The sequence below is a fragment of the Myroides sp. TSA_177.3 genome (genome assembly GCF_052691955.1).
Genome location: NZ_JBQZGD010000025.1, coordinates 1 through 46,481, shown reverse-complemented (window position 1 = coordinate 46,481; position 46,481 = coordinate 1). Strand labels below are relative to the sequence as shown.

At 35.7% G+C, this 46,481-nt stretch carries 37 protein-coding genes and 1 tRNA gene; 18 read left to right on the top strand and 20 right to left on the bottom strand.

Annotated features, from left to right (window positions below):
- The 3 genes from ACUTSE_RS16310 to ACUTSE_RS16300 all read left to right on the top strand — a co-directional run.
- Nucleotides 1-1,405: hypothetical protein (locus ACUTSE_RS16310; RefSeq protein ID WP_445640996.1), on the top strand; the 1,405-nt coding region annotated here is incomplete at its 5' end.
- A gap of 18 nt (nt 1,406-1,423) precedes the next feature.
- Entirely contained in the window at nt 1,424-3,841 is a 2,418-nt protein-coding gene (locus ACUTSE_RS16305; RefSeq protein ID WP_445640995.1) for a hypothetical protein, read from the top strand.
- Between the two features lie 343 nt (nt 3,842-4,184).
- Nucleotides 4,185-4,394 carry a hypothetical protein gene (locus tag ACUTSE_RS16300; RefSeq protein ID WP_002986606.1) on the top strand — a complete coding sequence of 70 codons (210 nt, stop codon included), beginning with the start codon at nt 4,185-4,187 and terminating at the stop codon, nt 4,392-4,394.
- 196 nt (nt 4,395-4,590) lie between these two features.
- On the opposite strand, the gene ACUTSE_RS16295 is transcribed toward ACUTSE_RS16300, so the two are convergent.
- Both ACUTSE_RS16295 and ACUTSE_RS16290 read right to left on the bottom strand, forming a co-directional pair.
- Complete coding sequence (locus tag ACUTSE_RS16295) at nt 4,591-6,039, bottom strand: glyceraldehyde-3-phosphate dehydrogenase (protein WP_002986603.1); 1,449 nt, start codon at nt 6,037-6,039, stop codon at nt 4,591-4,593.
- Nucleotides 6,040-6,133: 94 nt separating this feature from the next.
- Nucleotides 6,134-7,522 carry a trypsin-like peptidase domain-containing protein gene (locus ACUTSE_RS16290; RefSeq protein ID WP_445640994.1) on the bottom strand — a complete coding sequence of 463 codons (1,389 nt, stop codon included), beginning with the start codon at nt 7,520-7,522 and terminating at the stop codon, nt 6,134-6,136.
- Between the two features lie 142 nt (nt 7,523-7,664).
- On the opposite strand from ACUTSE_RS16290, the gene dapF reads away from it, so the two are divergent.
- From dapF to mltG, 3 genes are read left to right on the top strand one after another with little or no spacing between them, the layout of a single operon-like run.
- Complete coding sequence (gene dapF / locus ACUTSE_RS16285; RefSeq protein ID WP_445640993.1) at nt 7,665-8,444, top strand: diaminopimelate epimerase; 780 nt, start codon at nt 7,665-7,667, stop codon at nt 8,442-8,444.
- 2 nt (nt 8,445-8,446) lie between these two features.
- Nucleotides 8,447-8,971, top strand: coding sequence for a GNAT family N-acetyltransferase (locus ACUTSE_RS16280; protein ID WP_445640992.1), 525 nt, complete (start codon nt 8,447-8,449; stop codon nt 8,969-8,971).
- A 7-nt stretch (nt 8,972-8,978) separates the two neighbouring features.
- Nucleotides 8,979-10,016 (top strand): endolytic transglycosylase MltG, encoded by a 1,038-nt coding sequence (gene mltG / locus ACUTSE_RS16275; protein WP_445640991.1) that lies wholly within the window; start codon nt 8,979-8,981, stop codon nt 10,014-10,016.
- A gap of 478 nt (nt 10,017-10,494) precedes the next feature.
- On the opposite strand, the gene ACUTSE_RS16270 is transcribed toward mltG, so the two are convergent.
- Together ACUTSE_RS16270 and ACUTSE_RS16265 are read right to left on the bottom strand one after the other, a co-directional pair.
- On the bottom strand, nt 10,495-11,139 hold the full coding sequence (locus ACUTSE_RS16270; protein WP_445640990.1) for a CatA-like O-acetyltransferase: 645 nt from the start codon (nt 11,137-11,139) through the stop codon (nt 10,495-10,497).
- 3 nt (nt 11,140-11,142) lie between these two features.
- Nucleotides 11,143-11,838 (bottom strand): HAD family hydrolase, encoded by a 696-nt coding sequence (locus ACUTSE_RS16265; RefSeq protein WP_445640989.1) that lies wholly within the window; start codon nt 11,836-11,838, stop codon nt 11,143-11,145.
- A 76-nt stretch (nt 11,839-11,914) separates the two neighbouring features.
- Between ACUTSE_RS16265 and ACUTSE_RS16260 the strand changes: the two genes are divergently transcribed.
- On the top strand, nt 11,915-12,544 hold the full coding sequence (locus ACUTSE_RS16260) for a Crp/Fnr family transcriptional regulator (RefSeq protein ID WP_445640988.1): 630 nt from the start codon (nt 11,915-11,917) through the stop codon (nt 12,542-12,544).
- A 182-nt stretch (nt 12,545-12,726) separates the two neighbouring features.
- Here the strand turns inward: ACUTSE_RS16260 and ACUTSE_RS16255 are convergent, their stop codons facing one another.
- Entirely contained in the window at nt 12,727-14,322 is a 1,596-nt protein-coding gene (locus ACUTSE_RS16255; protein WP_445640987.1) for a peptide chain release factor 3, read from the bottom strand.
- Nucleotides 14,323-14,660: 338 nt separating this feature from the next.
- Between ACUTSE_RS16255 and ACUTSE_RS16250 the strand changes: the two genes are divergently transcribed.
- From ACUTSE_RS16250 to ACUTSE_RS16240, 3 genes are all read left to right on the top strand, one after another.
- Nucleotides 14,661-15,536, top strand: a complete 876-nt coding sequence (locus tag ACUTSE_RS16250) for a hypothetical protein (RefSeq protein WP_259189060.1) — start codon at nt 14,661-14,663, stop codon at nt 15,534-15,536.
- Nucleotides 15,520-16,893 carry a peptidylprolyl isomerase gene (locus ACUTSE_RS16245; RefSeq protein WP_445640986.1) on the top strand — a complete coding sequence of 458 codons (1,374 nt, stop codon included), beginning with the start codon at nt 15,520-15,522 and terminating at the stop codon, nt 16,891-16,893. The genes ACUTSE_RS16250 and ACUTSE_RS16245 overlap by 17 nt, the downstream gene beginning before the upstream one ends.
- Before the next feature lie 553 nt (nt 16,894-17,446).
- A complete protein-coding gene (locus ACUTSE_RS16240; RefSeq protein WP_002986566.1) occupies nt 17,447-20,209 on the top strand; it encodes a bifunctional aconitate hydratase 2/2-methylisocitrate dehydratase in 2,763 nt (920 codons plus the stop codon).
- 89 nt (nt 20,210-20,298) lie between these two features.
- Here the strand turns inward: ACUTSE_RS16240 and ACUTSE_RS16235 are convergent, their stop codons facing one another.
- Nucleotides 20,299-20,763 (bottom strand): OsmC family protein, encoded by a 465-nt coding sequence (locus ACUTSE_RS16235; protein ID WP_445640985.1) that lies wholly within the window; start codon nt 20,761-20,763, stop codon nt 20,299-20,301.
- Nucleotides 20,764-20,841: 78 nt separating this feature from the next.
- Complete coding sequence (locus ACUTSE_RS16230; RefSeq protein ID WP_445640984.1) at nt 20,842-21,411, bottom strand: hypothetical protein; 570 nt, start codon at nt 21,409-21,411, stop codon at nt 20,842-20,844.
- Nucleotides 21,412-21,699: 288 nt separating this feature from the next.
- Here ACUTSE_RS16230 and ACUTSE_RS16225 point away from each other — a divergent pair, with 288 nt between their 5' ends.
- Nucleotides 21,700-23,961 (top strand): aconitate hydratase, encoded by a 2,262-nt coding sequence (locus ACUTSE_RS16225; protein WP_445640983.1) that lies wholly within the window; start codon nt 21,700-21,702, stop codon nt 23,959-23,961.
- Between the two features lie 510 nt (nt 23,962-24,471).
- Here ACUTSE_RS16225 and ACUTSE_RS16220 read toward each other — a convergent pair.
- Complete coding sequence (locus ACUTSE_RS16220; protein WP_445640982.1) at nt 24,472-25,365, bottom strand: LysR substrate-binding domain-containing protein; 894 nt, start codon at nt 25,363-25,365, stop codon at nt 24,472-24,474.
- A gap of 94 nt (nt 25,366-25,459) precedes the next feature.
- Here ACUTSE_RS16220 and ACUTSE_RS16215 point away from each other — a divergent pair, with 94 nt between their 5' ends.
- The 3 genes from ACUTSE_RS16215 to ACUTSE_RS16205 all read left to right on the top strand — a co-directional run bounded on the left by ACUTSE_RS16215 (nt 25,460) and on the right by ACUTSE_RS16205 (nt 28,764).
- Nucleotides 25,460-26,680, top strand: a complete 1,221-nt coding sequence (locus ACUTSE_RS16215) for an MFS transporter (protein WP_445640981.1) — start codon at nt 25,460-25,462, stop codon at nt 26,678-26,680.
- A 75-nt stretch (nt 26,681-26,755) separates the two neighbouring features.
- Nucleotides 26,756-28,072 carry a solute carrier family 23 protein gene (locus ACUTSE_RS16210; RefSeq protein ID WP_445640980.1) on the top strand — a complete coding sequence of 439 codons (1,317 nt, stop codon included), beginning with the start codon at nt 26,756-26,758 and terminating at the stop codon, nt 28,070-28,072.
- Nucleotides 28,073-28,185: 113 nt separating this feature from the next.
- Nucleotides 28,186-28,764, top strand: a complete 579-nt coding sequence (locus tag ACUTSE_RS16205; protein ID WP_002986550.1) for a TlpA family protein disulfide reductase — start codon at nt 28,186-28,188, stop codon at nt 28,762-28,764.
- 49 nt (nt 28,765-28,813) lie between these two features.
- Here ACUTSE_RS16205 and ACUTSE_RS16200 read toward each other — a convergent pair whose 3' ends face one another.
- The 3 genes from ACUTSE_RS16200 to ACUTSE_RS16190 form a co-directional block, all read right to left on the bottom strand.
- A complete protein-coding gene (locus ACUTSE_RS16200; protein ID WP_445640979.1) occupies nt 28,814-29,614 on the bottom strand; it encodes a hypothetical protein in 801 nt (266 codons plus the stop codon).
- A gap of 163 nt (nt 29,615-29,777) precedes the next feature.
- Nucleotides 29,778-30,401, bottom strand: coding sequence for an HD domain-containing protein (locus tag ACUTSE_RS16195; RefSeq protein ID WP_445640978.1), 624 nt, complete (start codon nt 30,399-30,401; stop codon nt 29,778-29,780).
- A gap of 52 nt (nt 30,402-30,453) precedes the next feature.
- On the bottom strand, nt 30,454-30,831 hold the full coding sequence (locus ACUTSE_RS16190; protein WP_445640977.1) for a VOC family protein: 378 nt from the start codon (nt 30,829-30,831) through the stop codon (nt 30,454-30,456).
- A gap of 209 nt (nt 30,832-31,040) precedes the next feature.
- On the opposite strand from ACUTSE_RS16190, the gene ACUTSE_RS16185 reads away from it, so the two are divergent.
- Complete coding sequence (locus tag ACUTSE_RS16185; RefSeq protein WP_002986538.1) at nt 31,041-31,280, top strand: hypothetical protein; 240 nt, start codon at nt 31,041-31,043, stop codon at nt 31,278-31,280.
- A gap of 37 nt (nt 31,281-31,317) precedes the next feature.
- Here ACUTSE_RS16185 and ACUTSE_RS16180 read toward each other — a convergent pair whose 3' ends face one another.
- Nucleotides 31,318-31,701: a hypothetical protein gene (locus tag ACUTSE_RS16180; RefSeq protein ID WP_353103237.1), complete on the bottom strand. Its 384-nt coding sequence runs from the start codon at nt 31,699-31,701 to the stop codon at nt 31,318-31,320.
- 279 nt (nt 31,702-31,980) lie between these two features.
- On the opposite strand from ACUTSE_RS16180, the gene ACUTSE_RS16175 reads away from it, so the two are divergent.
- Nucleotides 31,981-32,829 (top strand): helix-turn-helix domain-containing protein, encoded by an 849-nt coding sequence (locus tag ACUTSE_RS16175; protein ID WP_445640976.1) that lies wholly within the window; start codon nt 31,981-31,983, stop codon nt 32,827-32,829.
- A 63-nt stretch (nt 32,830-32,892) separates the two neighbouring features.
- Nucleotides 32,893-34,068, top strand: coding sequence for a multidrug effflux MFS transporter (locus ACUTSE_RS16170; protein WP_445640975.1), 1,176 nt, complete (start codon nt 32,893-32,895; stop codon nt 34,066-34,068).
- A gap of 100 nt (nt 34,069-34,168) precedes the next feature.
- Here ACUTSE_RS16170 and ACUTSE_RS16165 read toward each other — a convergent pair whose 3' ends face one another.
- Nucleotides 34,169-34,534, bottom strand: a complete 366-nt coding sequence (locus ACUTSE_RS16165) for a hypothetical protein (protein ID WP_445640974.1) — start codon at nt 34,532-34,534, stop codon at nt 34,169-34,171.
- Nucleotides 34,535-34,915: 381 nt separating this feature from the next.
- Nucleotides 34,916-35,296: a hypothetical protein gene (locus tag ACUTSE_RS16160; RefSeq protein WP_445640973.1), complete on the bottom strand. Its 381-nt coding sequence runs from the start codon at nt 35,294-35,296 to the stop codon at nt 34,916-34,918.
- 286 nt (nt 35,297-35,582) lie between these two features.
- On the opposite strand from ACUTSE_RS16160, the gene ACUTSE_RS16155 reads away from it, so the two are divergent.
- On the top strand, nt 35,583-36,626 hold the full coding sequence (locus ACUTSE_RS16155) for a hypothetical protein (protein WP_445640972.1): 1,044 nt from the start codon (nt 35,583-35,585) through the stop codon (nt 36,624-36,626).
- A gap of 57 nt (nt 36,627-36,683) precedes the next feature.
- Here the strand turns inward: ACUTSE_RS16155 and ACUTSE_RS16150 are convergent.
- The 6 genes from ACUTSE_RS16150 to ACUTSE_RS16125 all read right to left on the bottom strand — a co-directional run bounded on the left by ACUTSE_RS16150 (nt 36,684) and on the right by ACUTSE_RS16125 (nt 45,857).
- Nucleotides 36,684-36,757 (bottom strand) — tRNA-Arg (locus ACUTSE_RS16150).
- Nucleotides 36,758-36,956: 199 nt separating this feature from the next.
- Entirely contained in the window at nt 36,957-38,852 is a 1,896-nt protein-coding gene (locus tag ACUTSE_RS16145) for an efflux RND transporter periplasmic adaptor subunit (RefSeq protein ID WP_445640971.1), read from the bottom strand.
- Nucleotides 38,853-38,862: 10 nt separating this feature from the next.
- Nucleotides 38,863-40,326: a TolC family protein gene (locus ACUTSE_RS16140; protein WP_445640970.1), complete on the bottom strand. Its 1,464-nt coding sequence runs from the start codon at nt 40,324-40,326 to the stop codon at nt 38,863-38,865.
- On the bottom strand, nt 40,319-44,164 hold the full coding sequence (locus ACUTSE_RS16135; protein ID WP_445640969.1) for an efflux RND transporter permease subunit: 3,846 nt from the start codon (nt 44,162-44,164) through the stop codon (nt 40,319-40,321). Before ACUTSE_RS16135 ends, ACUTSE_RS16140 begins: the two co-directional genes overlap by 8 nt.
- Nucleotides 44,165-44,436: 272 nt before the next feature.
- Nucleotides 44,437-44,865: a hypothetical protein gene (locus ACUTSE_RS16130; protein WP_002986216.1), complete on the bottom strand. Its 429-nt coding sequence runs from the start codon at nt 44,863-44,865 to the stop codon at nt 44,437-44,439.
- 137 nt (nt 44,866-45,002) lie between these two features.
- Entirely contained in the window at nt 45,003-45,857 is an 855-nt protein-coding gene (locus ACUTSE_RS16125) for a hypothetical protein (RefSeq protein WP_002986210.1), read from the bottom strand.
- Nucleotides 45,858-46,481 lie beyond the last annotated feature (624 nt).

The window sequence follows — 46,481 nt, the reverse complement described above, 5'->3', positions numbered from 1 at the left end:
CACAAACAATGAGGATTTTATTACCAATATCGTTACTGAGTTAAAAGGGAAGTATGGAAATGTCAACTACGATCCAACGACTAATACTTTTGTTTATTACGATGAACATGGAGCAGAGCACGACGTTGATTGGAGTGCCTTAAACACAACTAACGTTAGCTTCACGTTAGTGAATGACAAGTTGGTTGTTACGGATTCAGAACAAAATGTGGTTGAGTTAGCAGTAACGGATATTGCTAGTAACAAAACCTTTGTAGAGCACATTGCTACAAATCAGGACTTCATTACCAAGTTGGGCGATAATCCTACTTTTATTACGACAATTGTCGATATGTTGAAAGACAAATATGGAAACGTAAGTTATGATGGAACTTCCTTTACTTATGTAGATGAAACAGGTACGCATAATATTGATTTGGAGGAGTTTGTGAAAGATAATGAAACGATAACTACTTTAGCCAATGTAGATGGTGTGTTAACCTATACAAATGAAGCTAATGAACCAGTTGTGGTTAATATTCCAAGTTTAGTAAAAGGCAATGAGACCTTAACTGTTCTTAAAAATGTCGTAACTCAAGAAGAGGATGAATCCGGACAAGAATTAGACGTTTATACCTTAACCTATAAGGATGAAAATGGAGATGAACACCCAATTGACATCAAAGTATTGGTGAAAGGAACCGAAACGGTAACGACCTTGATTTACGATCCACAAGAGCATATTTTAACTTATACCAATGAAAAAGGAGAAAAAACAGATTTGATTTTGACTGATTTAGTAGGTGATGGAGAATCTTTGACCAAATTAGAGTTTGATGCAGTAAATAATGCGTTGTTATATACAGACGAAGAACAAATTATCCATACGATTGAAATTGAGTCAATCAATCAACATCCTTGGTTAGATACGACAACACATAAAGTTGCAACTTCTCCTTCAGCAAATATTTACACGAAAGGATGGGTTGGGATTGGTTTTACAGAACCATCAGGAGCACCTAATGAGAAGTTAAGAGTTAATGGAAGTATCACAGCTGTAAATAGTTACTATGCAGATTATGTGTTTGAAAAGTATTTTGATGGATATTCATCCTTAAAATATGATTATAAGTTTAAAAGCTTAGATGTTGTTGAAGACTTTATTAAAGAAAATCGTCACTTACCTGGGATAACGCCAATTCATGAGTTGAGTAAATCAGAGGAAGGTTATGCTTTTAATGTTTCAGAATTGTCAATTCAACTTTTAGAAAAAACAGAAGAATTGTATTTACATATTATTGAGCAAAATAAAGAATTAGAGGAAAAAGAGTCTAGAATTAAAGAATTAGAACAAGCTAATCAAAATGTGCAACAAAAAGTAGAGCAATTAGAGAAAATGCTGCTAGACTTCATGCAAAAAAACTAACTTTTTAAACGATTAATTATGCGTTATAATAATACAAGATATAAAGTAATGAAATATGTTATTTCATTACTATTGCTACTTTTTATAGGCATCTTTTCAGGTAGCGCCCAAACGAACATGACTAAAATTAAGGACGGTACAATTTCAGGTTCACCTGCTGTACCGGGTTTAGGCGTAATATTGGAACTAGAGAGTGTCAATAAAGGATTTTTAACCCCGCGATTGACAACTCAACAACGAGATGCTATTGCGGTTGCTAATAGAACAGACGGGTTATTGATTTACAATAAAACAACAGGCTGTTTTAATTATTGGAGTGAGGCTCAAGATACTTGGTTGAGTTTATGTGGAACACCTCCTCCTGCTATATTTGAAATTAGTTCAGTACAATGTTCAGAAATTACTGTAAATGGAGATTTTAAACAAGGGGAATATTTAAAAGCATCTAATTATTTGACCATACCTGTAACCGTATCACAAGCGGGTACTTATGAGATTTTAGCTGCGACAGCAAATGGTTATTACTTTACAACCAAAGGAACTTTTCCAACTTCAGGAACATATACATTGATTGTAGAAGGAGTAGGAACGCCAAATACAGGATATAATGCAGGGGAAGATGGCGATCTATTGACCATTTCATTAAATAATAAACCGAGTACATGTGTGAACAAACATGTGTTTGTTGAAAATGCAAGTGTTAGCTATGAAATCGATTGTAATGCAGCAATCGTTCAAGGTAGTTATATGATTGGGCAAACTTTAAATAATACACATAAAATTGTTTTAGAAGTTGACGTACAATCTATTGGATATTGGAGTATATCATCCAATACAATAAATGGTTATTCATTTAGAGGATCTGGAACGTTTACTCAAACGGGAGGCCCACAAACAATAGAATTACTAGGTACAGGAACACCTATTGCTTCAGGGACAAATTCATTCAACTTAACCTCTAATTCTGATGCTGGAACAAGAACGAATTGCATGGGTATTCAAATAACTGTACAGCCAATTAAATATACAGTTGATTGTTCACAAGTGGTTGTTAATGGAGTTTATAAACAAGATGAAACGATGACCGCAGCTAATACAGTAACGATAAAAGCTAATGTACAAGCAACGGGTGAAACTACAATTCGTACTAATACAGTTGGAGGTATTTATTTCACTTCAGGGCCACTTTCTTTTGATACTATAGGAGATAGAGATATTGTGTTGACAGCAGTGGGAACACCAACTACTCCAGGTGTAAATACCTTTACTTTAGATGCTGTACCAGGAATGGTTGCTACTTGTGCATTTGATGTTACAGTAACAGGACAACCGGTAGCTTATAGTTTAACTTGTTCTACTATAGTGGTGAATGGAACGTATGCTCCTAATATAGCAATGAATGCTACGAATACAATGACATTAAGTGTAAACGTACAATATCCAGGGGCTTATACCATATCTACTAATACAGTAAATGGTGTGACGTTCTCGGCAAGTGGAACATTTACTTTGACTGGCACACAAGATGTAACACTGCAGGCTTCAGGTACAGGAGTAAGTGGAGGTACACATCGTTATACGTTATCAACAAATAGTGCTATCGGAGCAAATACATGTAATAAAAATGTAGAGTTTATTTATCGCAAAATAAACGTTCTTGGATTAGGAGGTGGAACTTATCAACCAGGGTCAGCTTCTAATACTCAAACTTCAAGAGCTTTATTGCAATCTGATGGAAATTTTGGACCAAATGGAATAGTACAAGTAGATGGTATTACAATCTTTAATGGTGATTATGCTAATGATGCTACATTGAGAAACCGCATCAATAACAATAAAATTGACGTGATTGTCATTGGTTATAACTATACACCAAATGCAAATTCTATAGCAATATTGACAGATTTCGTTAAGAATAAAAAAGGAGTATTGATTCATTCTCAAGAAAATGATGCTCCTGGGGCTAAAAATTTAATCAATGCCATTGCTTTTTCAGCAAGTACTACCGTATCTGGAACAGGAACGACCTATGTTAATCCAATCTTAAATATTGATGATCCTTTATTGAATGGACCATTTGGTGATGTGAGAGGGAAACATGGAGGAAGTGATGTAAATAATTCCTATTATGTAACAGGGTATTCAGCTGAATTTACCAGTTTATCACATCAAAATAATGATTCGAATCGTTCGTGGATGTTGAAACACAATACATTAGGTTATGTTTATATTGGAGATTCAGGATGGACTTCGGGAAATGCTAGTGATAATTCAATTACAATTTGGCCTGCTGCTATTACGTCTGGAGGAGCTCCTCTAAGTAAAGCTTATAATGGCGGAGTTACGGTATTTAACAGTTTTATATATGCCAATACAATTGCTTGGGCTATAAAATATGTACAAGAAAATACAGATGTAAATTATCAAGTTCAATAACAAGAAAAACTAAACGAAAGAGAGGGCTATTCAAACCCTCTCTTTTTTATTGTTTAAACTCTTCATCTTAGTTGTAGTGTAGGAAAGACGAAAATAGCCTAAGATAAATAGCGAAAAAGTTAAAAAGCATAGAAAGAGTCATTTCCTACTTATTGTTTGGTGAAAAGTCAAATTAGATGAATAAAATGTAAACAAAATTGGAATAATAGGAAGAGGATTCTTATAATATTTCGCTTGTATTGATTTTAGTTTAAAAAAATGTAAAAAAACGTATTGAGTTTGTTTTTTATTTGTTAATACATTATTTTTGATTGTTGTTTAATGTGAAAAAGAAATAAATACAATGGAAAACAGACTAATGTTTGATTACACCAAAAGAATTTTAGAAAATGTAAGTTTTGATTCAGCGTTATTCGTAAAAGAATTTAATAAAGCTTTACTCCAAATGGTGCCTTATGATGTAGATCGATTAGAACAGTGGGTTGAAAAATATGTCGAAGACAAACCCACCTTACATCAAAAACTAAGTCAAATAGAAATGCAAGAAGTATAAGAAGTAAATATTCAGACAAAAGTAGGTTTTGGTTACAGTTAGTTAAAAAAGAAGAGAGCTTAGGCTCTCTTTTTTGTTTGTGCGATGAGGAAAACTCGGGTAGAAAATGATGCCAATGTATCCTCGTTTTATACCAAGATTAGAGACTCACCTTATACCATAAAAAAATCCCGCTTTTGGCGGGATTTTATATCTATTAATAGTACGTATAACGTCTTACTTGTGCGATGTACTTCGCTAAGCGGATAACTTGGTGGCTATAGCCATATTCGTTATCATACCAAACATACATCACCACGTTTTTACCGTCTGCAGAAACAATTGTTGCTTTACTATCGAAGATAGCTGGTGCAGATGTTCCAACAATATCAGAAGATACTAACTCGTTGTTCAATGAATATTTGATTTGCTCTACTAAATCACCGTTTAATGCAGCATTGCGCATTACTTCGTTTAATGCATCAACTGAAGTTTCTTTTCCAATCTCTAAGTTTAATACAACTAAAGATCCGTTTGGAACTGGTACACGGATAGCATTTGAAGTTAATTTACCTGCTAATGAAGGTAACGCTTTCGCAACAGCACTTCCTGCTCCTGTTTCTGTAATTACCATGTTCAATGCAGCTGCTCTACCACGACGGTATTTTTTATGCATATTATCAACCAAGTTTTGGTCATTGGTATACGCATGGATAGTTTCTAAGTGACCTTTTACTACACCAAAGTTATCTTCCATAACTTTTAAAATAGGCGTAATCGCATTTGTTGTACAAGAAGCTGCTGACCAAATGTTTACTTCCGCAGGGTTGTATTCTGTGTGGTTTACTCCATGTACAATATTAGGAATTCCTTTTCCAGGTGCTGTCAATAATACTTTTGAAGCTCCTTTTGATGATAAGTGACGTTTTAACGCTTCCTCTGTAGTGAATGCTCCTGTATTGTCAATGATTAATGCGTTGTCAATATCAAAAGCAGTATAGTCAATTTCTTCAGGAGTATTAGCTGAAATCATGTGAACAGTTGTTCCGTTGATGATTAAAGCATTGTTTGCTGGATCTGCAATTACAGAACCTTCGAAATCACCGTGTACTGAATCGTATTTTAATAAAGAAGCTCTTTTCTCTAATAAAACTGCATCGTTTTTATCACGAGTAACGATAGCTCTTAAACGCATTTGTTGTCCTTTTCCAATTTTGTTCATTAACTCGCGAGCTAATAAACGACCAATACGTCCAAAACCGTAAAGAACTACATCTTTAGGAACAATTTCTCCTGTATTTTTAGCATCTTTTAATTTGCTAACAACAAAACCTAACGCATTGCTGTGCTTGTTGTCTTCTAAATGATATTCATACGTTAAACGACCAATATCGATTCGTGAAGGTGGAAGATCAGCTTGTTGAATTGCTTTCGCTATTTCAACCGTATCAAAAATGTTAATCGGTTTCTCAACAAACTTAGCAGCATATTCATGTAAATTGATGATATCACTAACGCTACGGTCAATTAATTGATTGCGGAACATTAATAATTCAATAGATTTGTCAAACCATAAATCACTTACGATTTTGATAAACTCTACACATGCTTTTCTTCTGTCTGCTTGAAAAGCCAATTCCTTTTCGTATAAACTTGTATCTTTCATATTGTGTTAGATTGTGTTGTATAAAATTAGTGCAAAAGTCTACTTTTTTTATGAATAAAGCAAAAGTTAAATTTTGATTTAAACCCTCCCGTTTTTATAAATAAACCTTAATTAGTTCACCCTTAGGAGATAAAATATCCAATTTGATGCGTTGATTTTCATTGATTTGACTAAATAATGTTTTCGCCTCGTCAATCGAGTTAATTTTTTGCCCATTTATAGCCAGTAAAATAGCATCTACTAGCTCCCCTCGATACGGCATAAATTTTGTATTGGTAATTGCTGTGATTTTAACTCCATAGTTTACCTTGTATTTGGCTTGTTCTTCTGCTGTTAAATCTTCGAATTCGATGCCATTAAATGCAAAAGTAGGGGCTTGAGCAGCAATTAAGCGAATCTCTTTTTGTTGGATGTTGTTGTTGCTATTGATCGTTAGTTGCACTCGGTCTCCAGGGCGTTTGGTATTGAGGATATTTTTAATATCTACAAAAGAGGTGATTGTTCGCCCATTAATAGCGGTAATAATATCTCCTTTTTTTAGCTGAACTTTAGCTGCATCGGAACCTTGTACGACTTCTTGGATATAGAATCCTTGATTTGTTGCTAAGTTGAGTTGTTTAGCCGAATTAGCATTCAGTTCAAAACCAGATACTCCCAGTGCTCCTTGTTGTACATTGCCAAATTCTAAGAAGTCTTCTACAATTTTTTTTGTTACATTAGAAGGAACAGCAAAGGCATAACCAACATAAGAACCCGTATTGGATGAAATCATGGTATTAATACCAATTAACTCCCCTTTTACATTCACCAAAGCACCACCGCTATTTCCTGGATTGACTGCTGCATCTGTTTGAATAAACGATTGAATCCCTGTTTCGGATAAATTTCTCGCTTTTGCTGAAATAATACCCGCTGTCACGGTAGAGGTCAAGTTGTATGGATTCCCAACAGCTAATACCCATTCTCCCAATTGAATGGCATCAGAATCTCCAAAGGTTAAAAAAGGGAGCTTTTCGGGTGCGTCAATCTTGAGTAACGCCAAGTCCATCTGTTTTTCGGATCCAATTAATCGAGCTTTATAGGTTTGGTTGTTGTTTAAGGTAATTTCCAATTCTGAAGCATTGGCAATCACGTGGTTATTTGTCACAATATACCCATCTTCAGAAATAATTACACCAGAACCTGTCCCTACTTGGGTTTGTGTACCGCCTTTATACCCGTAGAAAAATTCCAATAAAGGATTGCTACGCGTGGTGATGTAACTTAAGTTTTTTACGTGAACCACAGCATTGACGGTGTTTTCGGCCGCACTTGTAAAGTCAACAGGTGACGCCGTTGGCACTTGATGAGACGAGGAGGAAGACTCAAGTAAAGGGATTGATTCTCCAGCTGCTGCTCGTTTGTCCAAATAATATGTATAGCCTATTAACGTAATACCTGCAGTAAGAAGGCAGGTGAAAAAAGTTGTAAAAAATTTTTTCATAATAGAACGAATAAAATGTGATTCTAGTAAAATTAAAAAAGGATGTCGGGAATTAAAAAGTGTTTAACCAATGGTTAACAATGTATCAAATACAACGGATTATTCGTAAATTTGATTCCGAACACAGAAAAAATAATTGGATATGTTATCATTTTGGAAATACCAAGGGACAGGAAATGACTTCGTTATGCTCGATAACCGCAATAAAACTTTTGATGCGTCCAAGGAAGAGTTGATTGCTTATTTATGTGATCGCCGATTTGGAATAGGAGCAGACGGATTGATTCTTGTAGAAGAAGATGAACAGACAGATTTTAAAATGGTATATTTCAATTCTGACGGAAAAGAAAGCACCATGTGTGGCAATGGAGGACGTTGTATTGTTGCCTTTGCCAAGCAATTGGGCATCATAGAAGACACGTGTCGTTTTACGGCAGTTGATGGGTTGCATTATGCAACGATTGATTCGCAGGGGATTGTTGCCTTACAAATGATTGATGTAGATCATATTGAACTACAAAAGAAAGGTGCATTTCTCAATACAGGTTCCCCTCATCATGTTGAGATTGTACGAGATTTGGCTTATTTTGATGTGTATAAAAAAGGAAAACAGATTCGAAATAGTGAGGCGTATGCACCCAAGGGAACCAATGTCAACTTTGTAGAACAAGAAGGTCCTAATCACTTTAGAATTCGCACGTTTGAAAGAGGGGTAGAAGATGAAACACTTTCTTGTGGAACTGGAGCTACAGCAGTAGCTTTGGCGATGCACAATTTAGGAAAGGTAGATAGCAACGAGGTGAAGATAGAAGTAGAAGGTGGTGAACTCGCTGTTCATTTTGAATACATAAACCAAACGTATCAAAAGGTATTTTTAAAAGGACCTGCAACTTTAGTTTTTCAAGGATCCATTAACCTATAACTATGATTAGATTAGAACACGAAACGATTTATCTTCGTGCCTTAGAACCGGAAGATTTAGAATTTATTTATCAAATAGAAAATGATCTGAGCTTGTGGGAAGTGAGTAATACACAAACACCATACAGCCGATTCTTGATTCACCAATATTTAGAAAATGCCCATTTGGATATCTATGAAGCGAAACAATTGCGTTTGGTAATTTGTTCAAAGGCAACAAATGAAACCTTGGGATTGATTGATTTGTTTGATTTTGACCCGAAGAATGGAAGAGCAGGAGTGGGAATTGTGATTCAACAAGATACTAATCGAGCGCAAGGAATTGGTTCTCAGGCATTGGAATTAGTACTAAATTATAGTAGAGAATATCTATATTTGAACCAACTTTATGCTAATATTGCATCCGATAATCAAGCGAGTATTCAGCTGTTTACAAAGTTTGATTTTAGCGAAATTGGAATAAAAAAAGCGTGGACTAGAGTGGGTCAAACGTATAAAGATGAAATAATGTACCAGTTAATATTTTAAAAAAAAGATGAAATTAAAAAATATACTGATCGCACTTTCGGTAGTAGGTGCTTTTGTTTTTTTGGGTTATTTGTATGTATGGTATCAGAAGGCCTTTTCGCCCAATTTAAAAAACTGGGATGAAAAAGAGTACTTTTATATCCGTACATCCGATAATTTCATGGATGTATTGCAAGCTTTACGTCCCTATTTGAATAATCCAGAAGGATTTGAAGAAATTGCAAGTCAACGAAGCTTTAACAGCAACCTAATTGCAGGGCGTTTCAAGTTGACTAATGGGATGGATAGCTATAGCTTAATTGAAGCATTGAGAAAAAATGTTCCTGTGCGTTTAACGTTTAATAATCAAGAACGTATTGAGAATTTAGCAGGAAGAATTGCTTCTCAAGTAGAAGCTGATAGTATTGCAATGATGGAGGTGTTTTACGATCCTCAATTCTTGGAAGAAAATGGCTTTACGAAAGAAAGTGTTTTAGTTGGTTTTTTACCTGAAACATATGAATTCTATTGGACGGTTACTCCATTGAAAATGCGCAACAGAATGCATAAGGAATACCTGAAATTCTGGGATGAAGAGCGAAAAGAAAAGGCAGCAGCTTTAGGATTAACACCAGTAGAAGTAGCAATTTTAGCTTCTATCGTGCAAAAAGAAACAAGTAAAAACGACGAGAAATCTAAAGTAGCGGGTGTATACTTAAACCGCATGCGTATTGGAATGCCATTACAAGCAGATCCAACCGTGGTATACGCGAAAAAATTATACACGGATGATTTTGATCAAGTAATCAAAAGAGTATACCACAAGGATACAGAAATTGTTTCTCCGTATAATACCTATCAAAATGTTGGACTTCCTCCGGGGCCTATCTTTATGCCAGATAAAGGAACCATTGATGCTGTATTAAATGCTGAAAAACACGATTATATCTATTTCTGCGCTAGTGTTGATCGCATGGGGTACCATGAATTCGCTGAAACATTAGCACAACACAATCAGAATAGTAGAAAATATAGTGCTTGGTTGAATCAATCGGGGATTAGATAGTTTATGGTTAGGAGTTATGAGTTAAGAGTTAAGGGGTAAGAGTTAAGGGGTAAGAGTATACAAAATCGGAAATAAGAAAACCATCCTTTATAGGGATGGTTTTTTGTTTTTTATACAATGGATTAATTTTTACTTAACAGCAGATTTTTCTAAATTCGAAAATTCACTCTTCTCCCTTCTCCAATTTATCTCACCTATTTTTATATTGGTTTTGGTGTTCGATGAATATATCTCACCTATTTCTTATTGGCTTTGGTGTTCGATGAATATATCTCACTGAATTGCTGTTTTGTTTTGTTGTTCGATGAATATATCTCACAGATTTTATATTGGTTTTGGTGTTCGATGAATCTACACTTCGTTCCGATTTTCACTTCGTTTCGATTTTCACTTCGTTCCAATCTCACCAATCTCACCACCTCACCACCTCACCAATCTCACCACCTCACCCATAACCCCAAACCCATAACTCCTAACCCTATAACTCATTTCCCATCTCATCCTCTTCCATCAATCGTTGAAATTCCTCCACAAACAGCCCCACGTGATAGCCATCAACAAGCGCATGGTGGGCATGAATAGACACAGGCATACTTAAAACACCTTGACTTTCTGTGACTTTTCCGAAAGAAATCTTAGGAGAACTATCGGGAAAAGAAAAACTTCTCGCATGTGAAAGAGAGGTGAAATTTAGCCAAGGAACTGCAGAAAAGTGAATGACGTTTTCTCCTGTTATTGCAGGGAGTAGAGCGGTCGATTCTTGTGTTTTTTTAATTTCTTCTTGTGCATGTTGAATGAAGGTGGCTTCATCGATATGGTAATTCATATAAGCAAAACCAAAGGTACCATTAGGTCTATTGATGGTTGGGGAAGCGTGAATTTGATCATACAGATAAACCTCTTGATCAACGATGCGATAGCGGAAATTCTCTACGTGATTAGCGGCCTGTAAAGCACGGTATAAGTAATACAAGAAAAATGATTGCCCGTTTTGTTTGGCTTGGGAATAAGCATGTGTACAATCGATAGTCACTGTAATACCAAAAAAAGGTTCATCAAAGGTGGAAAAGAATTTAAATTGTTCTTTTCTGTTCCATTCTTCTAGGTGGATTAAATGTCTCATAAGCTATAAATAGTGTAAAAGATCTGGTAATGTTTGTAAGGTAATTAATTTTTCGTGCTGTAGGGGAGTGTCATGTTGTTCATGAGACCAGGTAACGGAATAGGGAATATAACCCGCATGTGCTTCCAAGGCCAATACAGGTAGAATGTCCGATTTCATTGAATTACCTACCATAAAAAACTGCTCGGGTTTACACGACAAGCGATGCAGCAAGTGTTCATAATCTACGGTTTGCTTATCACTCATAATTTCAATGTGATGAAAATAATCACCGAGAGCAGAATTTTTTATTTTTCGCTGCTGGTCGAGTAGATCTCCTTTGGTAGCGAGAATCAAATCGTACTTGCCGTGCAGTGCATCGAGCGTTTGTTGCACACCCGCGAGTAACTCAACGGGACGTTGCAATAAAGCATGACCTAAATCCAGGATATTAGTTATAATTTGTGGGGACACTTGATGGTGACTAACTCGCTGAGCAGTCTCGATCATACATAAGATAAATCCTTTAATACCGAAGCCATACAAAGGTAAATTCTTAACTTCAGTCTGGTATAATTCACTTGAAAGTTGTTCTGCCGTTTGATAATCTTGTAAAAGATGGACGAATTGCTGTTCCGCTTCTTGAAAATAAGGTTCGTTTACCCAGAGCGTATCATCAGCATCAAAAGCAAGAGTCGTTATTTTATTTTGTAGTCGCATGTTTTGTATTTTTGCAATTTATGCGGTAAATTTCTGTAAATTAAAATAAACAAAAGGGACAATTGTCTTACAAGCTATGATACGAACCAACGAAACTTTCTTACACTATCTTGATGAACTTTATCTTCAGCATACCTATCCCAGTGACGCTATTGCCATTGTGACATTTGCTCCTGGAGATTATTTATTTCTACAAAATGAAAAAGCATCCCATGTTTTATTAATCAAGCAAGGAGTGACTAAAGTATTCTTTGAAGAAGAAAATGAAAAAGAATACATCGTTGAGTTTTTGGGTAAAGGAGAGATTATTGGGGATATTGAATACATCCGAAAAATTGAGGGGTTGTGTAATGTACAAGCCTTAGATGTGGTAGAAACTTATGTGTTGTCCTATTCTTTTTTTCAATCCTTACTCAACAAAGATAGTGCGTTATACGAATTGCTCTTGGATGCCTTTGCTTCACGCATTGTCAATACAGCACGTAGAGCTTCTTATCAGCAGTTGTATACCATAGAGTATAGTTTACATCAATTGGTCGAAATGCAGAAAAAACAAGCCATTACCTTATCAAAAGAGGACATGGCAGCCTATCTTGGCATTTCAGTGCGAAGTTTGAATCGCAGTTTGAAACAGCTGAAAGAGGGTGAGGTGATGAAATCGGAACGAAGTGTAGATTCATCGAACACTAAAACCAATATAAAATAGGTGAGATAGAGGGTGAGAGGGTGTGATTGGTGAGATCTTAATAGGGTTCACCACTTCACAAACCTCACCAATCTCACCACCTCACCAATCTCACCACTTCACAAACCTCACAAAAAAATAAAAGAGGATGTAAAAAACACCCTCTTCTTATTTGAACAATACTTGCGTATCTATATAACTAATTATTTGTCAATCTCTTCTGAAGTAAATCCTAGTTTTACTGTTGGGAATTTACTCTGTGTCATTTGAACGGAGAATTCACTATCTGCTAAGAAAACCAATTGCCCTGATTTATCTGTCGCTAAGAATTTTTGCTTGATGCGTTTAAATTCTTTGAACTCTTCATTCTTCGGATCTTCAGGTCGTACCCAACATGCTTTGTAAGCAGGGAAGTTTTCATACGTACATTTAGCTCCGTATTCGTGCTCTAGACGGTATTGAATAACTTCATATTGTAACGCTCCAACGGTTCCAATTACTTTACGACCATTCATTTCTAACGTAAACAACTGAGCAACTCCTTCATCCATCAACTGGTCAATTCCTTTTTCCAATTGCTTTGATTTCATCGGATCTGCATTATTGATGTATCGGAAGTGTTCTGGAGAGAAGCTAGGAATTCCTTTAAAGCTCATGATTTCTCCTTCTGTCAAGGTATCTCCAATCTTGAAGTTTCCTGTATCGTGTAAGCCCACAATATCTCCCGCATAAGAAATATCAACAATTTCTTTTTTCTCTGCGAAGAAAGCATTCGGACTTGAGAATTTTAATTTTTTATTTTGACGAACGTGTAAATAAGGAGTATTTCGCTCAAATGTACCTGATACAATTTTGATGAAAGCCAAACGGTCTCTGTGTTTTGGATCCATATTGGCGTGAATTTTGAAAACAAAACCACTAAATCCTTTTTCTGTTGGCTCAACTACTCGCGTATCTGATTCTTTTGCTCTTGGAGAAGGTGCAATTTGAATAAAGCAATCCAATAATTCTCTAACTCCAAAATTGTTTAAAGCTGAACCAAAAAATACAGGTTGCAATTGCCCTTGTACATAAGCTTCACGATCGAAATCAGGATAAATCTCATGAATAATTTCTAATTCTTCTCTTAATTTATCCGCTGGTTTAGTACCGATTAATTCGTCTAATTCTTTTGATTCTAAGTCAGAAATATTAATCACATCATCAATATTCTTTCTGCTGTCATCCGTGAATAAGTTAATGTTCTTTTCCCAAATGTTGTAGATTCCTTTGAAATCATACCCCATTCCGATAGGATAACTCAAAGGGGTTACTTTCAATTGAAGTTTTTGTTCTACTTCATCCATCAAGTCAAAAGCATCACGTCCTTCACGGTCTAATTTATTGATGAAAACAATCATCGGAATGTTGCGCATACGACATACTTCAACCAATTTTTCCGTTTGTTCTTCCACCCCTTTTGCAACGTCAATAACCACAATCACACTATCAACAGCTGTTAAGGTACGGAAGGTATCTTCAGCAAAATCCTTGTGACCAGGTGTATCTAAGATGTTGACTTTTTTGTCTTTATAGTTAAAGGCTAATACAGATGTAGCAACTGAGATTCCTCTTTGGCGCTCAATCTCCATGAAATCGGAAGTAGCTCCTTTTTTAATCTTATTATTTTTTACTGCACCTGCTTCTTGAATTGCCCCTCCAAAAAGTAGCAATTTCTCTGTTAAGGTTGTCTTACCAGCATCGGGGTGAGCAATTACACCAAATGTTCTTCTGCGTTCTATTTCTGTTAAAAAACTCATCTCTAAAAAAATTAGGTTGCAAAAATACTCATTATTTGCTGAAAATAATAATAATGAATCGCAATCGTTTCTTTAAGGTATAGTTTCTTTAGTAAAAAGAAGAGCTAAACGAATTGGGACAAAGGAATTAACGGAAGCTAAGAAAGGGAAATTCGATTGAAAAAACTAAATAGAATGTTAATCCTTAAGGTAAATAAATGAGGTATTAGTAATATTGTTAATTACGTTTTTTAACTCGTTTATTTAAGCGTATTTTGATTCGTTTTTTTAAAAATAATCCCATTTATGGCTTATAAATGTTATTTTTGTTAGCGAATAAGAAATATAAAGTATAGGTAATGAAGTATAGAGAAATTAGATACATCAAATATAGCGTTGTTTTACTAGCGGTACTTTTGGGCTATACTAGTTGTGACAAGCAAAAGAAACTCGATGGAGATAAATATGTCGCTCGAGTGGATAATAAATATTTAGAACGTTCTTCTTTGCAGAGTATCGTGCCCCCACAAAGTACAGTGAAGGACAGTATTGCAATGGTGGAATTATTCATCAATAAATGGGCCACTAAACAGCTGTTAATGGATGCTGCAGAGTTTAATTTATCCGATGAAAAGAAGAAAGAGATAGATGAGTTAGTTGCTAATTTTAAATCGGAATTACTCATTAAAGGATATCTGGAAAAATTAGTACAACAATCGATTGATACGGTTGTTCGAGCAAGTGACCTCAAAACGTATTATGATCAAGTGAAACAAGGATTTCGAGTAGATGATATGTTGGTCAAACTTTCTTATGTCAATATATTAAATTCCAATACGCATTTTAATAAGGTGAAGAGTGGATTTAATGGAGGGAAGGAGATCAAGTATGAATTGCTAGATCAACTGTCCTTACAAATGAAATCATATGTCTTGAATGATTCATTATGGGTGAATGTCTCTCAAATCTATGAGAAATTACCTTTTATTAATGCAGAAAATAGAGAACAATATTTAAAAAATAATACCTATTTCGAGGTTAAGGATGAAAATAGTACGTACTTTGTGCGTATCAATCAAGTTTTGAAAAAAGGAGATATGGTTCCTTATTCCTATTTAGAACCCTCATTGCGATTGATGGTTTTAAATAATCGAAAAATGGAATTACTAAAACAGATAGAAGAAGATATTTTAAAAGATGCAAAAAAAGATAAAAATTATGAAATTTATCAGTAAGAAGGTGCTGTTTGCACTAGGACTATCATGTGTGATGATAGGCGGTATGCAAGCGCAAAATCCGGCGGGAAAGAGAAAAATTGACGGGGTAGTTGGGGTAGTTGGAGATTATGTAATCTTAGAATCCGAAATTGATAAAACCTTGTTGGAGCTAAAAGCACAGCGTATTCCTATTGATAATTTGTCAAAATGTGATTTATTTGAGCGTTTATTAGAAGATAAATTATATGCCCACCAAGCGGTTCAAGATAGTATCGAAGTGAACGATGCAGAAGTAACTGGATTTATGAATGATCAGATCAACAGAATGGTGGAAGAAGTTGGTGGAATTGATCGTATTTTAGGGTTTTACAACAAAAAAACAGAGGAAGAATTTAGAGATTATTTCTTTGATATTGTAAAGCAAAATAAATTAACTCAAGCAATGCAAAAACACATTGTTGAGAAAGTAACGATTACACCAGAAGAGGTAAGACAGTTCTTTAAGGCTATTCCAGAGGATGAAAGACCGACAGTAGGAGATGAGGTAGAAATTGCAGAAATTGTAGTAAAACCTGAAATTTCAAAAGAACAAAAGCAAAAAGTAATTGACCGTTTAAACGAAATGCGTAGTGACGTATTAGACAATGGTGCTAGTTTCTTCAGTAAAGCAGTTTTATTTACGGATGATAAAGGTTCAGCGGCTAATGGTGGATTTTATTCCATTACGAAAAAATCCCCTTTTGCTAAAGAGTTTAAAGAGGTTGCTTTTACTTTAGCTGAGGGAGAAATATCAGCTCCTTTCGAAACGGAGTTTGGATTCCACATCATCTACTTAGAGAAGATTAGAGGACAACATTTAGATGTTCGCCATATTTTATTGGTTCCTAAACCTACAGAGCAAGCGTTGGAAGATGCTAAGAAAAAGTTAGAAGGCATTCGCGAGAAAATTGTAAACAATGAAATTACATTTGCTGAAGCAGCAGCAGCGTCTTCTGATGATAAGGATACAAAACAAAATGGTGGAGTTTTAAGAGATCCAATGACCATGGACCCTCGTTTTGACCTAAATAAAATGGAAGATAGAGAATTGTATTTCTTAGTTAATTCACTTAAAGAAAAAGAAATCTCTCCTGTGGCGTTAAAAACGGATTATAGAGATCAAAAAAGCTATCGTATTGTAACCATCAATAAGAAAATTGCTTCGCATAAAATCGACTTTGTTGACGATTATACGAAGGTAAAGAACATGGCTTTGAACAAAAAACAAGAAGGTGAGCTTCAAAAATGGATTACAAAGAAGATAAATGATGCCTATATTAACATTCAAGGGGAATATAGAGACTGCAAATTCCATAATAATTGGCTCAAAAAATAAGAAAATAATAATCTAAACGATTGAAAACGACATTTTAGCAATAGACTAAAATGTCGTTTTTTTATTAAATAGGAATGAAAAGTTGAAATATCTTAAAATTATAAGGTAAAAAATAATTTATTTCAGATTAATTGATTAGAAACGCTAAAAGTATTGTTGTTTTTTCATCAAAGTAGAATGTTTATAAATAATAATTTTTGGATTTGAGGGAAATATTAAAAACTTTTGAAAATTAATTAGATTGATTAAATTTGCGACGACAAAAAATAAAATACAAGTCAAATACTCTTTCGAAGTAGAAGATTGTAAGTTTTGATTTTATCAGCTGAAGAACAAATGATAGGAATACCAGAAGTATTATAAAGTACTTTACTAGATGTTTTTAGAGGCTGTAAAAGAAGAAGCAATTAGGCTGATTCAACAGAAGAAATTTACAACCAACAGATTGGAGAGAGAAGAAGTACAAGTGAAAAAATAACTAATACAAAATAATCAGTTATGGGGAAGAGGAGATCTTTGATTTTCAACAACCTGTAAGTAATAGATCTGAATTATGAGCTTTTATAAGGATTACATCAACGAGATTGAAGAAAGAAAAAATCAAGGACTTAACCCTAAGCCAATTGATGGAGCTGAGCTATTAAGTGAAATTATAGCACAGATTAAAGATACAGAGAATGCACACCGTGCAGAATCTCTTAAGCTTTTTATTTATAACGTTTTACCTGGTACAACTAGTGCTGCTGGGGTTAAAGCTAAATTTTTAAAAGAAATCATCTTAGGTGAGGCTGTGGTAAATGAAATTACACCTGCTTTTGCTTTTGAATTATTATCACACATGAAGGGTGGACCTTCTATCGAGGTGTTATTAGATTTAGCTTTAGGAAATGACGTAGCAATCGCTCAAGAGGCTGCTAAAGTATTGAAAACACAAGTGTACTTGTACGAAGCTGATACAGATCGTTTAAAAGAAGCGTTTTTAAGCGGTAATGCTGTAGCAAAAGATATCGTAGAAAGTTATGCAAAAGCAGAGTTCTTTACGAAATTACCTGAAGTAGATGAGAAAATTGAAGTAGTTACTTTCATCGCTGGTGAAGGAGATATTTCAACAGATTTACTTTCTCCAGGAAACCAAGCGCACTCTCGTGCAGATCGTGAACTTCACGGATTATGTATGATTAGTACAGAAGCACAACAACAAATCAAAGCTTTACAAGAATTACATCCAGGTAAAAAAGTGATGTTAATTGCTGAAAAAGGAACGATGGGAGTTGGATCTTCAAGAATGTCAGGAGTAAATAACGTGGCACTTTGGACAGGTAAACAAGCAAGTCCATATGTTCCATTCGTAAACATTGCTCCAATTGTTGCAGGTACAAACGGAATTTCTCCAATTTTCTTAACTACAGTTGACGTAACTGGAGGTATTGGAATTGACTTGAAAAACTGGGTGAAAAAAACAGATGCTGCTGGTGAAGTAGTTCGCAATGAAAAAGGAGAGCCAGTATTAGAAGAAGTTTATTCTGTAGCTACAGGTACTGTATTGACAATTAATACAAAAACAAAAAAATTATACAACGGAGATCAAGAGTTAATCGATATTTCGAAAGCTTTAACTCCACAAAAAATGGAATTTATCAAAGCTGGTGGATCTTATGCTATCGTATTTGGTAAAAAAATCCAAACATTCGCTGCAAAATTATTAGGAATGGAAGCTCCTGTAGTTTTTGCTCCTTCTAAAGAAATCTCTGTTGAAGGACAAGGATTAACAGCAGTTGAAAAAATCTTCAATAGAAATGCAGTTGGAGTAACAAACGGAAAAGTATTACATGCAGGTTCTGACGTTCGCGTAGAAGTGAATATCGTAGGATCACAGGATACAACTGGATTGATGACTGCTCAGGAGTTAGAAGCAATGGCAGCAACTGTTATTTCTCCTATCGTTGATGGAGCTTACCAATCAGGATGTCATACAGCATCAGTTTGGGATAAAAAAGCACAAGCAAATATCCCGAAATTGATGAAATTCATGAACGATTTCGGTTTAATTACTGCACGTGACCCTAAAGGAGAATACCATTCAATGACGGACGTTATCCACAAAGTATTGAACGATATTACTGTGGACGAATGGGCTATCATCATCGGAGGGGATTCACATACTAGAATGTCTAAAGGGGTTGCTTTTGGAGCAGATTCAGGAACAGTAGCTTTAGCGTTAGCAACAGGTGAGGCTTCAATGCCAATTCCAGAGTCTGTAAAAGTTACGTTTAAAGGAAGCATGAAAGAACACATGGATTTCCGTGACGTAGTACACGCAACTCAATCACAAATGTTGAAACAATTTGGAGGTGAAAACGTGTTCCAAGGTAGAATTATCGAAGTTCATATCGGTACTTTACTTGCAGATCAAGCATTTACATTCACAGACTGGACAGCTGAAATGAAAGCAAAAGCGTCTATCTGTATTTCACAAGATGATACTTTAATCGAATCATTGGAAATTGCGAAAAGCCGTATCCAAATCATGATCGATAAAGGAATGGATAACAAAAACCAAGTGTTACAAGGGTTAATCAACAAAGCAAACAAGCGTATTGAAGAAATTAGAACAGGTGATAAACCTGCTTTAATGCCAGATGCAAATGCAAAATACTATGCTGAGGTTGTAGTTGATCTTGATATCATTGAAGAACCAATGATTGCTGATCCAGATGTAAACAATGATGACGTTTCTAAACGCTATACACACGATACAATTAGAGAGCTTTCTTTCTATGGTGGAGATAAAAAAGTAGATTTAGGTTTCGTAGGTTCATGTATGGTTCACAAAGATGACTTGAAAATTGTTTCTCAAATGTTGAAAAACATTGAAAAACAAACAGGTGCGGTGAAATTTAATGCACCACTTGTTGTGGCAGCACCAACATACAACATCATTGATGAGTTAAAAGCAGAAGGAGATTGGGAATACTTACAAAAATATTCTGGTTTCGAATTCAGTGACCTTTTACCGAAAAACAATGCACGTACTGAATATGAAAACATCATGTATTTAGAGCGTCCTGGTTGTAACTTATGTATGGGTAACCAAGAGAAAGCAGCAAAAGGAGATACGGTAATGGCTACATCAACGCGTTTATTCCAAGGACGTGTAGTAGAAGATTCAGAACGCAAAAAAGGAGAATCTTTATTAGCTTCTACTCCAGTAGTTGTTCTTTCTGCGATTTTAGGTAGAGTTCCAACAATGGAAGAATATAAAGCTTCTGTAGAAGGAATTAACTTGACAAAGTTTAAACCAATTTCGACAAAATAATTAGAATAGTATTTATAAAAAAAGCGAGGTAGTCTGTGTAGATTACCTCGCTTTTTTATAGTGTATTAGCTTTTAATCAAACATGTACTTTAATTAAAGCATTGTGCCTGATGTTCTATTTCAAAATTGCAAGAATTAGCAATAAAACAAAGTTTATTGGCTTGAATATGAAGTTGTAGGGCTAATTCTTTTTGCGATTCATCTTTGATGCGTACTATCGGATTTAAAACTACTTTGGTTATACGTCCACTACCATCAGCATTTAGTATCAATGTAGCTTCCGAATTATCTTCATAAGCAAGCACTTCTATATTGTGTTGTTGGCATATATATAAATACGACATCATATGACACGATGTAAGAGCACTCAACAGTAAGTCTTCTGGATTTAGTAATGCAGGATCTCCTTTAAAAGCTTTGGCAGCTGAAATAGATAAAATATCTTTTCCTTCTATTTTGATGGTATGGCTTTTGGCATATACCTTTATGTTTTGCTCTTTCACTTTGTCCGTAGCCACCCAATTTAGGGCTGCTTTAAAAAGATGTTTGTACATAATAAATGTCTTAAGCGAGGTTGTGTATATTGGTTTAAGTGTTGAAATAAGAGATGAAGATGATAGTATAGATCGTTTTTATATTATAATTGTACCTATAAAAAAGAAAGTCATTCTCGCATTTTCTATAAATTCTTCAATAGTAGTTTTTTTAGTAGCATTTTTATTATATAGTTCAAAGTAATATTCTGTTGGATTTGCCATTCCCATTCTAAATAACCAAAAAACAAATCTCTTTGTTTGAGGATTTGGATTCAGTTCTTTTAATTCTTTTACACAACAGATAACTAAACTATCATTCCTTATTAGATTATAAAAAACTTTTTGCTTTTGAGTTAAAGTATCTAGCTCAGCTTGAGTTTTTTTAGATGTTTCTTTTCCAAATACAATATCAGGGTTAAAAATTCCTAATTTGAAAATATTTTCATATTTAGGATTATCTAATTGAAGGTTCAAATATTTTTCATCAAATTTATAGGTACCATTCTTAAGTTTGCTTATTTCTCCATTAAATCGAACATAATCATGTAGTTTATAATTTTGAGACTTGAAAGTTTGTTTTGCAAATCTATATTTATCACTTTCACTCTTTCCAAGTAATAGTTGGATATTACATAAGAACAAAATTGTTAAGAGTAGTACTCTCATATAACAGGATATAACGTTTATTTACTAGGTTAGGATAGGAATTAATGCTGAGAATTAAATCTACATAACCACAACCTATTGATAGACAAATTTATAAAAAATACTTAACTAATCACCTTTTGAGATATCGTCCTTAAACATTGCATTAAAGTATTCCTCATAAATTTAATTCATTTAAGTGGAATCATTTTAAATACAGTGTTTTAACATTTGTATAGAACTTATTAGAGGTAAAAAACTGTAAATTGTTTTGAAATTTTAATTCATATAAATAAAAGAATTGTTATTATGGCTTTTGATATCGAAATGATTAAAAAAGTGTATGAAAAGATGCCAGATCGCGTGGCGAAAGCACGTGAATTAGTTGGACGTCCTTTGACACTTACAGAGAAAATTTTATATACACACTTATGGGAGGGAATGCCTACGCAAACTTTCGAACGCGGAAATGATTATGTAGATTTCGCTCCGGATCGCGTAGCCTGTCAAGATGCAACAGCACAGATGGCGTTATTGCAATTTATGCATGCTGGAAAAGAAAAGGTAGCCGTGCCTACTACGGTGCACTGTGACCACTTGATCCAAGCAAAAGTTGGAGCTGCAACCGATTTAAAAGTAGCAGAAACACAATCTTCAGAAGTGTTTAATTTTCTATCTTCTGTATCAAATAAATATGGAATTGGATTCTGGAAACCAGGAGCTGGAATTATCCACCAAATTGTTTTAGAAAATTATGCTTTCCCAGGTGGATTGATGATTGGAACGGATTCACATACGGTAAACGCGGGTGGATTGGGAATGTTAGCTATCGGAGTTGGAGGAGCAGATGCTGTAGACGTTATGTCGGGTATGGCTTGGGAATTGAAGTTCCCAAAATTAATCGGAGTGAAGTTAACCGGAAAATTAAACGGATGGACGGCACCGAAAGATGTGATTTTAAAAGTAGCAGATATTCTTACAGTAAAAGGCGGAACTGGAGCTATTGTTGAATACTTCGGAGAAGGGGCTTTATCGATGTCTTGTACAGGAAAAGGAACCATCTGTAATATGGGAGCTGAAATCGGAGCGACAACTTCGACTTTCGGATATGACGATTCAATGCGTCGTTATTTAGCAGCTACAGGACGCCAAGATGTAGTGGATGCGGCAGATAAAGTAGCGGAACACTTAACAGCAGATGCTGCAGTATATGCAAACCCAGAGCAATACTTTGACCAATTAATCGAAATTAACTTATCGGAATTAGAACCACATATCAACGGACCTTTCACACCAGATAGAGGAACACCTGTATCAAAAATGAGAGAAGATGCAGAGAAAAATGGCTGGCCGTTAAAAGTAGAGTGGGGATTAATCGGATCTTGTACAAACTCTTCGTATGAAGATATGTCAAGAGCAGCTTCGATTGTTGAACAAGCTGTTAAAAATGGAATTACACCTAAAGCTGAATTTGGAATTAATCCAGGATCAGAGCAAATTCGCTATACTATTGAACGTGATGGAATCATCGAGACGTTTGAAAAAATGGGAACTAAAGTATTTACAAATGCTTGCGGACCTTGTATTGGACAATGGGATCGCGAAGGAGCAGATAAGGGAGAAAAGAATACAATTGTACACTCGTTTAACCGTAACTTCTCTAAACGCGCTGATGGGAATCCAAATACCCATGCTTTTGTTACTTCTCCAGAAATGGTAGCTGCTTTAGCTATTGCAGGAGATTTGGGATTCAACCCAATTACAGATACATTAATCAATGACGAAGGGCAAGAAGTAAAATTACTTCCTCCGACAGGAGATGAATTGCCAACAAGAGGATTTGATGTAGAAGACCCAGGATACCAAGCACCAGCCGCAGATGGTTCAAGTGTTGAGGTAATTGTCTCTCCAACATCTAGTCGCCTTCAGTTGTTAGAGCCGTTTACTCCTTGGAATGGACAAAATATTACAGGAGCTAAATTATTGATTAAAGCTTTTGGAAAATGTACAACGGATCACATCTCTATGGCAGGCCCATGGTTGCGTTTCCGCGGTCACCTAGACAATATTTCAGACAACATGTTGATTGGTGCTGAAAATGCATTCAATCACTTAACGAATAAAGTAAAAAACCAATTGACAGGAGCATATGATGCAGTACCTGCTGTACAACGCGCATATAAAGCAGCTGGAATCCCTTCTATTGTTGTGGGAGACCAAAACTATGGAGAAGGATCTTCTCGTGAACATGCGGCTATGGAACCTCGTCATTTAGGGGTTACTGCAGTATTAGTGAAATCATTTGCTCGTATTCACGAAACAAACTTGAAAAAACAAGGAATGTTAGCTCTTACGTTTGCAAATGAAGCAGATTATGACAAAGTACAAGAAGATGATACCATCAACTTCTTAGACTTAACTGAATTTGCTCCTGGGAAACAATTACACTTAGAATTTGTTCATGCAGACGGATCTAAGGATGTAATTGCAACCAATCATACCTATAATGCGAGTCAAGTGAATTGGTTTAAAGCAGGATCTGCTTTGAATTTAATTGCAGCTGGTAAATAGCGTATTGGAGATTGGAAATCGAAACGCAGTGTAGATTCATCGAACACGAAAACAAATATAAAATTTGTGAGATAAATGGGAAGTTGGAAATTTGACTAACCGATTCTCAACTAAGAATATATATCAAATAAAAAAAGCGAAAGATAAACTCTTTCGCTTTTTTTATTATTAGTTGCTTATTGGTTTATATAGTTAAGGGTTAGAAGTTAAGGGTTAGAAGTTAAGGGTTAGAAGTTAAGGGTTAGAAGTTAAGGGTTAGAAGTTAAGGGTTAGAAGTTAAGGGTTAGAAGTTAAGGGTTAGAAGTTAAGGGTTAGTAGTTAAGGGTTAGAAGTTAAGGGTTAGAAGTTAAGGGTTAGAAGTTAAGGGTTAGAAGTTAAGGGTTAGAAGTTAAGGGTTAGAAGTTAAGGGTTAGAAGTTAAGGGTTAGAAGTTAAGGGTTAGAAGTTAAGGGGTAGAAGTTAAGGGGTATCAGTTAATCCCTTTTCCAATTTCTACTTTCCAATCTCCAACTTAAAGTTGGTTGTATTCCTCTTTATCCTCCGCTTTTAATAAATCAATAAAATAAATAGCTGCTTTCTTTTGGTAGCTGTCTTTTAAGCGCAAGGTTACCGCTTCTCTTCTCATGTTCTTACCTCGAATAGGAATGGCACATAAATCTTTTTCACCATGTACAGTCGCTAGGGTTAGAATCGTTTGAAAAGCTCCAGTACGCACTAAATCGACAATTGTAGCCGTATAGTTCACTTCTACAGTTACATTTGGGTGAATTTTGTATTTTTCAAATTGACGATCTAAGAAGTCGCGGGTACTGAATCCTTTGACAGGAAGTGCTAAAGTCAATTGCTCCACTTCTTTAAGGCCAATACTCTCCTTCGTTGCTAAAGGACTCGTTGCAGCTACAATAACGGCCATATCTGAACTCATAATGGGTTCGTGCACAAGTTCATCACTGTGTTTGCCTTCATAAAACGTCAAGGCGAAATCAATCTCTTGTTTAAGCAAAGCGTCAATTAATTCTGTTGTCGTTCCAAAAGTCACTTGCAATTTGATTTTAGGAAATTGCGCAATGAAATTTTTAAACGCATTAATAACGATAGATTTGAGTCCCCAAGTCAAACCAATACTCAACGTACCTGTGTTCACTTGCTTTAAATCATCGAGGATGAGTTTACCATCATTGGAAGCTTGGATACTCTTTTCTGCATATGTTGCAAAGAGTTCGCCTGCTTCAGTAATAGAGACGCGTTTACCAATGCGATCAAATAGGGGAATACCCAATTCATCTTCCAGTTGCTTAATCTGTTGAGATAATGTGCTCTGTGTAATGTAAAGCTCTTTTGCTGCTTCCGTAAAATTGAGCAGTTCTTTGGCTTTTAAAAAGTATTTGAGTTGTCTTAGTTCCATGGGTTAATCGGTTTTATCGATTGATGTTATAGAAAAATACCGTTTTACAAATTTAGAACTTAAGCTTAACTTTACTTCAAATATCAAGATAAAAATGGCAACAACCGCTTATATTGACTTTAGCGAAGCAGAAAAAGCAGTCAAAGGTAGTGTGCGCTATAAGCGAATCAAATGGGGCATCTTTTTAATAGGCGTATCTGTATTTGCCCAATTGTATAACTACCAACCGCTCTTGTCAGAAATTACGCAATTTTTTGCTGTAACTCCAGCTGAAAGTAGTTATTTGGTTTCAGCCTCTACCTTTGGGATGGCTATTGGGTTACTATTGTTCGCTTTTATTGCAGATCGTTATCCTCGTAAAGATATCATGTTATTTTCTCTGGTGACTTCGACCTTGTTGACGTTGCTTTCCGTTTTTGTATATGATTTTGCACTACTGATTAATATTAACTTTTTAAAGGGGATTTGTATCTCTGGAGTATCAGCGGTTACGTTGGCTTATTTAGCAGAAGAAATCGATTCTAAATCCATCGGAACGGCGATTAGTTTTTATCTTGCCGGAAATACCTTTGGAGGAATGTTTGGGCGTATTATTGCCGCTTTAGTCAGTGGATGGTTCAATTGGCAAATTGCAGTGCTTACCATTGGCTTGCTTGCTTTTAGTATTGCCATTGTATTTTACTATCTCTTTCCAGAATCTCAATTTTTTCAACCTCAAAAAGTAAAATTCAATAAGAAAATGCGTCAGATGCAAAGCATCTTTCGAAATAAAAAAATCTTAGCCATGTATGTGGTAGGGATTTGTTTGATGGGAACTTTCGTCAGTATTTATAATTATTTAGGTTTCAAATTAGAAGCACCACCCTATAGTTTACCTCATTATATTATTGCTTTAATTTTCTTGATGTATGCCTTTGGTATTGTCGGTAATTTAGTTGCTGGACGCTTATCTGATCGCTATGCAGCCAAAAATATCTTATTATTAGCCTTGGGATTATTGTTGTTGGGATTAGGGTTGATGTATATAGCGAATTTAGTAGTCATCTTATTGGGCTTGACCATTTTTACGGTTGCTTTTTTTAGCGGGCATACCATCGCCAGTCGTGTGGTAACTCAATTGGGAGGCAAGGCGAAAAGTTCAGCGACTGCTTTGTATTGGTTCTTTTACTATATGGGATCTACATTAATTGGAAGTTCAACTGGTTTTTTTATCAACAACGATAATTGGGGCGGATTCTTTATTACCCTTGTAATTTTAGCTTCTCTAGCTTTGCTATCTACTTATGCAACAACGAGAAGTAGAACTGCTAAATAGAAGTATACGCTGTTATTGTTTCCGTTTTGTGTGAAAATGCTCTATTTTCGTACCTGTTTTTAAATAAATAACAACATGAACGAAAGTACAGATCAAAACATTGTATTGGCTATTGATGAAAAACCCAAATTAGGGCAATGGTTATTGTTGAGTATTCAACATCTATTTGCCATGTTTGGGGCGACGGTATTAGTACCTACTTTAACGGGAATGGATCCTGCCATTGCGTTGATATCAAGTGGGATAGGTACTCTGGTTTTTATCGCCATTACGAGAGGAAAAGTCCCTTCTTATTTAGGATCTTCTTTCGCTTTTATTAATCCCATCATTGCTATTAAGGCAATGGAACAAGTAACCACAAATGATGTACCTGTGGGAAGTTTCTTAGTAGGAAGCTTTTTGGTAGGTGTGGTATATTCATTAGTAGCACTTTTAATTGCTAAAGCAGGTACCAATTGGTTGATGAAATTACTACCTCCTATTGTAGTGGGGCCTGTGATTATGGTGATTGGTTTGGGCTTGGCGAGTACAGCTGTTGGTATGATTACCAATAATCCATCAAATGAATATGATATTACCTATGTATCCATTGGTTTAGTTACTTTGGCTATTACCATTATAGCGGCTATTTTTACCAGAGGTTTTTTGAGTGTTATTCCTGTTTTAGTTGGAATTATTGGAGGGTATGTGTTTTCAGCTAGTATAGGAGTTGTCAACTTTGCGCCCGTGATGGAAGCTGCTTGGTTTCAGGTGCCTAATTTTACCATTCCTTTTGTAGATTATACACCAACTGTAACCCTATATGTTGTATTTGTGATGCTACCTGTGGCGATTGTACCTATCGCGGAACACATCGGGCATCAATTGGTATTGAGTAAAGTAGTCAATAAAGATTTAATCAAGGACCCAGGACTAGATCGTTCTATGTTAGGGGATGGAGTAGCTACGATGTTAGCGTCTTTAATTGGCGGACCACCTAATACAACCTATGGAGAAAATATAGGGGTATTAGCTATCACGCGTGCTTTTAGTATTTATGTATTCATTGGAGCCGCTTGTTTTGCTATTTTATTTGGATTTTGTGGAAAAATAACAGCTTTGTTAGCTACTATACCTTCTCCTGTAATGGGCGGAGTATCAATTTTGTTGTTTGGAATTATTGCTTCAAGTGGTTTGCGTATGTTAGTAGAGAATAATGTGGATTTTAAAGTAAAACGCAATTTAATTATCTCTTCTGTCATCTTAATCATTGGAATAGGGGGTGCAGCGATCCATATAGGTGATTTAATGTCTATTGAGGGGATGGCTTTGGCTTCCATTATTGGTATTATTTTAAATATTGTATTGCCAGGAAGGAAAGAAATTACCTTTGATGATATGTTTAAGGAATAATATTGTGAATATATTAAATAAAAAAGGTTAAAAATTATTAAAAATAAAATTAATAATTTTTATTTGGCAGTATGGGTGTAAATTTTATATATTTATGCTAAATAAATTTAGGTATGTTTAATAAAGGAGAAAAAAAGAAAAAAGGGTGGATAGGCAATCTGGTTTTTATCCTTATTCTTTTTGTGCTGTTATTCACTCCATTGGGGACAACGTTTAAGGTTTGGGTGAATCGACTAATAGCGATGAGTCCCAGTTTAGAGAAGCAAGAAGATGTTGAGCAGGTAAGCTTGGACGGTTGGACTTTATTAGATGAAGAAGGTCGTGTATTTGATATAAACCAAACAAAAGGAAAAGTTGTTATCTTGAATTTTTGGGCTACTTGGTGTCCTCCTTGTATTGCAGAAAAACCTAGTTTTCAAGCCTTATATGATGATTATAAAAATAGCGTTGTCTTCTTATTTGTTACAACAGATACTCCTGAGAAAGTAAAAGCGTTTAAAGAGAAACATGGATATACCTTACCGAGTTACTTTCAACAAGATGGGCCACCAGCGGCTTTATATTCTACTTCATTACCCGCTTCTTATGTCATAGATAAACACGGGAATATCGTAGTGAAAAAATTCAGAGCTGCAGATTGGAATAGCTCCAAATTTAGAGTAACATTGGACGAGTTAATTCAAGCAAAATAAAAGAAAAAGTCTTTGGTTTCCCAAAGACTTTTTTTTGTTGATCTATTAGTTAAATCACTTTTTGTAAGGTGATAATTACTTTATAAGTACTTTGTTCAACAAAGACTAAGTAATCAACACCTCCATAATTAAACGTATATTTGTTTTTGTATATACCTGAGGAACTTATAGTTGAACAAACCTCTAAAGTTTCTTTATTGAAAATTAATTCATCTGCAAAGTGGTTATCATTAAAAGGTAAATACACCCATGGAGCAGGTAATCCTGTACTGCTATTAACATCATAAGGGAAATTTAATTTTACTCGTTCATTTGCCACAATAGGAGTATTGTTGTCAAGTACAGAGAAATCATAGAAGAAAAGTTTACCACGTTTGGTTAGTTCACTTTTCTCTGAACTCGTAATGATAGGGTTTGAAAAACTAAAAAGATTAGGACCAGACATTATAGCAGTATTAGGAACAGGTAAAAAGGAAGAAATGAGATGAGAAGAATATGGTTTTATAATCAGTTCATCTGCGGGTACATAATTTCCATATACTTGACCACCTGTGCCTAAGATATTAAACATTGAGCCGTTTCCATAGTAGTTTCCGTCATTAATGTGAAAGCCAATTCCAAAATTCGGAGTGACATAAAAATAATAATCTGTTTCATTAATAAAATAATAATCAATTTGATTATGCTCAATATTTGATCCAGACCCATAGAAATTATAAGGGGATTCATAACCAATGTTGGAATCTGAGGTTTGGATGCTTTTATCCAATTGCGTTGATGTTGATGAGGCATCATCTTTTGAGCAAGATAGTAATGTTAATGTTAAACATGCTAATAAAACTTTTTTCATAATTAAATAGTTTAAAAGATTAGTTAGTTAAATTTAACAAAAAATAATTTAACAAATATGATTGTTTTATTTTTAATAGTGATTAATGCCTAAATAATCATTATATTTTTATTTTTTTAAAGTTAAAACAGTTTATTTAAGGTTTTTTGAAATGGAGAGATAATTATAAAAGATTAATTTCTCTTGCTATATTCAGTCGAGCTTGATTTTCGTATTTTGACTTGAAATAAGGAGTGTTAAATATAGTCTCAAAGGTTAAAAAATGAGTAAGTGCTTTTTTTCTACCTTGGTTATATATATCATCAGGGTAAATGGCATATTCTTTTCTGATATTTTGATAATAAGTTTTGTATTGCTCCCAATCCTTCCCTAAAATACTAAGATCTGCATCCAAAAAGTAATTGGTGTCTGAATTTGTCGATTTTTGATGTTGCTTAGTTGCTACTATTTGATTGAAAATTAAGTCTATTTTTGATTCTGGTAGTTGAAGAATGGTTAATCTTTCTTTTGCAAGTTGAGCACTTTGTTCTTCATTATCTTGAGCACGGGCATCATAGATGATATCATGATAAAAAACAGAGAATAAGATTGCCTCCCAATCGTTTATTTCAGCACGTATCTCATTTAACTCCTCTAGTATATTGTTGAGATGGCTTAAGTTGTGATAATATCGCCCAGCTGTTTCGTATTGCTTTTTTATTTCAAGCCAATAGGATTGAATTAAATTTTGATCTGTTGAATATTGACCAACGATGTGTTGGAATTCAAGTTGAAGAGAAGTATACATATTGATTGGGTTAGTAGAAATAAGTAAAGCGTGGAATAAAAAAATAATACCCTTAGATGTTATGTGCAATTCTCCAAAGTACCCCAGAAGGGTCAATGAGAACAAAATCACGCATTTTCCATGCTCGATCTTCAGGATCTGTCAAAGTAAAAGTAAAGGTACGGTGTAGATTTAATTCTTGTATGTGGGTATGCCAATCATCTGCATTTTCTACATGTAAATGGAGCATGGTGTTTTCTGCCCACTCTTTGGTATAAAAATTCTGTAAAAAGAATTTGGTCTGCCCTAGTGCAAATAGACATAGTTGTTCATCTTGCCACAAAATTTCGAAACCCAAAGCGGTGTAAAAAGCTAGGGAAGTTTGAAAATCCTTTGCCGGAATAAAACTCTTTAGTTCTATTGTTTTTAAGTTGAAAGAAGACATGTTCATCGATGCTAACAATTAGAAAATAAAGATAGTTTTTTTATGTATTGAATATAAGGATGAAAGATAATTGGTCGACAAAATTATAAGAAAACGTGATTTCATTCGATAATAAGGTTCATTTGAGAAGCTAAACTGTCTGCCTACCGTAGCTAAATTAGTTTATCTGCTTAATTTTTAGTATCTTACAAGAATATCATTTAAAATTTAAAAATATGACCTCAAATGAGATTTTTGAGCTAGATACCACTAGCATTTGCGAATTAGTTGGAAAAAGGTTTATGGTTTCGTATAAAGAAGAACGCAATGGAAAAGTAGAATCTGTAAGTAGAGATAAAAAATTAATTGCGTTAGATTATACAGATAAACAACAAGTCAATCATTATATTTTTAGTGATGGTATGCAGCACTTTAAAGTGCCTCATGCTCAATTAGTAACAATGACTCAATTGTAAAATAATAAAAAAGGCTCGTATATACGAGCCTTTTTTATTATTTTATGGGTTTAATTATTATTGGATCTGGTGTTATTGGGTCTCCTATACCAATATAAGAAGAGTATTCAATATCAAGTATTCTTACATTAGGATAAAAACGAGAAAGTTCACCATATTGGCAGATTTGATCTGAAACTTGTTGAACAATAGTATATAAAATACCCGTAGGTGGTGTGCCATAAATGGTTTGGTATATTTCTACTGTAAATTTCTTGTACTTTGGATTCCTATGATCTGTAATTCGGTGGCCATTACTGTCACAAGTATAGAACTCATATCGAAACCAGCCTGATATATCAGGTTTTGGTGCTGGTTTATCATACTGTGCAAAAGCACTAAAAGACAAGAATAAAGTCAATACTAAAAATAAATTTTTCATAATCGTATAAATTAAAAATTGGTTAACCTAATTTAAGAATAAATACGTGTTTTTATTAAAATAAGTCTGATTGTTAACTATTTAGGAGGTTTTTCTGTACTTGTTGTTAAACTTGTTTTTAGGATAATAGTAGAGAAATAAGGAAAGATAGAAAGTCTAATAGCATTGATTTAATAAAGGCATTTTATTTTTTTAAAACTTTATCTTTGTTCTTATTTAGTAGACAAACTGCAGGAAGTGGAAATCAAATACTGCAGGGTGAACTCATCTAAAGTACTCATGAAGACAAAAGCAAAAGTTGTTCAAGTTCAGCAAAGTGATAAAAATATACCCATTGAATTTTACAGAATCGAGGAGAGTATTGATCTGTTTGAATTTGAGGGGCATTATCAGTACGACTTTTATCAAATCTATTGGTTTGTGGCTGTCGATTCCCCTCAAGAACACGAAATAGATTTTATATCCTATCCGATTAAACCCCAAGAAATTTGGATTATTTATCCAGGTCAGGTTCACCATTTTGATCCGCGCTTCAGTAGAGGTTATTGCTTAGCTATTGATAAACATTACTTTCACAGTGTCTTGTTTAAAGAAGCCAAACAGCAATTTTTTACGGGGCATAACCAGTTGAAATTCGAGGTAACTGCTGAAGAAAGTTTACGCTTAGAATATCTGCATTTGTTGATTGAAATTGAATTCAATACGCATCAACGACCAACCGTTTTGGAACAGTATTTACAATTGTATATTGTTCATTTACAGGATTTACCCCTAATAGCAGAAAAGCATATTGTATTAGATGAACGCATGCATAAATTATTGCAACTCATAGAAGAACATTATATTACGCAGCGAAAAAACGAGTTTTATGCGGATCAAGTTGCGCTCTCTGTCAAGCGAATGAATGAAATTTTATATCAGGCTATTGGGAAGACATTAAAACAACAGCTACAAGAGCGTTTAGCACTGGAAGCAAAGCGATTAGTAGGCTATAGCGAAGAGAATATTCAAACGATAGCTGATACATTAAATTTCTCTGACGTCTCCTATTTCAATCGTTTTTTTAAGAAACTCACACATCAAACTCCCAAAGATTTTAGAGCCCAGGTGAAAAAAGTCCAAGGATAAGTCCTATTAGGATAAGTTTTACTCTTTAACCTCGATGTATTTTTGCACTTTTAGAAAAAGAGTATGAGTAAGTTAAAGAAACAGCAGTTTATTGTGGTCTTTATTTTGGCCCTATTATCTGCATTAGAGCCTTTTAGTATTGATTTGTATTTGCCAGGATTTTTAAAAATCTCTCAATACTATCAAACCGATTTAAAGGCAGTTCAATTTTCTATTTCGACGTTTTTAGCAGGGTTTGCTGTCGGTCAATTATTCTGGGGAATTATTTCAGATAAGTATGGACGCAAATGGCCAACAATTGCCTCATTGTTGCTTTTTATAGCCGCGACTATTGCTTGTATTTATTCCGTGAATATTGAACAGTTTTGGATTGCTCGTTTTTTCCAAGCTTTTGCGGGGTGTGCAGGTGTGGTAATCGCGAGGGCAATTGTCAATGAGTATTTCGAACAAGATGATACTATGCGTGTATTTTCACTCTTAGCTATTATTGCGGGTGTTGCTCCAATTATTGGACCCGTTGCAGGAAACTTTTTGGTGTCTCATTTTACATGGCAATCTACGTTTATTACCCTTTTTGTACTTGGTATTGTTTCGTTGCTTTTGGTTGTATTTTTCTTGCCTGAAACGAAAGTCAAGGCAATAGATCCTATACAAAAGCGCAATTTAATTCAAGATTTTAGAGCGGTATTACGAGTGAAAATATTCTTAAAATATACTTTAATCGGCAGTGTAACTTACAGTATATTGATGATTTACCTGGCAAACGCACCTTATTTGATCATGGAATATGGTCAATTATCCTCTGCAATATTTAGCTATATCTTTGCTTTTAATGCAGTTGGATTGATGGTAGGGGCTTGGGTATCGAGTGCCTTTACCCGTTGGTGGTCCATTCGTCAGATTATTTTATACACCACAATACTAGGACTCTTTTGTAGTATAATTTTCCTCGGGTTGTGTATGATGCAACAACCCATTGAATGGCTTTTAGTTCCTTTGTTTTTTATTATTTTGACCTTGGGTGTTTTATTCCCAGCAACAACTAAATTAGCCTTAGAACCTTTCCATGAAAATAGCGGATCTGCATCTGCTTTGTTAGGGTCTTTGCAGTTGATGTTGACCTTTATTATCTCTGCAGCTACCAATTTAATTCCTGTAGATTTATTGCTCTTAACTGGTTTAGCTTTACTTGTTTGTCATGGGCTATATCTAGCTTGCTATGCAATTAAAGAAGAATAGGTTTGTATGGAATTGGTATTCTAACTCAGTTGCGAAATAGAAGCGAATATATTTTGTAAAAAAAAAATAGGGTGTCTCAAAAAGACACCCTATTTGTATATTATTTAGTAATAACGGGCATGGTTGTGTATATTCCACAAACGTCATCAGCCATTTGGTGAGGCATTAAAGGTATTTGTACTAATGTCCCTGTTTGTGTTTGACGATCGTAATGGAACATCCCGTCATACGAGGATACAACCTCTTGATACCAAATACGAGATTCGCTATCTGTACAGCTTTTATGATGTATTCCAATTCGTGTAGAATTTACTTCAACTCCTTGGTTAAATGTTACTGCATAAATTTGTATTTCGTAACAGTTGATTCTTTCTAATCGTTGCTCTTCTTGTTTGTCTATTTCTTCTGTGTTGGCAAATGAACCAAAAGAAAGTGCTAAGGCTAACCCTATTAGTAATTTTTTCATTGTTATATCGTTTAAAATTGGTTCTTTTAAAGATAGAAGAAGTTAAAATGTTAAAAAAATAAACATTTAATTCTTAACAAGATAGGTAGTTTTTCTTTCTTTTATAACTATTGTATAGCAAACAGTGATATACTGTTGTATTCATTTTTTGTGAAAGAGAAAATAAGAGGCGTTCTTTAAACTAGTAAGCCTGACTGTTGTATTGGAAAATCACGAGTTTGGTTGCGAATTTATTCGATGCTTACCATCTTGAAAGAAGAGAGCATTCAATGAAAGTAAGAGAAGATAGAAGAATGAACAATAGGTTGCTTTAAAAAAAAAAAGCTACTAATTTTACTTAGTAGCTTGGTGCTTTTATAGAAAGAAAGTTTCTCTTTTCTTTTACATGATCTCCGAAGGTAATGGCTTTGTTACAACACTGAATCCTAAATCATTACATTTATCTTTTGCTAATAGCTCAGGCATCAAAGGAATTTGGATTCGAACTTCGGTTTTTGTCAATGGGTTATATCCACCTACCCCGTCATAAGAGGCTATAACTTCATTATACCACGTCCACGCTTCCGAACTCGTACAGAGATTGCGATGGGTTCCAATTTTCATGGAACCAAGCTTTATCCCTTGAAAAAATTCAACCGCGTATATTTCTATCTGATAACAATTTTGTACTTCTATGACTTGTTCGTTTTTATCGTTTTCTTTAGTGTTGGCAAATGAACCAAAAGAAAGTGCTAAGGCTAATCCTACTAGTAATTTTTTCATTTTTATTTATCGTTTAAAATTGGTTCTTTTAAAGATAGAAGAAGTTAAAATGTTAAAAAAATAAACCTTTAATTCTTAACAAGATAGGCAGTTTTTCTTTCTTTTGTAGATAGCGTTCTTTTATTTTCATTCATTTGACCTTGGTTTTTACAGAAAATAAAAAGAGAATAACCAAGTTCTAATTTTGTATCAAAGAGCGAAGCCTGGATTTGTAATTGGGCAACTTGACTGCATTGTTTTATCAGAAATAACAAATTAACTTTACAGCAAAAGATAAAGTAACCGCATGAATCAAAAAACGTCCTCCATCTTACCATCGTTAATTCGCAGGATATTGCAAGAGCACAGGAGGTATCATCATATTTTCTCGTTTATCTCAGGTGTTGCAGCTTGCTTCTCTTTTGTTGTACTCCTCGTTGCTATTAATGCTTTTATGGGGCAAAACATAGGTTTTCAATTGGCTTTAGTGCTTATCTTATTCTTTTTTTTTGCTCTCTGTAGCTACTTTGCCTTCTATCATTATAAATGGACAAAATTGTTAGATAATACGCTGGATAAGGGGGATTTTTCAGTGATTAAAGGACAATTGGAACATATACAGTCGTTGCCTAGAAAACGCGTAAGGTATATCATCGATGGACAAGTTTTCGAAAGCACATTAATAATTCCAGGATTTGGAACATTTCGGGGGATTCAATTTAAGGAGGTTGTTGCCAAAACCAATGAAGCGATAGAACTTTACTTATTACCGAATGGGAAGATTGCTGGAGCTATTTACCCTAATCAAGATCAATGCATGAAGGACCGACAGGCAACTGCAGAAGATTGGCGAATCGTATCTCGTAGGCAATGGAAAGGGGTAGGGGAATTTGCATTACTTGCGGGGATTATTTTACTTATCATTCTTGGAACTTTAGGATTAGTTGAATATCAAGAGGGGAGTGCAAGTTGGGAAATGTTTGGTTATATGTGTGTTATTTTTGGTTCGACGATTCTTTTGCTATTTACTATATATCTATTGATGAATCTATCCCAAATACAGGCACTTAGAAATAAAAGAGATGCATCAGTAACAGTACAGGTTTTTCGGGGTACTGCCGCAGAGTGGTATTTGACGGAAGTACGACACAGAAGTGCTGCAACACAAGAGGGGTGGATTAGATTATCAGGAGGTTTACATCATATTCAATCTAATGTATCAGCTCTTAATAATACTTTCTTGCATTCGGTAGAGACTCCTATGCAGGTAGAATATTTGATTTTTAAAGACCGTTTGATTTTTCTGAGAAGTACGAAAGAAGAAAACGGATTTAGTAATTCGAAAGTTTAGACGCAAGTTTCCTTCAAATAAATAAAAAAAGCCTTCGATTTTTCGAAGGCTTTTTTGTGATCCAGTCAGGATTCGAACCTGAGACCTACTGCTTAGAAGGCAGTTGCTCTATCCAGCTGAGCTACTGGACCATTAAATCATGAATGATTTAAAGACCATCAAAAAGAAATAGTACTGATACTTTCTCATTTTGATGGTGCAAATATATTCTATTTTTTATAGAAACACCAAGGATAATCGCATAAAAATGAAAATAATAAAATAACTGATTGGAAATTAGAAAATTGAATCCTTTTCTTTTTAGCGATTTTCCTTGGTTTCTAAGCTAAATTAGCGGTCATACTGACAACAACCGTGTAAACTGTTATAGGTTTTGTCCTGTGCTTTGTCAAAAGCAGTATCATGTCCTGCCGCTGCAATGACTTTACTTACCTTTTTTTCATCGGTTTTAGCCTTGTCAAAGTTGAGGTGTAATACTTTTGCATTTACATCCCAAGTAGCCGTAGAAACGCCTGCTACACTTTTAGCTGCTGTTTCAATGCGCTCTTTACACATGACACAGTTTCCTTTCACCTTCAGCATGGCATGCCCTTGATGGCCGTCTTTTGCCATTGGTTTCGTAGGTGTCGCTTGATGTTGATCGTGTTTCATCTGTTCTTGTTGCTTCGGTTTCGCTTGATCTCTGCTATACAAACAACAAGAAGGTAATGCATCATAGGCTTTGTCTGATGCCTTGTCCAATTCCGTATCATGACCTGCAGCAGCAATAGCTTGACTTACTTTGCGCTGATCTGCTTTGGTCTTATCAAAGTTCACATGTAGCATTTGGTCTTTGGAACTCCAAGTTGCACTTACTACACCAGCTACACTTTTCGCCGCTTTTTCAATACGCGCTTTACACATATCACAATTACCAGAAACAGTAAACATCGCGTGTCCTTCATTTTCTGCATGTGTAATAGTAGGTGTGTCATTGTTCATCATGCTTGGTTTTCCTTCCAATTGCGCACTAGAATCAACAGTAAATACCCCTCTAGTTACAATTTCTTCTCCATCTTGTAAACCTGAAGTGACTACGTAATTATCCCCTAAAGATGGGCCTAAAACAATTTCCCTCATTTTGAAAGCAGGTGTATTAGTATCAGGTTGTTTCACGTAAATAACAGAGCGTTTTCCCGTCCACAATACAGCTGATTTTGGAATAACCAATTGATTGTTGTGCTCTCGAATTGGTGCTTGAACCGTTGCTGTAGCATACATCTCCGGTTTTAGCGCTTGATCTTTATTATCTGTTTCCACGCGAATTTTGGCTGTACGAGAAGTTGCATCAATAATAGGATTGATGAAGGAAATCTTCCCGCGGTATACTTTTCCAGGTATACTTTGAAGCGTATATTCCAATACATCTCCCTCTTTTAAGAAAGGTAAATCCGCTTCATACGCCTCAAAAACGGCCCAAAGTTTAGTCATGTTCGAAATACTATACAAGACTGATCCTTGATTGATGTAATCCCCTTGATTGACATTTTTTGCTGTTACAATCCCACTCGTATTTGCTGTTATACTCACATAAGGCGAAACTTTACCCGTTGAAAGAACTTTGTTGATTTGAGCATCAGACATTTTCCACAACCTCAATTTCTCTTTGGCAGCATCGAGTAATAGCGGTTGGAAATCCGTTAATTTCTTCGCTTCTAATAACTCTTGTTGTGCATTTAACAAATCAGGTGAATAGATGGTTGCAATAAGCTGCCCTTGTTTAACAGATTCACCAGTGAAATTGATAAATAATTTCTCGATACGCCCATTGACGTGTGACGTTTGTGATTGCTGTAAACGTTCGTCTACTTGAATAGTTCCATAGAGCTGTAGGTCTTTGATTGCATCTTGACGACCTACCACTGTAGTTTGAATATTCGCTAAAGCAACGGCTTCTTTTGACATTTGGATGGCATCATCATCAATGGCATCCTCTCCACCACCTGAAGATTTCAGTGGAATTAAATCCATCGCACATAAAGGACACTTTCCTGGTTTGTCCATTTTAATTTGAGGGTGCATGGAACAAGTCCAAACGACTGCAGCCTCTTCTGTCGGTGCAGGTTCTCCATTGTGTTCATGCGTAGCTGATCCTCCAAAAACCAACCAGCCCAAAAGAAGTCCAACTAGTAAAATAGCTCCGTATTTTACTGCATTATTTTTAAATATATCGTTTAATTTACTCATGGTTTCTGTATTATAAATCGTTAGGAGTAGCCGTGATATTTTCAATTGAGGCTACAAGCGTATTGTAATTGGCAATGGCTTCTGCTTTTTTTAGCTGATAATCCAATAATTGGCGTTGTACTTGAATCACATTCGTTAAATCGCTCTTTCCCGTTACAAACTCCTTGACGATTAGGTTAAACGTCGTTTCTGCTAAGGTGGTTTGCTTTTCTAATAAAGTAATGGTGCGTTCCGTATCTTCCACTTGATTTTTAAAGCTGTAATACGAAGCGAGTAAAGTATTGTAGGTGTCTTTATACTTCTCCTCACTAGACTTCCACCATTTTTTCCCTTCTTCTTGTTGGGCTTTGTATTTTTTTCTGAATATAGGAAGAGACACCGTTACCATGGGCATGATCATATCTTTTCCATTCATATCCCCCATGGCCAACATAGGGTCATTCGTTTTGCCAATAATCATGTATTGGACACCCAATCCAATCATAGGATAGCTCATTTTTTTATCCATGGCCGATTTTGCCTGATACGCCAACCCTTCTTCTGTAAGCATGGCCAACATGGGGTTATTGGACTCAATCATGGTTTGTGCTTCTTCATCTGTGAGGAAAAAAGGCACTTTCTCAATGGCATGCGGTACAGTAACTACTGCTTGGATTTCTTGGTCAAGTAAGGCATTGAATTTTACCTTTTCAGCTTTGATTTGCGCTTGTAAACTTTCGATGGTATTCTCAATTTCAATGGTTTCCAATCGGATGCGCAATACATCGGACATTCCAGAACCACTGCCACCACCGCTCATACCCCCCATGGCGCTACTGCTAGAGGATGAAGGGGTAGAAGTAGGTGTATTAGCTGCTGCTGTTGCACCACCTCCCATATTCATGCCTCCCATACCACCACTGCTATTCGTTGTAGTGGATGCTGCGGGAGTACTTGAAGCCATGCTGTTAGAAGCAGTAGCTCCAGAAGGAGAAGAGAATTTCTTAATGGCTAATTGTTCCAATTGCTCCAAGAGATCCTTGTTTTGTTGGGCATTGCTTACTTGCTGCTGTAGCTTTTGTAGTACATACCATTGGGTGTGCACTTGTAAAATAACCATTTCTCTTGCTTCTCTATATTGTTGCATTTGCATACTAGCCATGTGATTGGCTTCCTTTTTGGCTGATTTTTTTGTACCAAACCACGGGAGCATTTGCATTAAAGTAATATCTCCAATTTGTCTTCCTCCTACAATATCCATGGGTTTAGTATAGAAACCCATCGATAATTCCGGATCCTCAAATGCACCAGCTTGTGGAATTTTTTCCAAAAAAGCTTCATAGGCCAATCGCTGTGATTTCAGCCCAGGATTGTTCTCTAGTGCCAATTGGGTATAGTAGGCCAACGAATCTACCTTGCTCTCTTGTGCCCACATCGTTGTCATTGGTGCAAATAGCCCCATAACAACAAGAAGTATAGCATATATCTTATTCATTTTCGACGATTTTTTCATTTGATTTTTGTTCTTTTTTAATGGCCCATTCCCTCCACCAGCATTGAAATACGGGTACAACAAACATGGTCATGGATTGGATGAGCATTCCACCAAAGGTTGGAATTGCCATCGGAATCATAATTTCCGCTCCTTTACCAGTTGAAGTCATAACAGGAAGCAGCGCAATTAAGGCCGTAGCGGTTGTCATAGCTGCAGGACGAACACGTTTAAGTCCAGCATAAACAACAGCCTCTCGGATATCGTGTTTAGTCTTTGGATCTCTGGCTTCAAATGTATCGTGTATATAAGTTCCCATCAATACTCCATCATTGGTAGCTAATCCAAATAGGGCAATAAACCCAACCCAGACGGCAATACTCAAATTGATGCTGTGCATTTGGAATAAATCCCGCATATTCATATCACCAATAGAGAAATTCATAAACCACGGTTGTCCATATAGCCACAACAAGATGAATCCTCCTGCAAAAGCAACAAATACACCAGAGAAGTGAATCAAGGAAGCTGTGATGGTTTTAAATTGGAAATATAAAATCAATAAAATAGCCAATAAACTCATCGGAACAACAAAAAGTAAGCGTTGTGCAGCGCGTTCTTGCTGTTCGTAATTTCCTGCAAACGTATAGGTCACCCCTTTAGGTAACGTTAGTTCACCCGATTCCAACTTTGTTTTTAAAATTTGATCTGCTTCACGTACTACATCTACTTCTGCTTTTCCACTAATCTTATCAAAAATAACATACCCCAATAAGAAGGTATTCTCACTTTGAATCATCTGTGATCCTTTGGCATAGGTAATATCAGCAACATCACTAAGTGGAATTTGCACTCCAGTAGCCGTTGGAATTAATAGTTTACCTAAGGCATCAGGACTATCTCTTAATTCTCTTGGATAACGCAAGCGAACAGGGAAGCGTTCACGCCCTTCAACAGTTGTTGTCAGCTGCATGCCTCCAACGGCGGCTCCGAGTACTTCTTGCAAATCTGCAACGGTAATTCCGTAGCGCGCCATATTGTTTCGATTCAGGTGAATTTCAACATATGGAGCTCCAACTGCACGGTCGTAGAAGACCGTAGACGACATGATAGAAGGAATGTCTTTCAAAGCCGTTTCTAAGGCTTTTCCTCCTTCTTCAATCGATTCCAAATCAGGACCAGAAACTTTTAATCCCATAGGAGCACGCATTCCCGTTGACAGCATCACCAAACGCGCTTCAATCGGTTGAAGCTTCGGTGCTGAGGTTAACCCAGGAAGGTGAGAAACATTGACAATTTGTTGCCAAATATCCTCTGCATTTTTAATTTCTGGACGCCATTGTCTAAAGAATTTCCCTTTTTTATCTGGAATTAAACTATCCCTTGGAATTTGACGATATCCATTTGCTACAGCATAGGTAGAACCATCCAATAATTCGAATTCGCCATTTTTGGCTACTTTAAAACGCTCTCGATGTCCATCTTCATCCAAGAAATATTCTGGTTTATAATTGATGGTGTTCTCAAACATCTGCGTAGGAGCAGGGTCAAGAGCTGAGTTTACACGTCCCCATTTTCCAATGGTTAGTTCGACTTCAGGAATATTTTGAATGCGTTTATCTAAGGTTTGAATAAAAGCTAAGTTTTGTTCAATTCCTGTATGCGGCATACTCGTTGGCATCAATAAGAAAGACCCTTCATTTAAACTCGGCATAAATTCTTCACCAATACCAGGGAAAGCAGCGGAAGATTTCTGCCAAAAGGCGGTTTCTCTAAATGATTTCCAACCTACAGTTTCAAATCCTTTGGCAACAAAACCAAAAGACGTATTGAAACCTAGCCAAACCAACATACCAAAAACAACCGTAATAATTGGAATAGTCATGAATTTCCAACGATTGGCTAAGGCCCATCGCAAGATTTGTTCATAATAAATCACCAGCAACCACAATACCCCTAGGATAACACCAATAGCTAAAATGACAAAAACAAAGTTAAGCCCTGTGCTGGCTTGCGTTCCCAAAGGCAACCATTCAATAGCGAGGTAGTAAACAGCAATAAATAATGTAATGGCCACATTGACATAATTTGCCGTTTTTTCATTGCGCCAAGTTGGAGTATAAAGGTTGTTAATCCCAATTAAGGTTAGGGCAAATGCCGTGAATACACCGGTGTAAATCCATAAAGCAATACCTAATACACACAAGATATAGTTGGCAATTCTACGCACTTTAGCCTTGTCTGTTTTTATGGAATAGATGTAATAGGCTAGGGTAGGTAAAATGATAATACCCAGTAAAAAAGCAGAAACTAAGGCAAATGTTTTAGTATAAGCTAAAGGTTTAAAGAGTTTCCCTTCTTGTGCCTCCATAGCAAAAACAGGTAAGAAACTGATGATTGTCGTTAGCATGGCCGTGGATAAAGCACCAGAAACCTCGGAAACCGCTTTGATAATCAGATTGATAAATGCTTGTCCTCGACTTTCTACCCCGCGTTCTCGCTCTTCTTCCATGTGCCGGATAATACTCTCCACAAAGACGACGCCGACATCGACCATCACTCCAATGGCAATGGCAATTCCCGATAAGGCTACAATATTAGCTTCAATTCCCATGTATTTCATGATAATGAAAGTCGCCAATACACCAATCGGAAGAATACTAGAAATAATGACCGAAGCCCTAAGATTGATAACAAGAACAATAACGACAATAATACAGATTAATATTTCATGTGCTAAAGCCGTTTCTAGTGTACCGATAGTTTCTTTGATTAAACCAGAACGATCGTAAAAAGGAACGACAGTTACTTTAGAAATTGTTCCATCAGCAAGTGTTTTCTGTGGAAGACCTGCTTCCATTTCTTTGATTTTACCTTTTACGTTGTCAATAACCTCCATCGGGTTTGCACCATAACGAGCAACAACAACACCGCCAACTGCTTCAATCCCTTCTTTGTCCAAACCACCTCTTCGGGTAGCGGGGCCTAAGTTGACGAAGGCAACGTCTTTTATTTTGACTGGAACATTGTTTCGCACAGTTATCACAGCATCTTCTAGGTCTTTGATACTCTTGATGTACCCCAAACCGCGAACCAGATATTCCGCTTTATTAATTTCAATGGTTTCAGCACCAATATCCAAGTTGCTCTTTTGAATGGCGCTCATGATATCCATAATAGACACATTATACGCGCGCATCGCATCGGGCTTAACTTCTACTTGATACTCTTTGACATAGCCTCCAATAGAAGCTACTTCAGATACTCCTTCAGCAGCAGCTAAGCTGTATTTCGCGTAAAAATCTTGAATGGTACGCAATTCGTCAGGATCCCAACCCCCAGTAGGCTCTCCCGTTTGAGGATTTCGACCTTCTAGGGTATACCAAAATACTTGACCTAAAGCCGTAGCATCAGGACCTAATGTAGGAATAGCTCCTTCTGGAAGTGTTCCTGCTGGTAGGGAGTTTAATTTTTCTAAAATACGAGAGCGACTCCAGTAGAACTCTACATCTTCTTCAAAAATAATATAGATGAAAGACATACCAAACATCGAACTGCTTCGAATGGTTTTTACTCCTGGAACGCCTAATAAGGAAGTCGTTAGAGGATATGTAATTTGTTCTTGAATGTCTTTGGGTGAACGTCCCATCCATTCTGTAGCTACAATCTGTTGGTTTTCACCGATATCAGGAATAGCATCTACAGGAACAGGATCACTTGGCAATAGGTTTTGATGCCAATTAAATGGGGCTGTGATTAATCCCCATACGATAACGATAATTAAGATTAACATCGTAATTAATCGATTATGTAGGAAATACTTAATGATTTTATTAAGCATATAGATTTCTTTAAAGTGTTAATAATACGCTAGAGGAAACACCAAGGACTTCGCATGAATCAGTATCTTTCATACGAATTGAGCAATCTTTTTAGTTAAAGATATAAAAAAAGCACGTACAAATGATTGAAAATAAATCAGTTGTGCGGTCTGTTTTTAGTGTAAACTAAACAGAAATTGGGTTTCGAAAAAATATTGGAAAATCATCTGAGTTAGCTCAAAAAGAGGAAGAACCCTCATAGAGTATGGTGGCTAACTAAGATGTAGCGGTATCATATACGATAAAGACAAATGTAGGAAAGCCGGTCGACGGAAGTAAATTTAAATCCATCACCAGCAATAGGAGTAGTATAAGAGGCAGTAAGATCAACCGATTGTAAATCGGTTAAGTAGTTGGAATTAAACCATTTTACTTGAATTACAGCTCTTTTTTCTTTGTTTTTAGGTGTTGCTGCCGTTTGTTCAATTTGCAAGTCAGCCTGAACGGTGTGAATGCGCGCCATAGGCGAACAGCAAATCATATCAGCCATATTACTGTGGCTATCCATGCCATCCGTAGCACAACAAGGCATCACATCTTCCTCCATCTCCATACAACCAGCCATAGCCGTACTCATGTCGTTGCAATTCCAACTGATGATTGGATTCGCTGTAACAAGTACGGATAACGAGAGTAATACTATGGATAAATATTTCTTCATTAACTTGAATTAATAGTTAAAAGAGGTGATATACCTAAAGACAAAGATAGGAAAAAAATGTTTACGGTTGACAGTTTACGGTTAACCGTAAACTGTTTACCGTCAGTATTATAGTTTTAACTGTAAACCGTCAACCGTTAACTAACATTATATCGGATAACTGCATTAGCTCTAGAACTTCTAGGATTACTAAAAAACTGATTCAAACTATACGGAGATCTCGTTTCTTCACATGTTTTTTTAATCTCTTCCATCGAATTTTGAGAGAAAAGGAGTAATTCAAGTGATTTTAAGAAACGTTCTTTTCTTTGATAGTTAGTCAAAGTATCCCCATAAAAGTATAGGAAGTTGTTATGAAACTCTTCTAGTGATAAATTGTGGTTTTGTAGTAGGGAAAGTAGTTTTAGATCATCGGCAGTTTCTGTCTGTAATAAGTTGTGATAGATGGTTTGATGTTTGTTTTTGTCTTTGAGATAAAAATTAAAATCTAAAAGGAGATCTTCCAGTTGGGTTTCAATTTTGAGGTAAAATAGGTTGACTGTAAATTCCCTATTTGTTGAGATGTGAATGGTTCCAACTAGGGAGCACATCTGTTTGGTTCGATCTAGGCAGTTGAAGTGGATATTGGTATACGTATTAGCCGGTTGATGACTAAACTTATCCTTAATTTCCTGACGAACTGCTGCTAGTATTTTTTCTCGTTTGTCTTGTTTAATTCTAGTGAATTCAATTTCCCTGATAAGTCCTAAGGATTCATTAAGTGTAAGAGAAAAAGGAGTGTTGTACGTTATTTTGTCTTCACTTTTTTGAAGCTGTGCATAGTTGATATGCAATAGGGCTTCAAATAAGGTAGAGGTCATTGCTTTAAAATTATTAAAGTGATAATGTTGAAAAGCAAGGGAATTTAAATTCCCACAGGGGGCAATTTTAGAAAAATGCCGTACAAAGTGCTGCAGCGTACTTTGTACTTCTTCAAATAATTCAAGTTTCATAAGGTTAGCTCGTGTTGTTTGTTGGTTAAAATCACATTATATGGGGTATAATGCAATTTCAATGCTAGTTTAGTTAGAATTTCTCAAGTTTCCAAATCGAAAAATGATAATATTGTAGTTTTTGTCTGTTAAATTACTGAAGGAAGTTTGGTTTTTTACCAAGAAGTATAAGGAACGTAGTTTTTATTTAGCGTTAATATTTAATTATCATTGTGTAAACTGTATGAATTTTAAATTAAATTTTTTTTTCAGTAAAGTCGTTTTTTGTGATAATTTTTAGGAATTATGTGTGATTTCTTGCGTTTTTTTATCTTTCATTTTTGTGAAGTTGCAAGATTCGCTGTGATAGAATGTTTATTCCTTTTTTTATAAGGGATTACCAGTCCGATTGCGCTCACGAATAGTAATCTCCCTGACGCAGGAAGGGTCGTATCCAGCGCTCACCTATTACTGAACGGGAATAACTAGTGTTGAGTGACGGATGCGGCCCCTCCTTCGTCGGGGAGACATACTGGGTGCAGATTACGAGATGATGATAGATTCTTCTTTAATCGATAAATCTCACAAAAAGCAACCCTCACAACCCCTTTCTTTTTTAAAGGGTAAAAAAGAAACAAAAACCCC

Coding starts and splice junctions, on each gene's coding strand:
- ACUTSE_RS16305 (WP_445640995.1), top strand. CDS start 1,424: ATGCGTTATAATAATACAAGATATAAAGTAATGAAATATGTTATTTCA.
- ACUTSE_RS16300 (WP_002986606.1), top strand. CDS start 4,185: ATGGAAAACAGACTAATGTTTGATTACACCAAAAGAATTTTAGAAAAT.
- ACUTSE_RS16295 (WP_002986603.1), bottom strand. CDS start 6,039: ATGAAAGATACAAGTTTATACGAAAAGGAATTGGCTTTTCAAGCAGAC.
- ACUTSE_RS16290 (WP_445640994.1), bottom strand. CDS start 7,522: ATGAAAAAATTTTTTACAACTTTTTTCACCTGCCTTCTTACTGCAGGT.
- dapF (WP_445640993.1), top strand. CDS start 7,665: ATGTTATCATTTTGGAAATACCAAGGGACAGGAAATGACTTCGTTATG.
- ACUTSE_RS16280 (WP_445640992.1), top strand. CDS start 8,447: ATGATTAGATTAGAACACGAAACGATTTATCTTCGTGCCTTAGAACCG.
- mltG (WP_445640991.1), top strand. CDS start 8,979: ATGAAATTAAAAAATATACTGATCGCACTTTCGGTAGTAGGTGCTTTT.
- ACUTSE_RS16270 (WP_445640990.1), bottom strand. CDS start 11,139: ATGAGACATTTAATCCACCTAGAAGAATGGAACAGAAAAGAACAATTT.
- ACUTSE_RS16265 (WP_445640989.1), bottom strand. CDS start 11,838: ATGCGACTACAAAATAAAATAACGACTCTTGCTTTTGATGCTGATGAT.
- ACUTSE_RS16260 (WP_445640988.1), top strand. CDS start 11,915: ATGATACGAACCAACGAAACTTTCTTACACTATCTTGATGAACTTTAT.
- ACUTSE_RS16255 (WP_445640987.1), bottom strand. CDS start 14,322: ATGAGTTTTTTAACAGAAATAGAACGCAGAAGAACATTTGGTGTAATT.
- ACUTSE_RS16250 (WP_259189060.1), top strand. CDS start 14,661: ATGAAGTATAGAGAAATTAGATACATCAAATATAGCGTTGTTTTACTA.
- ACUTSE_RS16245 (WP_445640986.1), top strand. CDS start 15,520: ATGAAATTTATCAGTAAGAAGGTGCTGTTTGCACTAGGACTATCATGT.
- ACUTSE_RS16240 (WP_002986566.1), top strand. CDS start 17,447: ATGAGCTTTTATAAGGATTACATCAACGAGATTGAAGAAAGAAAAAAT.
- ACUTSE_RS16235 (WP_445640985.1), bottom strand. CDS start 20,763: ATGTACAAACATCTTTTTAAAGCAGCCCTAAATTGGGTGGCTACGGAC.
- ACUTSE_RS16230 (WP_445640984.1), bottom strand. CDS start 21,411: ATGAGAGTACTACTCTTAACAATTTTGTTCTTATGTAATATCCAACTA.
- ACUTSE_RS16225 (WP_445640983.1), top strand. CDS start 21,700: ATGGCTTTTGATATCGAAATGATTAAAAAAGTGTATGAAAAGATGCCA.
- ACUTSE_RS16220 (WP_445640982.1), bottom strand. CDS start 25,365: ATGGAACTAAGACAACTCAAATACTTTTTAAAAGCCAAAGAACTGCTC.
- ACUTSE_RS16215 (WP_445640981.1), top strand. CDS start 25,460: ATGGCAACAACCGCTTATATTGACTTTAGCGAAGCAGAAAAAGCAGTC.
- ACUTSE_RS16210 (WP_445640980.1), top strand. CDS start 26,756: ATGAACGAAAGTACAGATCAAAACATTGTATTGGCTATTGATGAAAAA.
- ACUTSE_RS16205 (WP_002986550.1), top strand. CDS start 28,186: ATGTTTAATAAAGGAGAAAAAAAGAAAAAAGGGTGGATAGGCAATCTG.
- ACUTSE_RS16200 (WP_445640979.1), bottom strand. CDS start 29,614: ATGAAAAAAGTTTTATTAGCATGTTTAACATTAACATTACTATCTTGC.
- ACUTSE_RS16195 (WP_445640978.1), bottom strand. CDS start 30,401: ATGTATACTTCTCTTCAACTTGAATTCCAACACATCGTTGGTCAATAT.
- ACUTSE_RS16190 (WP_445640977.1), bottom strand. CDS start 30,831: ATGAACATGTCTTCTTTCAACTTAAAAACAATAGAACTAAAGAGTTTT.
- ACUTSE_RS16185 (WP_002986538.1), top strand. CDS start 31,041: ATGACCTCAAATGAGATTTTTGAGCTAGATACCACTAGCATTTGCGAA.
- ACUTSE_RS16180 (WP_353103237.1), bottom strand. CDS start 31,701: ATGAAAAATTTATTTTTAGTATTGACTTTATTCTTGTCTTTTAGTGCT.
- ACUTSE_RS16175 (WP_445640976.1), top strand. CDS start 31,981: ATGAAGACAAAAGCAAAAGTTGTTCAAGTTCAGCAAAGTGATAAAAAT.
- ACUTSE_RS16170 (WP_445640975.1), top strand. CDS start 32,893: ATGAGTAAGTTAAAGAAACAGCAGTTTATTGTGGTCTTTATTTTGGCC.
- ACUTSE_RS16165 (WP_445640974.1), bottom strand. CDS start 34,534: ATGAAAAAATTACTAATAGGGTTAGCCTTAGCACTTTCTTTTGGTTCA.
- ACUTSE_RS16160 (WP_445640973.1), bottom strand. CDS start 35,296: ATGAAAAAATTACTAGTAGGATTAGCCTTAGCACTTTCTTTTGGTTCA.
- ACUTSE_RS16155 (WP_445640972.1), top strand. CDS start 35,583: ATGAATCAAAAAACGTCCTCCATCTTACCATCGTTAATTCGCAGGATA.
- ACUTSE_RS16145 (WP_445640971.1), bottom strand. CDS start 38,852: ATGAGTAAATTAAACGATATATTTAAAAATAATGCAGTAAAATACGGA.
- ACUTSE_RS16140 (WP_445640970.1), bottom strand. CDS start 40,326: ATGAATAAGATATATGCTATACTTCTTGTTGTTATGGGGCTATTTGCA.
- ACUTSE_RS16135 (WP_445640969.1), bottom strand. CDS start 44,164: ATGCTTAATAAAATCATTAAGTATTTCCTACATAATCGATTAATTACG.
- ACUTSE_RS16130 (WP_002986216.1), bottom strand. CDS start 44,865: ATGAAGAAATATTTATCCATAGTATTACTCTCGTTATCCGTACTTGTT.
- ACUTSE_RS16125 (WP_002986210.1), bottom strand. CDS start 45,857: ATGAAACTTGAATTATTTGAAGAAGTACAAAGTACGCTGCAGCACTTT.